Here is a 56261-nt window from a genome sequence, read left to right on the forward strand (position 1 = left end):
CCACGCCGAAGCCTTCGAGAAGTCCGGTTCGGATGCGCTCGGCTTCCTGCCCGACATGGGCATGTTCCTCCACGCCTTCCCGCCGGTGTGGACCGAGAAGTTCCTGCGCATGGGCGTGCCGCAGAACATCGCCGACTACATCGTCAAGTCCTACGAGGACCGCGTGCTGTCGGAATACGTGATCCTCGGCGTGCAGGAGATGGGCGGCACCGGCCCTGCCATCGCCATGGCCGAAACCATGCGCCACAACGCCGCCTATGAGCCCAAGCGCATGCTCGACTACATGCCGCGCATCCACAACATCCACGGCAAGTTCTACCAGATGAACGAAGACTACGTGGAACCCTCGATCCCCTACGACAAGATCGTCGAAGTGCTGAAGCAGGGCGGCTACGACGGCTACATCTGCTCGGAATACGAAGGCAACCGCTGGATCGAGGACGCGCAGGAGCCGGATTCGGTCGAACAGGTCCGCCGCCAGCAGGTCATGCTCGCCCGCCTTCTCGGCGAAGCGCAGGACCCTGCGATCAAGACCTCGCCCACGGCTTGCGCCGATGCGGAAGCCATGGCCGAAGCTGCAGAATAAGGAGACTCTTCCCATGATGGACAACAAGATGATCGTCGAGGGCAGCCTCCGCAGCGAGGACGGCGGCTTTTCCTTCCTCGGGCGCCTGCCCTATTACCGCGGCCTCGGCCTCTCGATGATCGAGGACATCCAGGTCACCGTCGACGGCGCAGTGCAGCCGCGTGAAACCGTGCGCTTCTCCGCGCACGGCAACACCTACTCGCTCGACGAGATGGAAACCGTCTACGACGATCGCTGGAACTTCGGCGAAAAGGCCCGGATCATCGTGCTCAACGGCGGACTTGCCGCAGGCGATCACCAGATCACCTTCGCCGTGCGCTACCGCGTCTCCTACCTGCCCTTCGTGCCCACCACGAAGGATACCAAGGACCTCGCGCTCGCCGCGTGACAAAAACCCGGCGTCCCCGCGCCTGAATGGATTTTGGAGCGGGGACCTCGGCGTTGCTACGGAACGCCTGCAAAAAAGGGGGACGGTGCGATCGCTCGCGCCGTCCCCTTGAAGTTCAGGAACTCTGACTGGCAGAGCCCTTCGGGTCGCAAGGGCTGATTAGCTCGCTTCGTCGCAGAAGAATGTGCGACAATTCACACGTCTACGAGATTTCTCTCACGTCCCCGAAAGGCCGGTTCAGCCGGACGATGACAAGATTGAGGCAGGCGGCAAAGCTCACCCACGCAAGATAGGGCACGATCAGCCAGCTCGCCAGCACCGAGAACGGCCGCAGCATGACGCACAGCGCCAGTACCGAAAGCCACAGCGGCACCACCTCGATCAGCGCCCAGTCGGGCCGCTTGCGCGCAAAGAAAAGCGGCGACCACAGGAAGTGGCACACGAAGTTCACGGCGAACAGCGCGATGACCGTCATCCGCCCGGCCTCGTCACTGGCACCATCCCAGCTCAGCACCGCGGCCCAGGCGGCAAGCCCCAGAATCACCGTCCACGCCGGGCCGAACAGCCAATCGGGCGGCTGCCAGGAAGGCTTCTTCAGATTGCGATACCACGGCCCGATCTCGGTCAGGACCCCGCCCGCCCCGCCAAGGATCAGGGCCCACAGGACGGCAGCGATGACATGAGGTTGCATGGAGCGAAGGTCTGGCCGCAATCGACGCCGCACGCAACCTGCATCTGCGGGCGGCCCTGAGCCGCCTTCGAAGATCTCTGATCCTCCCCGTCCTCGCGAAGGCCAAAGAAGGTGCCAATCCGAAGGACTGACGGAGGGGTGGCAACCAGTCCTTTCCGCGCCCTCCTTTGCACCAGCGATGAAAAGGGAGGATCGGCGGCTATGGCGAACTCCTACTTGAAAAGCCGCCGTTCCGGAAACGACGCCATTGCGGACCTTCAGCGGTGATGGCAATTCCTTCAGATGCCGCAAATCTTATCTGCATTGATCCTGCTTGTCGCTTCAACTCCGATGGCAAGTGCGACTGCAGCTTGCCCCGGGTTTGAAAGTGGTCGCCCGAGCCAAAGCGAAGCCGACCGCTTCTATGTCCAGCGTGCACTTGATCTGGTGAGAGCTGCGGATCGGAACGAGACCGACCACCTTCGAGCGGTAATCGCCGACGATGCTCGTTTTGAAATCCGACGAGGTGATCATATTACCGTAAGAAGCTTTGGTCCGCCCGGTGCTGTCAAAATGGTAAAAGACGTGAAGCCGATCCGATTTGAAGCGCAATCCCTATGGACCGGGCCGATAGCCTTCGTTCCCTCCGGCTGCTCTTGGGAAGTCGAATTGCTATTCCGAACCAATCAGCCCCTCGAGGGCATTAGGATGAAATTCAGCTTTCGCGACGGACGGCTCACTTCAGCGGTTGGTGACGCCGTAACGCTGATCGAAGGCGAAGTCCACTAACCACCCCATTGCCGCCGTTCGAGCAACAAGGCAGGCGTACCGACAGCTGCCGCTTGTCCCGGCTTGAGTCGAAGGGCGGCTTTCCGACCATTGGGCCCAAAAGCGCTTAGTCACGACACGACGCCATTGCTGCCGTTCGGCCAAGCTTTTTCGTCATTGCTTGGTCGCGCTCGAAGCGGCTATCGAGCGCTATGAGCAGGCCATCCATTGAGAATTTGTGGTCGAGTCTTTGGACAGCCCGCTTTGGCTTCGAGGACGTTCGACTGCGTTTCGAACTTGGTGGCGAGGAGTTTGATAACACAACCGAGTCAGTTCCACGTTTTCTTCAGGCGCACCGACGGGCATCAACCGTCGCTGACGCGATGTTTCGTGAAAGCTGCATAGGCATCGTGGCGTGGAACGGCCGCCTGCCAAATCAAGCTGGTCTTGCGGATGAAGTAGCCGACGGGTTCATGGCTCTTCATTACACCGGATTTCATGCGCCTCTGATAAGCGAATGGCAGGCAGTACTTTACACCGATCCTGGAGAAGAGGCAGATGTCTGGGACATCCGCAGCTACGATATGGGTCTAGACAAGATGGCCCGCGACACCCTTCTTTGGCATGCCGTCGCGTCAGAAATGCCTATCTACCCGAGAGCTCCTGTCGTTACTTTCCTGATCGACCCAAACGCATCCGTGATGATGCACATCTACGATGATCGAGGAATGGACGTGAGTGCATTTGATGCCGCCAAGCTTAAAGGGCTTTACGCAGGTTTTGCTGACTGGCTCCTCGACTACGATCTTGAGCGCATGGCAAAGCTGTTCTAACTACTTCCGTTCGTAGCGCCTCGCGACTGAAAGCCGACCATCCGGAATACACCCCATTCAAGCCATTCAGCCCGAACTACGCCGCGTCCGAAACCGGACCTCCCCCCAACGCCGCTCGCGCCCCAGCAGGAACACCGCGTAGCCCCGGAACATCGGGTGGGTCTCAAGTCCCGGTGGGGCTTGCCATTCGCCGCCTTCGACCAGCGCCACCCGGAAGGGAATTGGGAAATTTGCCAGTTTCGCGAAGTAGGCTTCGTAGCCGGGGATCGTGGAGCGGGCCTGGTAGGTCTGGATCACCACTTCGTCGACCGTGCCGGCAAGTTGGGCAAGCGCGCGGGGATCGCCATTGGCGCTCCAGTCCATCAGGCCGGTGATCGAGAGACGGACGTCCCTGGGCAGGCGGGCGTGCAGGTCTTTGAGGAACGCGGCGTAGCCTGACAGGCCCTTGGTGGCGGCATCGAAATCGACCTGCAGGCCCGCCACCTCGTTACCCGCCGCACGCCACTGCGCAAGGTCGGCGAGGATCGCGGCTCGGGTGGCGTCGGTCCAGTCGAGCCGCTCGGCTCGCACGACCAGCCACAGCGTCCGCCCGGGCAAGCGCGGGATGCCCATGCGCAGCCGATGCAGCCGCGCTGCGCCATCGCGCCGCACTTCGCCATCGAGCAGGTACACGGTGCGCGCCTTTATCTCAGGCGCAGGGTGGACGCCGGGCCAGACGAACACTGCCTCAGCCGTCTCGGCGCGCACGCGCGGCGCGTCTGGCTGGCGCTCGCATCCGGCGAGGAGCAGCGCAGCGGCAAAGGCAATCGCGCGCCAGTTCACCAGTAGAAGCGCAGCGTTCTGGCCCACTGGCTTTGCGGGTAGCGCTTCTTCAGCTCGTCGTACCAGCCCTTGCGGACCGCCAGCGGCACCTGCGCCGCCTCAAGTTCCGCCGTGGTCCGCGCAGGCCCCGCGCAGCCATTGTAGCCCGAAGGCGCATAGCAGCGCACCGCGCGGTAGAGCGCATAGGCGCGCAGGTCTGCCGGGGCCGCCTTGTCGGCGATGATCGCGGCATAGATCGCATCGCGATAGCTGGCCTTGCCGGGGAAAAGGTCTGGCGCGCTTCCGAGAACGTTGGCGCCATCGCCCGGCGCGTGCAGGGCGAAGCCATCAAAGCCGTTCAGGCGCCAGAAATCGCCGAGGCACAGGCGCGCGCGTTGGTCAGCCGGATTGCGGGCGAGCGTGGCGGCGGTCTGCGCAATCGCCGGACAGGCAAAGCCGTCCGACCACTGGCCCTTGGTAAACAGGCCCACCGGCACGCTCTGCTGGCTGGCAAAGCCCCACAGCCCGCCATCGGTGTTGGCATCGGCAGGCACCAGCGCCACATCGCGCGTGAAATCGGCGAACGCGCCGCGCGTCAGGTCCTTGTGCAGCAGGGCGAAGCGGGCAACGTCACGCTCATGGCTCGAACGCGAGGCGTCGGCCGCGCTGGCGCGCAGGATCGCCGGGCTAGCAACGGTCTGCAACAGCACCTCGCGGATCGATTGCTCCTGCACCGGCGATCCCGGCGCGAAGACCTGATCCACGCGCCCGTCGCGCTGCCAGCGCAGGGCAAGGCCGAGTTCGGCCAAGGGGCGCTGGTGGAACGGGCTCGCCGCGCCGATCAGCTCGCGCCAGAACCCCGCCTCATTGGGATCGCGCAAGGCAGAGAGCGCCTGCCCGCGCACCATCTGGCGGCTGAAGGCCAGCGGCGTCATCCCCTTCGCCCGCGCCGCATCCGGCAGGATCGAGAGGATCGGCTTCGCATTCTCGCCAGCATAAGTGATCCGGGTGGCTTCGAGCAGGCCGTAGAGATCGGGATAGGCCAAGAGCTGCGCTTTATGCGCCGCAAGCTCTGCGGCAGACAGCCCCACCGCTGGCCCGTCGTAGACCGGCCGCATCTTCTTCATGTCGGCCAGCGCCAGCAGCAGCGGCGCCTTGCCCTGCTTTGCCACGACGGCTGCCGCATCCTCGCGATCAAGCAGCTTGCGGTCGATTTCCTCAACGAGATAGGCCGCCTCGACACTTGATGCGGGCGTCGCCCTGAGCAGCGCCTCGTAGGTGCCGACCAGCGCCTCGGTATCGCCGCCCAGCCACGCCACGCGCCGCTTCAGGCCATGCGCAGAGTCGGCATAGCGGCCCTTGGGATAGGCGGCGAGATAGGCATCGATCGCACGTGCCGCCGATGTCAGCGCCGCGCGATCGACCTTTTCCGGTCCGGCAAAATCGCCCCACTCGTCCAGCGACGTCGCCGCCGCGCGGCGAAGCCCCGTGCGGATCGGCATGTAGCGCGCAGTCTCGGCAATCCACGGATTGCCGACCTTGGCCAGCGTGGCAAACCCCGCTTCTGCTGCCGCATAGTCCGCCTTGTGGAAGGCATCGGCGGCTTTCAGGTAGGAGAGGAAAGCGCGGCCCTGCTGGCTGGAAATTGCCGCGTCATTCCACTCGCCGTCATGGCACCCTGCCGTCGCCCGCAGCGCTGTCAGCGTGGCCCGCTCTCCCGCCGGCACGCCCTTGTCCGCCGCCAGCGCCGCAAGGAAATCGGCACTACCCGCCTCAGCCTCAGAGCACCTCTTCTCGTCATAATCCGGCTCGGGGGCCTCCGGCTCAGGCCACAGCGAAGCGCGCAAGCCTTCCCACGACACGAACACCTTGCCGAACTGCGGATCGTTGGGATCAATCTTCGCCTCGGCAGGCAGTGCCACCCCCGGCTGCACGCTCTGCATCAGCATGACCATGTTGATGCGCGTATCGTTGCCGGGGCTGATCAGCGCGCGGCCTGCGCAGTCATAGTCCAGCGCACCCAGCTGCCAGCCGGGATAGCACGAGGTATCGGCACAGGCCCACAGTGCGGTGCCCACGCCAAGGCTGCCCAGCGCCACGGCGCCTGCGGTAGTGAGGACGGGATGCTTGGCGAACAGACGCTTTATCATGCGCGGCAAGGTGGCCCAGCCGGTCCTCCTCGCGCAATGGCCTTCATCACATTATCACACCAGTTCTGCCACCCGCGTATCGGCCGGAGCGAGCGGCGCCCGCCCCCGGATCACGTCGGCGATCTTCTCGGCGATCATGATCGTCGGCGCATTGGTGTTGCCACCGATCAGCGTCGGCATGACCGAGGCATCGATCACCCGCAGGCCTTCGAGGCCGATGACCTTGCAGTCCTTGTCCACCACCGCCATCGGGTCATCGCGCGTGCCCATCTTCGCAGTGCCGACCGGGTGGTAGATTGTCTCGCCCCTGGCGCGCACCCAGGCGTCGATGTCGGCATCGGATTGCACATGCGCCCCGGGCCAGATCTCCTCGCCGCGATAGGGTGCCAATGCCTCCTGCCCCGCCACCTTACGGGCGATGCGGATGCCCTCGCGCACCACGCGGCGGTCTTCCTCGGCGGCGAGGAAGTTCGCAAGGATCGCAGGGTCGGCGTAAGGATCAGCGCTGCTGAGCGAGACCTGCCCCCGACTGTCCGGGCGCAACTGGCAGACGTGGATGGTGAAGCCATCGCGCTTGGCCTGGACCTTGGCATGTTCCTGCATGATCGCGATGACGAAGTGGATCTGCAGGTCGGGCCGATCAAGATCGGGGCGCGACTTGAGGAAGGCGCCGGCCTCCAGCCCGTTCTGCCGCCCGGTGCCCTTGCCGGTCAGCAGGTATTGCAGACCGACCTTGAGCTGCCGCAACCCCTTGATCTCGTTGTAGAGCGAGATCGGCTGGGTGCAGGCCCAGTTGAGCGTGACGTCCAGGTGATCCTGAAGGTTCGCGCCCACGCCCTTCAGCGCATGGACCGGCGCAACGCCCTTGGCCTTCAGCGCCTCGTGATCGCCAATGCCGGAGAGCTGGAGGATCTGCGGGGACTGGAACGCGCCTGCGCAAAGCAGCACTTCGCGCGTCGCGCTGGCGCGGATGACCGGTTTGCCCTGACCAAGCGAATAGTCCACGCCCACAGCGCGCCCGTTCTCCACCACGATGCGGTGAACCCGCGCGCCGGTCACCACGTTCAGGTTGCCGCGCTTGCCCGCAATCGGCGCGAGGTAGCCACGCGCCGCACTCCAGCGCTGGCCATCGTGGATGGTCAGCTGGTAGCGGCCGAAGCCCTCCTGATCCGCCCCGTTGAAATCGGGCGTGACCTTGTGCCCGGCCTGCCGCCCGGCCTCGATGATCCCGCGATAGAGCGGATGGTGCGAATTCTCGCCCCAGCTGACCTTCAGCGGCCCGCCCGCACCGTGGAAGGCATCGGCACCGTCGCAATTGTCCTCGGCCTTGCGGAAATAGGGCAGCACATCGGCCCAGGACCAGCCTTCCAGCCCCATCTGCCGCCACTGGTCATAATCGCGCGCGTGGCCCCGGATATAGACCATGCCGTTGATCGCCGACGAGCCGCCGAGGCCGCGCCCACGCGGATGCCACATCCGGCGATTGTCCATGTGCGGTTCCGGTTCCGACCAGAAACCCCAGTTGTGCTTGCTCTTCTGCTTGATCAGCGTGCCCACGCCCGCCGGCATCCGCACCAGGACTGACGTGTTGGGCCCGCCGGCCTCGAGCAGCAGCACACGCGTCTGCGGGTCTTCGGACAGGCGCGCGGCAAGCACCGAGCCCGCGCTGCCCGCACCGATCACGATAAAGTCGAAAGCGCCTGTCGCCATCATCCACCTGTCCCGATTCCGCGTTGCTCGCGGTTACTGACACAGGGGTAATTAAGCGCGCGATTAAATGCAAGGCGTCAGAACGCCGTAGCGCCCCCATCGACGACCATGGCATGTCCGGTGACGAAACTTGCCGCAGGAGAGCACAGCCACACCACCGCCTCGGCGATTTCGCTGGCCTGTCCCATCCGGCCCACCGGCGTCATCCCGTCGATCAGCGCCTTCATTTCCGCGTTCTGCACCAGCGGCGCGGTCATCGGCGTTTCGATCACGCCAGGGCAGACCGCATTGACGCGGATGCCGGCCTTGGCCCAGCGCAGCGCACCGTGTCGGGCAAGGCCAACCACGCCGTGCTTGGCGGCGGTATAGGCAGGCTGTCCGCCATTGCCGACCAGCCCGTTGATCGAGGCGGTGTTGACGATTGCGCCGCCGCCGTTCTGCAGCATGTAAGCCGCCTCCTCACGCATGCAGCGCATCACGCCGGAAAGGTTGATCGCGATGTCGCGCTCCCAGATCGCGTCGTCGTACTGGTCGTCGGTGATGCGGTTGATCCCGGCATTGTTGAATGCACAGTCGAGCCCGCCGAACGTTGCGACCGTGGCCGCGACCATCGCCTTGACCTCGTCCGCGTTGCTCACGTCGCAGCGCACGAACGCGGCCTTGCCGCCTGCAGCCTCGATCAAAGCTACCGTTTCAGCACCGCCTGCCTCGTTCACGTCGCTGACCATGACGCTCGCGCCGGAACGCGCGAATGCCTCTGCCGCCGCACGGCCAATGCCGCCGCCTGCGCCCGTGACCAGTGCCACCTTGCCTTCAAGGCCGTAATTGATTGCCATGTCTGGATTTCCCTTTCGAAGGTTCAGGCTGCCGGCGGCTCGGCCAGCGCGATTACCGTCACGCTGCCGTCCTCAGCCACCTGTTCGGTCAGCATCGAGGTCACGCGGCTGACAGTCTCGACGATCCACCAGCGGCCGTCGCGCTTCTCGTAAACGTCGTCGTATTCCACCGCGAGGCGGACGACCTGGCGTGGCCCGGTCAGGATCGTGCGGAAATTGAGCGACCACTTGCCCGTCGCCCGCGTGCCGCTTTCAAGATCGATCTGCCAGTTGGTGGCGTGGTGGATGTCATAGACGCCGCCGTTGCAGGCCATCTGCTGATAGATCGCGACAAAGGCATCGCGGTCATCGAACTCCGGAAAGTTTTCATAGGCGATGCGGATCTTGCCGGGGGCGAAGCAATCGCGCACATCTTCGACCTGCTTGAGGTCGCAGGCGCGAAGGTAGCGCGCCTTCAGCGCGCGGATCGCTTCCTTGTCCTCAAGCGCGGTCAGCCGCGCGGCGAGGTCTTCAAGGCTGATCGTCATCACGGCTCTCCCACACGAACCTTGCATGATTCGCTTTGTCACTAGCTATAGGGATACGCATTCCGTTGTGAAGATGCGTTTTCATTATATGAACGCGTAATAACAGAAAAGCCCCGCCCCTGCACTTGCAGAAGCGGGGCCACCCGAAGACGGTTGCCGGAGTACCGGCGCCCATCCTCCCCAAAGATCAGAACTTCACGCCCACCGTCACGCCATAGGTGCGCGGATCGGCGTAGTAGCCGCCGCCATAGCCCAGCTGGCCGAAGTCGATTGCGCGGACGAGGTTGTGCTCGTCGGTCAGGTTCTTGACCCAGAAGCGCACCGCCGCCTCGCTCCCGGCAAGGGGGATGCGATCAATCGCCACCTGCGCGTCGACGATATTGCGATTGTCGCCCTTCAGCACTTCGTTGAACGGCGAGGACAGCACGTTCGAGAAGCTGTACTTGCCGTCTTCGTAGGCATAGCTGACCCGGCCGGTCAGGCGCATGCCGTTGTCGCCCAGCGGGAACTGCGCATTCATCGCGACATTTGCGGTGAACGGCGAGGTGTAGCCCGGCGTGGCATAGGCCGCGATGTTGACCAGTGGCTGGTTGGCGGCGACCGGAAGCCCGGCGAGGAACTCCTTGTACTTGATGTCGACGTAACCGGCGTTCGCCTCGAAGGTGAAGTTGTCGGTCAGCACCGCCGTCAATTCGGCTTCGACGCCGGTGTAGGTGACCTTGCCGGCGTTCGTGACCTTGGTGGCGAAAGTGCCCGGAGCAAGGTTGGTGATCGGCACGGCGATCGCCAGATCCTTGTACTCGTTGTAGTATCCGGCAAGGTTGAAGCGAACCTTGCGGTCGAACAGTTCCGACTTCAGGCCCACTTCGTAGGACGTGACGTTCTCCGGCTTGAACGAAGGCAGCACGCCGGCCACCGCCGGGTCCTGCGCATTGAACCCGCCCGAACGATAGCCGGTGGCGATGCGGGCATAGAGGTTGACCTGGTCGGACAGGTCATAGCCCAGCATCAGGTTCCAGGTGAACTTGCTGTAGCTGGCGCGGCCCTGCTCGGGCGTGGCAAGCGGGGCCACACCGTTCTGGCGGCGCACCATCGACTTGGTATCCCAGGTATAGCGGCCGCCTGCCGTCAGGCGCAGGCCGCTGTCCTTGCCGCCGGGGTAGAACGTCGCCTGCCCATAGACCGCAGTGCTTTCCGCCGTCGCGGTGTAATCGAGCACCGACAGCGTCTGCACCAGACGGTAGCGCGCCGGATTGGCCGCGACGAACGAGGGGCCGAGCGGGCCGAAGTTGCCGAGGAAGATCGAATTGGTATCGAGCACGAAGCCGCTGTTCTGCGGGTTGTACTCCGAACCCTTTTCCCAGAAATAGAAGCCGCCGAGCACCCAGTCGAGGCTGTCGCTCTCGTTGCCAATCTCGACTTCCTGGCTGAACTGCTTGTGGCGGCGCTTGTTGTTGGTGTCGAACAGGTTCTGCTGCACGGTCGGTACCGGCGATGCGGCAATGAACGGACGGAAATTCGCCGGGATCGACGGGATGAACTGCAGCAGACTTGCCGGCATGCCGTTGAACAGCGACGCCTGCGTGAAGCGCGGCGCAGTGAACGCGCCGATGCCATCAAGGTCGGTCACGCTGTCGTTGTTCCAGAAGCGGTAGCCGGTGGTGGACTTCAGGTGGAACGCGCCGAAGTCGTTCTGGACCTGCACGTTGTGGCCCCAGGCCTTGTCGGTCGAACGGCTGTTGATGTCGTTGCACACCGTGCGGCGCCAGTCGCGCGTCGGCGCGGCAAGAGCGGCGCAGCGCGGATCGAGGAAGTTGACCGTGTTCAGGAACGGCGCGACGGGCGCCTGCTGCGTCACCACCACCGGCACGCCGCCGACCACTTCGGGCGGACGCACCGCGCCGCTGGCGACATTGGTCAGCTGGAAGTTGATCGGCGATGCGTCGATCTTGCTCCAGTCGAAGATGTACTGGATCGAGCCCGTGCCGCCGATGTCGGCCTTGGCGGCGATGCGGAAGGAATCGCCCTTGCGCGCACCGGGATCACGCGCATCGCTTGGCTCGTTGAGGTTGTCGACCACGCCGTTGCGCTGGCGGTGGCTGTAGGTGAAGCTGGTCGAGATGCCCGCGATCTCGCCCGGATCGAGCGTGATCTTGGCGTTGAACGCGTTGTAGTTGCCATAGCCGGCTTCGGCCGAAAGCTTGAATTCCTTCGACGGCGCACGCGAGATGAAGGCAATGCCGCCACCGGTGGTGTTGCGGCCGAACAGCGTGCCCTGCGGCCCGCGCAGCACTTCGACGCGGGCAACGTCGATCACGTCAAGCGCGCTGCCGCCCGAGCGGGCGATGAACACGCCGTCGACGTAAAGGCCGTTCGCGGTGTCGAGGCCAAAGGTCTCGGTCGCCGGCGTGGGAATGCCGCGGATCGAGATGACGGCGGCATTGGCGTTGGTCGTGCCCTGCACGATCGTCACGTTGGGGGCGAGGCCGGACAGGTCCTTGGCGTCGCGGATGCCCAGCTTCTCGACCTTGTCGGCGCTGATCGCGCTGATTGCCAGCGGCACGTCCTGCAGGTTCTGCTCGACCTTCTGCGCGGTCACGACGATCTGCTCCAGCTGGCCCTGGTCATCGCTGGCCTGCACGGGTTCATCCGCAGCATGGGCGGCAGATCCCAGCGTCATCGATGCCAGGCTGGCGCCAAGCATCAGCCGCACGGCGAGCGTTGCGCAAGTGGTGGCCTTCATTGTTACTCCCCTCCAAACCGTTGTTGGCGCGGAAGATAGCCAATGCGTAGAAATTGACAAGTCGAAATACGCAAACATGCCATGACTCGCAGAAATGCGCCACTTGTCCGGGATATGGACCCGGCGATTCCCGCAAAAATGCAGCATGCCGATGCGCTCCAGAGCACTCGCATCGGCGCACGCCGCGAATCACAAGACTGGCTTTATGCGGAGATGAGAGCAAAAAATATCGCACGTTGCGCGGTCATAATTCCGGTGATATACATGTTTGCATAATTCTGGCGGCATTATGATCCGCAAATAGGCAATACGGGAGATTCTGGAATGAAGGGCCTCAAGGGCAAAGTCGGCATCGTTGCCGGCGGTGGGCGCGGCATTGGCGCTGCAACCGCACGGCGCCTCGCCGAAGAAGGCGCCCACGTCGTCATCGGTGACCTCATGGGCGACTGGGCCCGCGAAGTGGCGGAAAACATCCGCTCAACCGGCGGCACCGCCACCGGCATCGAACTTGACGGCACCAAGGCCGATTCACAAGCCGCGATCGTGGCCTGCGCGGTAGAGACCTATGGCGGCCTCGACTTCTACCATTCCAACCTTGCGGGCGGCACCGGGGGCGACAACGACATCCTCGATTGCCCCGAGGACGTGCTCGACCTCAGCTTCGCGATCAACACCAAGAGCCACTTCCTCGCCACGCAGGCGGCGCTGCCGAAGATGTTCGAACGCGGCGGCGGCGCAATGATCTACACCTCCTCCGGCGCGGCATCGGGCGGCGCACCGTGGCAGGTTGCCTATCCGATGACCAAGAACGCCATCCATGCGCTGGCCCGCCACGTTGCCGCCAAATTCGGCAAGAAGGGCGTGCGCGCCAACGTGATCTGCCCCGGCCTCGTCCTCACCGAAGCGGTCAGGCAGCACCTTACCGACGAGTATGTCGAGCGTGGCCTCGCCGCCGTGCCGCACGTCCGCCTCGGCCAGCCCGAAGACATCGCCGCCGCCGTGACGTTCCTGGCCTCCGATGATGGCGCCTGGGTCAATGGGCAGGTCTGGCACGTCAACGGCGGCGCGCAGATGCGGGATTGAGCCGCGTGGCCGCGACCATTCCGGCAGGCGCCGCCGCCACCCTGTCCACCAGTGGCAAGCCGCTGACCAACCGCTGGCTGGCGCTGACGCTGCTGGTCATGGTCGCGGTGCTCAACTATGCCGACCGCTTTCTGATCCCCGGCCTCGCCCAGCCGATCAAGGCGCACTTCGGCATCAGCGATACGGTGATGGGCGCGCTGATGGGCCCAGCCTTCGCGTTGCTCTACAGCCTGTTCACCCTGCCGATCGCGCGCGCCGCCGATCGCCGCTCGCGCGTGATGATCATTGCCTTGGGCTGCGGCTTCTGGAGCTTCTTCACCCTGCTGTCAGGGCTCGCCACCAGCGCCGAAATGCTGGCGCTGGCCCGCGTCGGCGTCGGCATTGGCGAGGCCGCTTACCAGGCCCCTGCCGCCGCCCTGATCGCCGCCTATTTCCCCGCCAACGAACGGGGCCGCGCCTTCGCCCTGCTCGGGACCGCGATCTATGTCGGCCAGATGGCTGGCCTCGCCGGCGGCCCCGCCATCGCCGCCGCCTCGACCTGGCAGACCGCCTTCCACGCACTGGGCATGATCGGCATCGTCATCGCCTTGGCGACATGGCTGATCGTGCGCGAACCCGCGCGTGAGGTCATTGACGTCGCCACGCCCGTGCTCCCGCTCAAGCAGACGATGCGCCTGCTGGTCGGGACGCCGTCGGTCATGCTGCTGGCCACGGTGATGGCGCTGGGCTCGCTTTCGGGCGTGACCTTCGGCATGTGGGGCCCCGCCCTGTTCGAGCGCGCCTATGGTCTCTCGACGCAAGCCGCGGGCGCCACCTTCGCTCTGTCGTTCGGGCTGCCCGGCCTGTTGGGCGTGCTCGGCTTCGGCTTTCTCTCCGACAAGCTCGGCAAGGGCGATGCCACCGTTCAGCTCCGCCTCACCGCGCTGGCGCTCGGCGGCGCAACCACCACCATCCTGCTCGTCACCTGGAGCGACAGCCTGACCGTGGCCCGGCTGCTCGCGGTGCCTTCGGGCCTGCTCGGCGGCGGTTGGTCGGTCGGCGTGCTTGCCGGCCTGCAATACATCCTGCCCAACAGCCACCGCGCCACCGGCACCGCACTGGTCCTGCTGATCTCCAGCATGTTCGCCAACGTACTCGGCCCGGTTCTGGCCGGACAACTTTCGGACTGGATCGCGGGAGCCGGTCCTCATGGCCTGCGCATTGGCCTGTCGGTCGCCATCCCCACCGGTTACATCGGCGTCTGGGCAGCCCTGCGCGCAATGCGCTCGTTCGAACGCGACAAGGCCGCGCTGGCGGGTTAGCGGTGGCTCAGCGCTTCAAGGCGAGCAGGCGGCGTTGGAACAGGGTCGAGAAGTCTCGTCGCGCATCTGCGACCAGCGCGATCGTCACCACTCCGTCCCCCAACTCGTAGATGATGCGATATGGCGGATGTGAAACCTGCCGCCACGGACTTCCGCGCAGTTCCAGTAATTCCACCGGGACCGGACCGCGCTCAGGATAGTGGGCAAGGCTGTCGATGAGTTGCATCATCGAATCCAGCAGCGCCTCGGCGCCGTCTGGCCCATCGGGTCCGCGCTGCGCAAGGCGGCGCCGATAGATTTCGAACAGATCGTTTTCCGCCTCGTCTTCAATTTCGACGCGATAGGTCCCCGTCATTCGACAAAGCGGGTTTCTTCAGCGGCACGGGCGCGGATACGGTCGGCCAGTCCCTCGACGGTCTTGACCTTCCCCGCCGCGATATTCTCCTTCGCCAGCGCCAGCAGCTTGAGCAGCGCCATTGTCTCCTGCATCTGGTAATAGCTTGCCGCATCCTGCAGCACGGCCTTGGCCTCGCCATTCTGGGTTATGACCAGCGGCTCGGCGCCTTCATTCAGTTCGCGCAGCACTTCGGCGGCGTTGGCTTTCAGGTAGCTGATCGGCTTGATGCGGCTTTCAAGGCCCATGACGCGGCTCCATCCATATTCGGTCCGAATGTAGTCCGAATATGGATGACCAGCAAGCCGCCCTCAATAGCCCATCAGGCTCAGCACTTCCTTGCGGCTGCGGTTGTCCTCGAGGAACGTGCCCATCATCCGGCTCGTCACCATGCCCACGCCCGGCGTGCGCACGCCGCGCCCGGTCATGCAGCCGTGCTGCGCCTCGATTACGACAGCCACGCCGTGCGGACGCAGGTTGTCCCAGATGCACTGCGCCACTTGTGCGGTCAGCCGCTCCTGGATCTGCAGCCGCCGCGCATAGGCATGGAGCACGCGGGCGAGCTTCGAGATGCCCACCACCTTGTCGCGCGGCAGATAGGCAATGGCGGCCTTGCCGATGATCGGAGCCATGTGGTGCTCGCAGTGGCTCTGGAACGGGATGTCCTTGAGCAGCACCAGCTCGTTGTACCCGCCCACTTCCTCGAACTGGCGCGAAAGGTGCGCGGCCGGGTCCTCGGCATAGCCCTGGCAATACTCCCGCCACGCCCGCGCCACGCGCCGGGGCGTATCGAGCAGGCCTTCTCGGGCGGGGTCGTCCCCCGCCCAGCGGATCAGCGTGGCAATCGCCTGCTCGACCTCGGCAGGCACCTCCGGCTTGGTCGTCTCCATTGGGTCAGGCCGCGAACGCGAACTCTTCGGCCACCGGCTTGGCCATGGCATTGGCGAAGTCGTGATAGCCCCACGGCCAGGTCGCGGGAATGCCGGTCTTGTCGAGATACCAGCTAGTGCAGCCCGATCCGAAGATCGTCTTTTTCGCTGCCGCGATGCGCCGCGCCTCATACGCCTGATAGGCCGGTTCCAGCGGTTCCACCGTACGCGCTTCGCCCCGCCGCACCGGTTCGAGCAGTTGCTCGATGTATTCCCACTGCCGCTCGGCGATGTCGATCAGCGGGAAGTTGCCGACCGGCGCGCCGGGGCCGTTGAGCATGAAGAAGTTCGGGAAATCGGGCATCGCGATCGCATAGTGCGCAGTCGGCCGGGTCGCCCAGAATTCGTCGAGCGAGCGCCCGCCGCGCCCGGTCACCACCGCCGGGCGGATGAAGCTGTCGGCGCGGAAGCCGGTTGCCAGCACCAGCACGTCAAGTTCGTGCAAGGTGCCGTCCTTCATCAGCACGCCCTCCGGCACGATCCGCTCGATCGCACCCACTTCGACGGAAACGCCGGGGCGCTGCACGCACTCGTAGTACTCCCACGAATAGATCAGGCGCTTGCACGCGGCGTGATAATCGGGCCGCAGCTTTTCGCGCAATTCCGGATCGCGCACGCTCTGCTCCAGGTTCTGGCGGCACAGCTCCTCGATCTCGTGCATCTGCGGGCTGGTGAAGTCGGTCACGCCCTCGGTGAAGCGATAGACCGCCTCCCAGTATTGCGGGTCATTGCGGATCGCCTCGATCAGCGAAGGATCGGCGGCGAAGGCGGCGCGCTGTTCGGCGGTATATTCGAACTGGACCACCGGCATGATCCACTGCGGCGAACGCTGGAAGTGCACCAGCTTCGCCGCACGGCTGCTCAGCGCGTTGACGATCTGGATCCCGGTCGACCCGCAACCGATCACGCCGACGCGCGCGCCGTCGAGCACGGCGCTGTCATCCCAGCGCGCCGAATGGAACGCCTTGCCCTTGAACGTATCGAGCCCCGGCAGGTCCGGCATCTTCGGATGGTGCAGCACGCCCGTGGCAACGATCACCACGTCTGCCTCGTAGGTCGAGCCATCGACGATGCCGAGGGTCCATGTCCTCGTCGCATCGTCGAAAGTGCACGAGGTGACTTCGCTGTTGAAGCGGATGTAGGGCACCACCCCGAAGCGTTCGGCCACGCCCTTGAAGTACGCGTGGATTTCCGGCCCGGTGGCGTAGTAGGCGCTCCAGTCGGGGTTCAGGGCAAAGCTGTAGCTGTAGGCGTGCGACGGTGTGTCGCAGGTCAGGCCCGGGTAACGGTTATCGCGCCAGGTCCCCCCCAGTTCCGCGCCTTTCTCGAACACTGCGAAGTCGGCATCGCCGCGCTGCAGCAGCTTGATCGCCGCCATCACGCCCGACATTCCCGCACCAATCACCGCATAGCGCAACCGCGCCTTCCCACCCGTCTCCGTCATTCTCTTCCCATTCTCGTGAGTGCCTGTTCAGTACCGGCCAGATCGCTCACCCCCGCGCCGGCGTCATCACCCGAACGTATTATGCGTATCGAAACCAACCGCTGATTACGCATCCGTCCGCGCAAACAGCGAAAGCCGCGCATGGACCGGATCGTCCGCCCCGGCCCGCCCGGTGCCGACGCCGCCACTGCCGAAATCGTCGCCCTGCGCGGCGGGCAGGTCCTCGGCATGATCGAGGATGAACGAGCGCCGGGCAAAGCGCCACACCCCGTCGCGCTGCTCGTAGTGATCCGCATAGCGCCCCCAGGCTACGAACTGCCGCTCGCCATCCAGCGTCAGGTGCCACGCCCGCGCCGTGATCTCGCCCTGGGCGCGCGTGCCGTCCACCACGAACAGCGCCGAGAGCGCCGTGTGCATCGTCGCCCGCCAGTTCGCCATCATGCCCGGCAGCCACGCGATGTAGCCATCCACCGGCCCGCAGTAATAGGGCGTGTGATCGTCCACCGCGTCGTCATGGTAGAGGGTGCGCAGCAGATCCCAGTCGCGCCGGTCGATGCAGTGGCCATAGGCGGTGACAAGATGGCGCAGCGCCTCGCGCGCCATCAGTTCGTCAAGGCTGATCGGGTGCGGTGCCAGCTCAGACACCGAAGCCCCCGCCGACAGAAATGGTCTGCCCGGTGACGTAATTCCCGCGCGACGATGCGAAGTAGACCGCAGCCTGCCCGATGTCCTGCGGCGTGCCCCAGCGCTTCAGCGGCAGCATCGCCTTGACCGCAGCTTCCCATTCCGGCGTGAATGTGCCCGCCTCCTGCCCGATCTTGAACTGCCCGGCATCGATCACGCCCACGAGAATCGAATTGGCGCGGATCTCGTTGTGGCCCTCCTCCTTGGCGATGCCCTTGATCAGCGCCTCGTTGCAGGCCTTGGGCGCTACCGACAGGCCATCGAGCTTCGGCCACCAATCGTGCCCGGCAGAGCCGAGATGGACGAAGCTTCCCCCGCCGCTTGCGCGCATGTGCGGCAGCGCGGCGTGGACGGCATTGTTGAAGCCGAACGCCTCGATCTCCATCGACGTGCGGAACATTTCCTCTGTCCAGTCGGCAATCGCCACTTGCGGCACCACCGGCCCTGCCCCCCACACCACGGTATGCACCCGGCCATGCTGTTCGACCGCGCCCGCCAGCGCCGCCTGCACCTGCCCGCGGTCGCGCACGTCGGCGCGGTGAATCGTGGCCTTGCGCCCCAGCGCAGCGATCTCGTCGGCCACCGCGCGGGCCACATCCTCCTTCGAGCGATAGACCACCGCCACGTCGCTGCCCTCGCGCGCGAACTCCAGCGCCACGCCCCGGCCGATGCCGCCACTGCCGCCGAATACGATCGTTGCACCGGCCGGAAAAATCTCGCCCATACTATCTCCCGTTTTTCGCTTCGCGCTGAACTTGTCAGCTTATGTTACGCATTTGGTGCACCTTATCGGATGTGAGGTCAATCATGCGCAACATGGCCGGATTATCGCCAGCGCTTGCCCTGGTCACGCGACTTTTGTAAGTAACACTAACAATATCGGGCAGAGGAGCCGCAAAGGTGCAAGACTTCAACGATCAGATCGCGTTCATCACCGGCGGCGCTTCTGGCGCAGGGCTGGGGCAGGCGCAGGTCTTCGGCCGTGCCGGCGCAAAGGTCGTGATCGCGGATATCCGGGCCGAGGCCATCGATCAGGCGCTCGCCGCATTGCGCGCAGAGGGCATCACCGCCCACGGCCTCGTGCTCGACATCATGGACCGCGCTGCCTACGCCCGTGCCGCTGACGAAGTCGAAGCCGTGTTCGGCGCCGCACCCACGCTGCTGTTCAACACCGCCGGGGTCAACAGCTTCGGCCCGGTAGAGAACACCAGCTACGACGATTTCGACTGGATCATCGGCGTCAATCTTGGGGGCGTAATCAACGGCATGGTCACCTTCGTGCCCCGCATGATCAAAAGCGGCAAGCCCGGTCACATCGTCACCACCTCGTCCCTCGGCGGCCTGATGGGCAGCGCGCTGGCGGCACCCTATTCGGCGGCCAAGGCTGCGGTGGTGAACCTGATGGAAAGCTACCGCCTCGGCCTTGAAAAGCACGGCATCGGCGTTTCAGTTCTATGCCCGGCCAACATCAAGTCCAACATCGCCGAAGCCAGCCGCCTGCGCCCCGCGCAGTTCGGCCAGAGCGGCTACGTCGAAAACGAGGACTCCATCGCCTCGCTCCACTCGATCCACCAGCACGGCATGGACCCGGTCGAACTCGCCGAGCACGTCAAGCGCGCGATTGAAGCCAACCAGCTCTACGTGATCCCCTACCCCGAAGCCAGGGACGGCCTGCGCGCCCACTTCGATCGGATCGTCGAATCGGTCCTCCCCCTCGAAGCCGACCCGGAAGGCGCCCGCCTGCGCACCGAAGCCCTGCAGAACTGGGCAGCCGATCGCGCGCGGGTGTTCATGGAGAAGCAGGAGTGATCTGACAGCACCAACGTCGATGCCCCCGCTTTCGTGAAAAGGAAGACGGGGGTGTTCGCGCCGTGAAGCTTTCAGTTCAGCGGCTGCCAGTCGAATGCCAGTTCGCCTTCGCGGTGCGCAAAACGATTGAGATGATCGGCGACAACCTGCTGCATTCGCGAAAGATCGCCTTCGCCGTCGATGGTGCACGTGACTTCAAGGGCTGAGTCGTGGGCCTTGAGATCGACTGGTCCGAACGGAAGGGCAACCCTACCCTCATGGGGATCAAAGGACACCTCGAACTTGTGGCCCCAATGCTTGCAGAGCTGCTGCAAGTAGCGGCTGGCGTTTGCGGTCGGGACTGTGGCGCGGCTGGAGGTCATGGATCACTCGCTTCTAAAGACTGTTTTCAATGCATCTAAGATATATCGTAATCACATCATGTCAACTGCCGACGCGAATTCATGCTTCATCCAAGGTTGACTAGATCGCCAAGTCCGTGGCAAGCGCGCTGCCTGCACCACGAGGCCAATGAGGCCTGCTGGCCCGAGCGGGTATAGCTTAGTGGTAAAGCTCCAGCCTTCCAAGCTGGCTATGCGGGTTCGATTCCCGCTACCCGCTCCAACTTCCCGTTCACCAGCACACCCAGATCGCTGTAATCCGCAATAAAGCGGACATTTTTGGCGTCACCGAGTCGCTTGAAACCGCGAATATCTGCTGCACGAAGCAGCTTTTCGATGGGGCGGTTCAGTGCCGCGCCGCATGCTACCCTCTGGTTCTAGATCACCGGCCAAGCTGAACATGTCAGCAAAGCTTATCAAGGTGCACGAATGCTCCGATAGCATGGATCAATGCCCTTTCCGGACTGGACATAACGCGTCGTCACTTCAATCCCTTGATGGCCGCGCATTGACGTCCCCACTTGGTCCGACGTCGCATGAGAACAGGCCGGAGAGGTGCAGACTATGACGACGCTTCGCGTTCCCGCGATCGGTGCCAGCCTGATCTGCGCCCTGCTTGCAGCCCCGCTGCAGGCGACCGGCCCTGCCAGCTACCCCTCGCAAGCCGCATTTCCGGCGCAGGACAGCGCTGCGGTTGCGCGTCATCATTCGGCCGCGCGAAAGCTGGCAGAACCCGACTTGCTGCCGGAGTTCTACTGGCGCTGCATGACCAGCCCGCTCGACCGCAAGACAGTTTCCGCCATCCAGCACGACGGACTGGTGCCAGAGGCCCGGGTCTTCGATCAGCTCTATTCCATCGGCCAGAATGCGGTCTCGGCCTGGGCCTTGGACACGAGCGACGGCATAATTCTGATCGATGCCCTCAACAGCGAGGCGGAAGCCCGCGAGATCATGTTGCCCAACATGGCCCGGCTTGGCCTCGACCCGAAGCGTATCCGCAATCTGATCGTGACGCACGGCCATGGGGACCACTGGGGCGGCGCAAAGGTTGTGCTGTCGCAGGCGGATTGGGACATGATCGAAAGATCGCATCGCGGCGGCGGTCCTTTTGCCGACCTGCTTCCGCCGCGGCGCGATATCGTAGCCAGGGACGGAGACAAGATCACGCTCGGCCAGACCACGGTGAAGCTCTATGTCACTCCCGGACATACGCCCGGCACGCTGTCGATGATCTTCCCGGTGACCGACAAGGGCAAGAAGCACGTTGTCGGCCTCATGGGCGGCACCGGCGGCGGCAGCAGCAGCGAAACCATCAAAACTCAGATTGCCTCGCTGATCCGGTGGTCTGGCCTTGGCAAGACGGCCGGGGTGGATGCGCTGATAAGCAATCATCCGGCGCACATCAGTGCCATCGAAAAGATTCAGCTGCTCCGCAACGGTCTCGCAACCGATCCCAATCCGTTCGTCTACGGCATCGATCGTCCCGAAAGATTCGCTCGCGTGATGGAGAAGTGCTCGCGCGTGCAGCTCGCTCGCATGGGTGAAAGCGGAGACTGAGCTGATGGCACAAGGCGCAATGGGCGATCCCGGACGACGGGTGCGCATCGTCGACATCAAGGTCACGCCGATCGCCTTTCGCGATCCCCCGCTGCGCAACGCGGCCGGCGTGCATGAACCCTACGCCTTGCGATCGATCATCGAGATCACGGCATCGAACGGCCAGACCGGCCTGGGAGAAGGGTACGGCGATGCGGCATCGCTGATGGCGCTCGAAGCGGTAGCGCCCCGTCTAATCGGCCTCGAGATCACGGACCTCAACGGTCTGCGAAACAGCATCGGCGAAACGCTTGCAGGACTGCCACCCCCTCCTCCCGGCCAGGAGTTGGCGCCGGGTTCGGACCCTGCCCGGCAGGGCGCAAGCTGCCTTTCCGCCATCGAAGTCCCGCTGCTCGATCTTCAGGCAAAGACTGCCGGGTTGCCGCTCCATGCCTTGCTGGGCGGTGCCGTGAGACGCGAGGTGCCGTTCAGCGCCTACCTATTCTTCAAGTTCGACCGGCATATCGACACTCCGGACCGGCCCGACAGCTGGGGGGAAGCCGCCACGCCCGACCAGATCGTGGCGCAGGCACGCCGGATGATAACCAGGCATGGCTTCAGGGGCATCAAACTGAAGGGCGGCACCCTTCCTCCGACGATCGAGGTCGCCAGCATCGAGGCATTGGCAGAAGCCTTCCCGGGATATCCCTTGCGCATTGACCCGAACGGGGCGTGGTCCATGGAAACGGCCATCTCGGTTGCGGCAAGGCTGGGACATCTTATCGAGTGCTACGAGGATCCCGTCGACGGGCTCGATGCCATGGCCGAGTTGCATCGGCAGACCGGCCTGCCTTTGGCGACGAACATGGTCGTCACCTGCTTCGATCACGTGCGGCAAAGCGTAGCGAAACATGCCGTGCAGATCGTGCTCTCTGACCACCACTACTGGGTGGCCTGGGGGCAAGCCAGCATCTCGCCACGATCTGCGCAACCTTCGGGCTTGGCCTTTCCATGCATTCGAACTTGCACCTGGGCATCAGCCTGATGGCAATGGCGCATCTCGCGGCAACAACGCCGAAACTTACCTATGCCTGCGATACGCATTACCCGTGGGTGGAGGACGATGACGAAGTTCTGGTGGGAGGCAAGATCGCCTTTCAAAAGGGCTGCATCATCAGCGAGATCGCCGGGCAAACCAACCTGCTCGCCTTCAATGCCGAGATCGAGGCTGCCCGAGCGGGCGAGCATGGCGTGGGCTTCTCTGTCGTTGCCGGCGAGGTGCGCAAACTTGCCGAACGCAGCTCTGCCGCCGCGCGCGACATTTCACGACTTATAGATCAGTCCAATGCGCAAGTCGGCGAAGGCACCAACCGCTCCCGCATGGCGCGCAACGCATTTTCGGAAATCGTGTCCAGCGTTCAGCAGACCAATGCCGCAATAGAGGCGATTACGCGGCTTGCTGCCAACCAGGCACAGCTGACCGAAAATGTCGTTGGGCAGATTTCAAGACTTTCCGCCACAACCAGCATCGCTGCCTGAAGACGATGACTGCGGTGCTGCAGCCGGGCGTACACGATACCTTGTTTGGCCTGATCCGCATTGCCGGGCTTTGCGCAGCACTGCCCGTGGCGGCAATCCGGGAAGTCGTACCCTGCCCGTCCAGACTGGAACCGTTCCCCGCATCGCGGCCTGACATAGCTGGCGCTCTCGAGCTGCGCGGCGAAGTCATTCCCGTGATTGACCTTGCCCAAGCACTGAACCCGTCAGTTGACGGTGGTGGACAGCAGTTTGACGAGCGCTCGATTGTCGTGATCCTGCGCCAGGAGCAGCACATCTTTGCGGTTCTGGCTGATGGCATCATCGGCGTCATGCCGCTCACCACCCGCGAGATAAGTCCGCTCAGCCAGGCTGCCACGGATGAAGGTGTGCGGCTGTTTTTCAGTACATTCCGCGTTGCCGCCCACAATGGCGTTGTACTTGATCCCGCAGCGATCATCGGATTGCCCGGAATGGTCACGGCCACCGATCGGGCCGCCAGCAAGGACGATTCCCGTCAGATCGACGAGCCCATCCTCGTGTTTACGGTTGCAGGCCTGCGGCTTGCCCTGCCAGCCAGCTGCGTCGATGCCAGTCTTCCTTCTGCCGATCTTTTGCCGACGCCAAAGGAAACAGAGCTCTGGATCGCGCAGCGCGAATACAAGGGCGCGGAAATCCCGGTGGTCGACACCCTGCATTTGCTCGGTCATGGATCGCTGCCAAAAGGCCGGCGAAGCGGTGCCGGCATTGTCGTGCGCACGCAATTGCCGAACCCTGTCCCGCCAGGCTGGACAGAGCCCTTCGGTCTTGTGGCGCTCCTGATCGACACCGTGGACGACATCGGCCGGTTCGCTGCCCGATGTTTCTCGCCACTTCTGCAGGACGCCGTAGCCGGCGCGGTCCTGTCTCTGGGGATACTCGAAACGGCTGACGGCAGCGCACTCCTGATCAACGCGCAGAAGCTTGCCGCGCACGAAGGCCTCCGCAATCTTGGCGTGATCCGCAATGTGCAGGAGACCGCAACAACTGCAGTACGTATCGGGCAAGCCGACGAGTTGACAACGCGCCCGACCGAAAAGCCGTTTCTTGTCTTCTCAGTTGGTGATCAGCGCTTCTCGACCCCGCTTGGCTCGGTCGAGGAGATCCTGCTCGCCCAAGCCGCCACCCTGCCCATGCCATCGGGCGATTGCGGCATGCTGGGCCTATTCGCATCACGTGGGCACTGCGTCCCGCTACTCGACCTGTCTTACGTGCTGGGCGAAGCCGCCACCCGCGATGGGCGATATATCATCGTCACGCGAACCGACCATCCTGATGGCCTGCGCCGCGCCGGATTTCGCGTCGACGAACTGCATTCGGTCGATCGCAAGGCGCTGCAGGAAGTTGGGGCGAAGGACCGGACTGCACATTTGCCTGGCCTGCCCGGCCCGACCATCCGGTTGAGCGATGGTCACGCCTGCACGGTGCTCGACCTTGCCGGCGCAGCGGAGCGGCTGTTGAACGTCCAGCAGGAAGCGGCTCGCAACTGAGCGAACGAAAAGGCCGCCTATCGGCAACCTCACTTGCCCGGGTAGTTCTGCGTCCCCGGCAACCCGCGCCATCTCCACCCTGAAGGACGACATTCGGCGGACCACGACGCGGAGACAGACCCAGCCGCAAGGCCACCTTTGTAACGCTTCATTCGTTTGACACGACGCAAGACGCTGCGCGTGCAAAGCGCCAGGCTTTCAGCTGCGATACGCGCAGCGAACGCTGCCCGCGCTTCACCGCGAAGGGATCAGTCCGGCGCGATGACGCCGTCGCCCTCGCGCCACACGGGACGGATCTGCGGGTCGTCGTAGATCTCCATGATCTCGAACACGTTGCCGAAGAAATCGCGGCAATAGGTTGCGGCATAGCCGTGGCGGCGGCCGTCATCGTCCACCGTGATGCCCGCCATCGAAGGCGGCGCATGAACGCGGATGCCGGCGTCGAGCAGGCGCTGGTAGCAGGCCTGGATATCGTCAACCTGCACGGCGAAGTGGGTATAGCCGTGGTGGTTCACGCCGCGGTCCGGGTCCTGCCGCTCGGGCGCGGGCGCGGAATATTCGAACACCTCGATATGGGCATTGCCCAACCGGCACATGAACTGCCGCGCCGCACTGCCCTTCAGCCCGATCACCTCGTCGATGAACGGATTGTCCCGCCATTCCAGCGGCGGCCCCACCTCGACCGCACCCAGCAGGTCGAGGTAGAACGCGCGCGCCTTGTCGAGATCGGGGACCGAGACCCCGATATGCTGGAGCCCCTTGGCCCCGATGCTCATGGTCTGGTCCTCAGAACTGGACGCGCTTGGTAAAGCCGCCGTCGATCACCAGGTTGGTGCCGGTGGTATAGGACGATGCCGGGCTGGCGAGGAACACCACGGCCTTGGCCACGTCGTCCGGCCCGCCAAAGCGGCCCAGCGCAAATCCGGCTTCGACCGACTTGTACAGATCGGGCGCAGCGCCTTCGATCACGTCCCAGTTGCCGCCGGGGAACTTGATCGGCCCGGGCGAAACCGCGTTGACGCGAATGCCCTTCGGCCCCAGCGCCTGGCTGAGCTGCCCGGCATAGACGATCAGCGCGCCCTTCAGCGCATTGTAGCCCTGCGGCACGATGAAGGTTTCAAGCCCCGCCGTCGACGACAGGATCACGATCGAACCGTCATCCGACTTTTCAAGGTAAGGCTCCAGCACTTCCACGCCGATCACCGAGCCCATGATGTCGTGGTCCAGGCCTTTCTGCCAGTCACCGGTCTGGCCCGAACCCGAGGTCGAGATCATCGGAATGAAGATGTCGCAACCGCCAAGGCTTTCTGCCGCCTGTGTCAGCCAGGCGCGATAGGCGTCCGGGCCCGAATCCATGTCGAAGGCCGAGCCGAAGACCTTGCCCCCATGCTTTTCAAGGCTCGCCGCGGTTTCGGCAACCTGTTCGGCATTGCGCGAGCAGAACGCGATGTCCGCACCTTCGGCAGCAAGGATTTCCACCGTCGCCCGCCCGATGCCGCGGCTGCCGCCGGTCAGGATCACCTTCTTGCCCTTGAGTCCGAGATCCATGTTGTCGCTCCTCTATCCCGCAGAATCCGTTGCAGCGTTCTTGAAGGGGGTGGCCATGGCAAGCCACTCCCCTTTTGAACAGGAAATGCGCTGGCCCATCGAGTGGTAGCCAACAGGAAACGTGATTGGGAGCAAGGATATGACCAAGGGTACGGGCCGTCTCGAAGGCAAGACCGCCGTGGTGCTGGGCGCCAGCAGCGAAGGCAACATGGGGCAGGTCATCGCCCGGCGCCTGATCGAAGAAGGCGCGCATGTGCTGGTTTCGGGCCGCAAGGAAGCCGTGCTGGCAAGCTTCGCCGCGCAGACCGGCTGCGCATGGGCGCCGTGCGACATCACCGACGAAGCCAGCGTCAACGCCCTGGCCGATACTGCGTCCGAAAAGCTCGGCGGCATCGACATCGCGATCAACGCCACCGGCTGGGGCCTGCTCAAGCCCTTCCTCGAGGTCACCCGCGCCGAACTTGATGCGATGAGCGCGCTGCAGCTCGTCGGCCCGCACCAGTTCTTCCAGGCGATGATCCGCAAGATGGCGAAGTCGCTTGGCGGGCGCGGCGGTTCGCTGATGACGATCAGCTCGGCCACGGCCACGATCATGCTCAACGATCACGCCATCTACATGGGCACCAAGGCCGGGACCGATCACATCGTGCGCTGCATCGCGCATGAGTTCGGCCACGAAGGCATCCGCGCCAACTCGATCTCGCCGGGCCTCACCGATACGCCGATGAACGCCGAGGCCAAGCAGGTCCCCGGCCTCTTCGAATCGTTCCGCAATTCCTATCCGCTTGGCCGCTGGGGCACTTCCGAAGATGTTGCCGCCGCCGTGGTCTTCCTTGCCAGCGACGAGTGCTTCATGACCGGGGAAAACCTGCAGGTGAATGGTGGCCTGACCTTGCGCCGCAACCCCACGCGCGATGAAATCAACGCCGCCGTGGCCAAGGCCATGGCCGAGGGTTGATCGACCACGACCCGTTCTTGAGATGTTTCGCTTGGCCGTTGCACGTTTGAAGGAAATCGGTTAACCAGTCGCCCAAACAGCTTCAAACAGGCGGGCGATGTCTGATCCGAATTCAATAGTCAGCCAGATCGGCGATCTTGCCTCAGCCGGCGAGAAGATGATCGAGCGCCTGCGCCGCAAGGCTTTCCTGCCAGACAGCCGCAAGGGACTCAACGTCCGTGTCGGCATTGCCGAGGCGGCGCAGCTGCTTGGCTGCTCGACGAATCGCATCCGCATGGCCGAGGATGACGGCCGCCTCCCCCCGCCCCCCTCGGGCGAGAACGGGCGCCGCCTCGGCTATTCGATGGAAGAGCTGATGCACATGCGCGAAGTGCTGGGCGCCTCCCCTGCCCGCGCCCCGCTCGACGTGCCGGCGATCATCGCGGTGCAGAACTTCAAGGGCGGCGTCGGCAAGTCCACCGTCACCACTCACCTCGCCCATTATTTCGCGGTGCAGGGCTATCGCGTGCTGGTGGTGGACTGCGACAGCCAGGCGACGACGACGACGCTGTTCGGCTTCAACCCGCACTTCAACATCACCCGCGACGAAACGCTTTATCCTTATCTTTCAATCGACCCGACCCAGACTGACCTGCTCTATGCGGTCAAGCGCACGCCCTGGCCCAATGTCGACCTGATCCCCTCGAACCTCGAACTGTTCGACGTGGAGTATGAACTTGCCGCCTCCGGTTCCGACGGCCAGTCGGTCCTCGCCGCGCGCTTCCGCAAGCTGAAGGCGGGCCTCATGGACATGGCCCGCGATTATGACGTGGTGATCCTCGATCCGCCCCCGGCCCTTGGCACGATATCGCTTGCCGTCATGCAGGCGGCCAACGCGCTGCTGGTGCCGCTCGCTGCCACCACGCCCGATTTCTGCTCGACCGTGCAGTTTCTCTCGATGATGGACCAGGTCATCGCCCAGCTGATCGAGGCCGGGATCGCGGTGGACTACAGCTTCGTCCGCCTGATCTGCTCCAAGTTCGATGGCGGCGATCCTTCCCACGAAATGGTCCGCACCATCATGGAGCAGACTTTCGGCCCAGCCCTGCTGCCCGTGCCCATCCTCGAAAGCGCCGAGATCAGCCACGCAGCCCTGCGCATGATGACGGTCTACGAACTCGAGAAGCCGATCGGCACGCCGCGCACCCACAAGCGCTGCCGCGCCAACCTCGATGAAGCGATGGGCCAGATCGAACAACTCGTCCGCGCCGGCTGGGGCCGCGTCGCCCCGGCAAGAGAGGAGGACGTGATCCATGCGTAGGCTTAAATCCGGCATCCTTCGACAAGCTCAGGATGAGCGGGGTTTTTCAATGAGATCACCCATCAACTCCGCTCGTCCTGAGCCTGTCGAAGGACGCCGCGCAGGAAACAGAGCTTTCCTACAGGCAATCGTTCACTTTATGTTCCGCGCCTTTCGCAACGAGGTGACTTATGGCGCGTAAGCAGTCGGACTATCTCGCAAGCCTGCTGGCTGACGAGGAAGTGCTTGAAACTAAATCGGAAGTTTCTGAAACGGCGACCTCGGAAACGGTTGCCGAATCGCCGGCTCCTTCCCCTGGCCCCTCCCCTGCCCCGGCGCGCCACGAGCGCTTGCGCGGCACCACCCTGCTCGGCCGCGAAAGCGCGCTGGCCCGGGTGGCGAGCGGCGAAGTCCGCCAGGTCACGCAGCTGCTGCTCGATCCGGCGCGGGTGCGGGTGTGGAAGGGCAATGCCCGCTCATACGAACACCTCTCGGTCGAATCCTGCCGCGAGCTGATCGATTCGATCATTGCCGAGGGTGGCCAGAAGGTCCCCGCCGTGGTGCGCCGCATCGATGGTGATCCGGACCACGACTACGAAGTCATCGCCGGCACGCGGCGGCACTGGTCGATCTCATGGCTGCGCGCCCACTCCTACCCCGACATGCAGTTCGTGGCGCAAGTCGCCCAGCTCGATGACGAGGCCGCGTTCCGCCTGGCCGACCTTGAGAACCGCGCGCGAAAGGACGTGTCGGACCTCGAGCGCGCCCGCAACTATGCGCAGGCGCTCTACGACCATTACGGCGCCCACCTGACGCGCATGGCGGACCGGCTCAACCTGTCAAAAGGTTGGCTGTCGAAGATGCTCAAGGTAGCCTCGCTGCCCGAGTCCGTGGTTGCCGCCTTCGCCAGTCCTGCAGACGTGCAGATGAAGCCCGCCTACCCCCTCGCCCAGCTGCTCGACAACCGGGAGCTGGCTCCGGCGATCCTGCGCGAGGCCAAGGTGCTGGCTCGCCTGCAGGAAGAACGGCGCAAGTCTGGCGATCCGGCGATTGCCGCCAACGATGTTGTCGCCCGTCTGATGGCGGCGGCGAGCGTCAGGGCCGATGCCCCTCCGCGCGAGATCGTGCTCGAAGGCCGTGGCGGCAGGCCGGCCATCACCCTGCGCTCGATCAACCGGCAGGGCGTGACCCTGCGCTTCCACGCCGGTTCGGGCATGCACCTCGACGCCCTCCTCGAACTGGCGCGCGAAGCGTTGGAACAGCTTGAGGACGAGGGCCGGAGCATCCTGCTCTGATGGAAAACGGGGGGAGAAGCGCAGCGGCAGAAAAATGTTTCCCCGGGGAAACATTTTTCCCGTGCGCCCCGTCCCCCTCGATCCGGACAGGTGTTTCCCCGGGGAAACATTTCGTCCGGTGGGGCCTTCGACAGGCTCAGGCTGAGCGGATTTCAGGATTTGTTATCTACATAACGCTCCCATCCACACCGCCTTCCCCCTTCTCCGTTCATCCTGAGCCTGTCGAAGGATGCTTGGCGCAACCTCTCAGCACGCGTGTTTCCCCGGGGAAACGAGCCACAGCGATCCTCACTCAAAGATGTTTCCCCGGGGAAACGAGCCGAAGGCGAGTTCGGCGAAGTCAAACATCCGCGAAAGCCCCTCCCCCGTGACCCGCGCCCGCCCTGCACCGTCGCAACCGCAGAACCGCAAGGGTCCGTCGGGCGACCAGTTCGATCTGTTCCTGCCCTACGTGGCGGACATGCCGATGCGCGATCAGCGCGAGATGATGGAGCGTCCCTTCTTCAGCCTCGCCAAGTCGAAACGCGTCAAGCCGATCGACTACACCTCGCCCGACGGCAAGCTGTGGGTCCACGTTTCGGCCAGTCCGGAATACGGCATGGCGACGATCTGGGATGCCGATATCCTGATCTACTGCGCCAGCGTGCTTGCCGACATGGCACGACGCGGCGTCAACGACGTGCCGCGCAAACTGAACCTGATGCCCTACGACCTGCTCCGCGCCATCGGCAGGCCGACCACGGGCCGCGCCTACGAGCTGCTCGGCCAGGCGCTGGACCGCCTTGTCGCCACGACGATCAAGACCAACATCCGCGCGGAAAACAGACGCGAAGCCACCTTTTCATGGCTCGATGGCTGGACCCAGCTGGTCGATGAAAAGACCGAACGATCGCGCGGCATGACCATCGAATTGTCCAACTGGTTCTGGGAAGGCGTGATGATGAAGGGCGGCGTGCTCTCCATCGACCGCGCCTATTTCGACATTACCGGCGGACGCGAACGCTGGCTCTACAAGGTGGCGCGCAAGCATGCCGGGGGGGCAGGGGAAGAGGGCTTTGCCATCTCCATGCCGACCCTGTTCGAGAAGTCCGGTGCGGAGGGCGAATACCGCCGCTTCAAGTTCGAGATCCTCAAGCTTGCCGAAAAGGACGCGCTGCCGGGCTATGGCCTCAGCGTGGAGACCGCCAAGGGCGGCGAGCCAATGCTGCGCATGCGCCGGATCGACGGCAAGGATGGCGCGGGCGTCGTGGGGCAGGGGACTGGCGGCGTGGTACGACAGCCCGAGGCAGAGCGCGCTTCGGCACCGCCCACCAGCAGCAAGTCCGCTGACCCCGCACCTGTCGGCGGTACCTCGCCCTCGGGTGTTTCCCCGGGGAAACATTCTTCTCCGACCGAAACCTTTGACGCCTCGGCGCTGATCCGCAGGGCGGTGAAGGGCCTGAGCGACAACGCCACGCGCGGGTTCATGGCCGACGAGACCATCGCCTATTTGCGCGAAACTTGCCCGGGCTGGGACCTCCACGCGCTCCATGCCGAGTTCGAAGGCTGGGTGAATGCCGACGCGGCGCGGCTGCCCGCAAACTGGCAGAAAGCCTTCATCGGCTTCGTCAAGCGCCACCACGAGAAGCACGGCCACACCCTGCGCCGTTGAACTTCGCGCTCTTCCGTTCCGAAAATGTCGGGTCTGCAGACAGTGTCCGTTCCTGAAGTGTCGGGCGTGGTATGGCGACGTTTCCCGAGGATTTTGCAGCGGCATGCTTATCCACCGAATTTGAACCTACTTGTTGGAGTTCTGTTGGAAAGTGATTCAATCGCCGCACCCCATCGCACCCCTGATCCGGTCCATCGATCCATCGGGAACGGTCTGGTCCGGGGTTTCGACCTATCAGGAACGCCTCGTCGATCCTTCAGGAACACCGGGTCGATCCATCGGGAACGATTGGCCGACACTCCGGGAACAGGCGGAATGGCGCGAATCGCGGAGAATTGGCGAGTCGGGACAGGGCGCGGGGCGCTTAACCTGTCTAACCCTATCTAAAGGCCTCTAACCCCTGGGAAGCTTCGCTTTCTTTGGAGATGAAGGGATGAGGTCTTGTGGGGCAGGCCTCAACAGAGGTCGGCAGCAAAGGGGGCGGCGGCGATGGGCGTGCACGAATAGGGCTCGAACATGCCGTTGGAGCGGGCGAGACCGCCGCTTTCGAGCTGGCGCAGCAGCTTGCCCGCGCCGGCCTTGGTCACGCCCAGGGCGCGGCCGAGCTGGGCGGGGGTGAGGTCTTCCAGGCCGACGAGGAGGAGCCACGCAGTGCCGAGCCGCGAGTGGGAGCGCTGCTGCGGGAATTCGGCGGCAAAGCGTCGCGTGGCCCGCCAGATCCGGTCAAGATCGCGGGCCGCTTCGAGCATGGCCCGCAGCAGGCATTCACGCGCGGCATCGCGGCGTTTCGCCGGGGAAAGATCGGCGCGGAACAGGCGGCGCCGGGCAAGCGCGGGCAAGGGCAGGGGCGGGGCGGTGAGGGCAAAGACTTGGGGCCGGGCGAGCGGGAGGAGGTTGATCGCCCAGCACGGACTGAGCGCCGTGGCGCCGAGCGCGTCATCGCCGGCGGGGCCCAGCGAGTAGCGGTGCTGGTCAATCAGCGCCAGAAGCCGCTCCAGCGGGTCTGTGGGCAGGCGATCGCCCGACAGGGTGGCGATGACCGCTTCGAGCTGAACCATGCTCTGTGCCGCGATCGTGGCGGCTTGGCGGGCTTCGGCGGCGAGGGGGGCAACGGCAATGCGGCGGACGGTCCGCACGGCCTCTGCCAGCGGTGATGCGGGGGAGGGGAGGATGGCCGTGAGGAGGGCGAGGAAAGCGTCACGCTCTGCCGCGCATTCGGCCCCGACCAGCCTTGCGCCAAGCGTGATGCCGCGGTCCTCGCGATAGGCGGCCCAGGCCTGCGAGAGTTGGCGCAATGCCAGCGTTTGCTGCATTTCCGGGGTGAAAAGCCCGGCAGGATCGAGGTGCGTGCGGACCAGCGCATCAAGCTGGCCGCGGCGGAAGGCGAGGGTGAGGGGGGCGGGATCGTAGGCCACGGGAGCCGGCACGGATAGCGGCATTGCCTCGCACCGTCAACGATTGGGATACCTAACTGGCACTTTGGTATCCTATCATGATGAGCGAAACGGGCGGCGGATCAGGGCGTCTCGCGCCATCCGTTCCGGCGCGCGGCCAATTCCTCTTCTGCGGTAAGCGCGGGGCCTGCGGCCATGGCCTGCGCTGCGGCGAGGACATCGCCTGCACTGCCGGCCTGGCGGTATTCCCCCGCCGGTGCGCCGCCGCTGCTGGCCGCGCTGTGGTTTCGCAATTGCCACCCTTGCGCATCGCGGCAGGCGATGGCGGCGCTGGCAGCGCGTTCGAACGCCCGGCAATAGGCGCCGCCTGCATCGCGGAAGCTGAGCAGGACGCGCACCGGGGCATCGGCCTGTTGCCCGGCGACGAGCTGGCTATCGAGCGCGCTGGCGAGCTGGGCATCGGCATAGCCGGCATCGCTGGCAGGACGCAGGGTGAGGGCAAGGACCAGCGAGGCGGCAAGCGCCGGGCCGGCAAGCCATGTCCAGCGCGGCGGCCCCTTGCGGCGGTCGCGCGCATCGGCAAGGCTTGCCACATTGTCCTGCGGGGCCTTGAGCAGCGCGGCGAGATGATCGGGCACCGGTTCGGCGGCAATGGGCGCGAAATGGGCGCCGAGCCGCTGGGCGAGGGCGCGATGCGCGGCAACCTGCTTCTCCAGCGCCGGATCGGCGGCAATGGCCGCAGCGATGCGCTCGAGTTCGGCCCCTTCAAGCTGGCCGTCGGCAAAGGCGGCGATTTGTTCGGGGGTGGGCTGTTGGTCGGTGGGGGTCATGCCGCTTCTCCCAGCAGGGCCATCAGGGCATCGCGTCCGCGCACCAGGCGCGAATTGAGCGTGCCGACCGGGCAGCCGACGATTTCGGCTGCTTCCTTGTAGGACCAGCCTTCGACCATCACCAGCAGCACGGCCTCGCGCTGTTCATCGGGCAGGCGGGCAAGCGCGCGGTCCATGTCGGCCAGGGCGACGCGGGCTTCCTGTCCGCCCGATGCGCCGACGCCGAGGCCCGCTTCCTCGTCTGTGAAGGTCTCGTGGCGCCGGGTGCGGGCGCGGATTTCATCGATCCAGATATTGCGCATCATCCTGTACATCCAGCTGTCGAGCCGCGTGCCCTCCTGCCACTTGCTGCGCGAGCGCAGGGCGCGTTCGATGGTGGTCTGGCAAAGATCATCGGCCTCGCCCGCATCGCGCGAAAGCCCGGCGGCAAAGCGCCGCAAGCGCGGGAGCAATGCAAGGATGCCATCGGCGAAGGGATCGGCCAGTGTCGTTACCTTTCTGATGGATAGAACGGACGGCCTCGTTCGTTTAATCCGTGAGACAGCGAAGATATGGCAATATTTTTATGAACATGAAACGCTTAGCCATCCCCCTGATCGCGCTTGGTGCCATGGCTACCCCGCTGTGCGCGCAATTGGCGCTGCCCGATCTGGGGCAGGGGGCGGCGGGGCGGACGCTGGGAGGCCTTGGCGGCACACTGGGCGATACGCTGGGCGACTTGGGGGGCAATGTCTCCCGGACCGTTCGGGGCCTTGCCGAGGCGCGGTTGGTCCGGCTCGACAGGCTGGCGCGTGCCAACCGCAACCTGATCGAGAAGGATGCTGCGGGCGCGCTTGCCCGGCGCGGCGAGCTGCTGGTGATGGACTCCACTGCCGACGACATCGCCACGGCGCAGCGGGCGGGCTTTGTCGTGCTTTCGCGCGAGCGGCTGGGCGATCTGGGGGTTGAAGTGGTGCGGCTGGGCGTGCCTTCGGGCATGGGGCTGGCCAAGGCGCAGGACGTGCTGTCACAGGCGCTGCCGGGAGCGACCGTTGCTGCCGATACGCTGAACTTTCAGGGCGGCACGGCGTCGGGTTCTGCAGGCAGGGCAGGGGGCGCGGCAGGGGGCAGGGCAGGGGCCATGCCGCCGATAGCAACGCCGGTTGGCGTTATCGACGGCGCGCCCATGCCGGGGCTGAAACCTGCCGAAACGCGCGGCTTTGCCCGTGGTGCGCCCAAGGCCAGCGATCATGGCAGCGCGGTTACCTCGCTGCTGCAGTTTGCCGGGGTGCAGCGCGTGCTGGTGGCCGATGTCTATGGCAGCGACCCGGCAGGCGGCAATGCCCTGGCGGTGGCCAAGGGGCTGGACTGGCTGGTGGGCAAGGGCGTGAAGGTGGTATCGGTCAGCCTCGTCGGCCCGCCCAATCCGCTGCTGGCGCGGGCGGTGAAGGCGGCGCAGGGCAAGGGCGCGGTGATCGTGGCGGCGGTGGGCAACGATGGCCCGGCGGCGCCGCCTTCCTATCCCGCCTCCTACCCCGGCGTGATCGCGGTGACGGCGGTGGACGGGCGCAACCGGGCGCTGATCGAGGCGGGGCGGGCGCTTCATCTCGACTATGCCGCGCCGGGGGCCGATATCGCGGCGACCAATGCTGCGGGGCGGCGGGTGAAAGTGCGCGGCACATCGTTTGCAACGCCGCTGGTGGCATCGCGCGTGGCGCTGAAATGGGGCGCCAATCTGGGGCCGAAGCTTGATGCCGAGGCGATCGATCTGGGCGCACGGGGCCCGGATGGCACGTATGGCCGCGGGCTGCTGTGCACGATCTGCCGGCCCGCGCGGTAGGGTGACGAGGGATGGGCGCTGAATGCCCACCCCCAACCCCTCCCGCCTGCGGGAGGGGAGCGAGACTTGGCGAGCCGAAGGCGAGATTAGTCGCAGCGGGGTGGGCCGTTGGCGCTGGCGTTCGCAACCCGGGTGATTTCCGAAAAAATTCTGGGGCGCGTGAATTAAACCGGACAGCCCATCCGTTTTCCTTTGTGAGAGGCCGTTGCGAAGGCGGCCCTGCCCACTTTGAGGAAAGGAAATTCACGATGCGCAAGATCCTTATCGCTTCGACCGCCATGCTGATCGCGCTGGCTCCTGCCGCACAGGCCCAGATCCTGGGCGGGGGCGGTATCGGCGGCGGCCTTGGTGGATCGCTGGGCGGCACGCTTGGCGGTTCGATCGGGGGCAGCACCATCGGCCGGACCATGGACAGCGTCGACAGCACGACGCGCAGCACCGTTCGCAGCACTACACGCAGCACCACGCGCGGCTCGGCCGACGCCACGGGCCGCGCTTCGGCCAGCAAGTCGGTCGATCGCAAGAGTGGCAAGGTGGGCGCACAGGGCAGTGCCGACGGTTCGCTGACCGGCAGCCTTGGCCAGACGCTTTCCACCCCGACCGGCATGACCCGCGCAGGCGGCTCTGGCGCGGCTTCGGGCGGGGCTTCGGGTGGCGCCAATGCCCAGCTGATCGGCACCGATGCGGTGCGGTCGACCGCTGGCGAAGTGGCCGGAACGGCACGCAGCACGGCGCGCGGGGCGGTTGACGGCACCCGCAGCACTGCCGGTGCGCTGGCGACCAGCGGGCGCAGCGTGGCAGGTTCCGTCGCTGGCTCTGGCGCGGGGATGGCGAGCGGTTCGGCCAATGGCGCGCTTTCGGGCGGTGCGGGATCGCTGGCCCTGGCCGGCAGCGCAGCGTCTTCGGCGCAAGGCGCCTTCTCGCTCAGCAAGGGCATGAACGTGCTTGGCCCCGATGGCGAGAAGATCGGCAAGATCCGCGAGGTGATCGCCGACAGCCGCGGGCGGGTGCAATCCCTGCTGGTCAAGGTCGATGGCGAAAAGGCCATGCTGCCCGCCGCCAACTTCAGCGGCAGCGGCAACGGCAAGGCTGTCGTCTCGGCAATGGGCGAAGGCCAGATCAAGCGCGTGGCCCAGCAGCAGGAAGCCGCTGCGGAGGATTGATGTAAAGGCCGGCAAAACACGCTGAAGGCGCGGTCCCGGGGAAGGACCGCGCCTTTTTGCGTGGGTCGGTGAGGAGACGGGCAGGATCGGTGCAAGCTCCGTTTGCCCTGGCAGGGTGGCCATGGCATCGTTGCAATCTGATGGTGGCGAGGGGATGGCGCTTGTTGGCAATGATTTCAGAGGCTTGGTGCAAGTCAGGCAAGTGCGCCTGGCGGGTTTTCCTGCCGTTGCTGGCGGTGCTTGCTGCGGGCGGGACGTCTCCCGCGCAGGCCAGCACTTTTACCGAGGAAGAAGTTGTCTGTCCGGTCGGCGGCGAAAAGTTCACGCGGATGGCGCTGATGTCTATCTCGACCTGGGGTGCGCTGCCGGATGGAATGCCTTTGGGTTCGGGCCGGTTTCCGGTGGAATTGCCGCAGTGCCCATCGAACGGGCTGGTGATGTACCGCGACTTCACGCCCGAGGAAGTGGCGCGGCTTGCGCCCTTCATCGCGAGCGAGGGTTACAAGGCGCTACGCAGCGCAGGCGAGACGCCGCGCTATCTGGCCTATCGCACCGCGCAGTTTCTGGGCGACAAGGATCTGCACTGGTGGTTGCTGGAAGCAAGCTGGGAGGCGAAGAACGACGATCCGGCAGGCGAACGGGCGCGGCGCTATAACGCGGAATTCGTCGAGGCGGCGCGGCTGGTGAAGCCGGATGCGGGGAACCTCGAAGCCATTGCTGCGCGATTCCGGCTTGCGAACGGTTTGCGCGAACTCGGCAGCTTTGATGAGGCCGAGGCGGTTAGGGCAAGCATCGTCATTTCGCCCAAGGCTGGCGGAAAGGGCACGGAGGCTCGGGAAAACCGGACTGCGTGGGCCGGGATGATTGCCGATCTGGCAGGACCGATCGCGCGAAAGGAGACGAGCCGCATCCCCATCGACATGCTGGGTGTGCGCGAGGCGGCGGGGTTCTGCCTGCGCAAGGAAATCGCCGCGAAGTTCGAGGAACCGTCGCCGCCGCCTCTGACGGCGTTCGAGCAGGAGTATTGCGCGGGGCCGAAGCTCAGCGAGACGATCAAGGAGCAGCGCAAGTGGCTGCGTGAGGAGGATTAGCGGGGAGGGCGCGGTTGCGGATTTGCCCCTCCGTCAGCGCTTCGCGCTGCCACCTCCCCATTTGCACTTCGTGAAAATGGGGAGGATCGCTTGTGTTCTGGCCCATTTGCACTTTGTGAAAATGGGGAGGATTGGTGGGTACGCGCCTGGGCTTTGATCCTCCCTGTTTTGCGTGAGCGCAAACGGGGAGGAGGCAGCCGTGTTGGCGGCTGACGGAGGGGTTCTTACCGTGCATCCTCCAAAATCAGTTCCGCCGCGCGTTCCGCTACCGCCATCGCCGGGCCGTTCGTGTTGCCGGAAATCGGGGTAGGCATGATCGAGCAGTCGACCACGCGCAGGGAGCCAATGCCGTGGACGCGGGCGCGGGCGTCGGTGACGGAGGTGGCTTCATTGGTGCCCATGGCGCAGGTGCCGGTGCCGTGGAGGCCGACTTCGACCATCTTGGCAAGCTCGGCCAGGATCGCGGCCTCGTCCTGCACGTCGGGGCCGGGCATGCGTTCGGTGCCGATGAAGGCTTTCAGCGGTTCGGACCCGGCGATGGCGCGGAACAGGCGGAAGAGTTCGAGGCTCTTGGCCCGGTCCGAGGGATCGGACCAGATCGCGGCGTCGGCCACCGGCGCGTCGCGGAAGTTAGGCGAAGTGAGGCGGATCGAGCCGCGGCTCTTGGGCCGCAGGTGATAGCCGGAGAAGGTGAGGCCGGGATTGGGCGTGAGCGGGCTGCCGGGGCGGGCGGCCATCTCGTTCACCGTGCGCATGGCGAAGGGCGCGGCGCCGACCTGCAGATCGGGCCAGTCCTCGGGCGTGCCTTCGCTGGCGACCAGGCCGGTAATCGGCATGCCGACGCGGGCAAGGTGGCCGGTGCCGGTGAGGAAATACTGGAGGGCATTGCGATAGAGCCGCCAACCGAAGAACTCGCGGTTGGTGCCGGGGTGGTTCGTCAGGTCGAACGAGACGCCGAACTTGGTGTGATCGGACAGGTTCTGGCCGACGCGGGCGAGGTCCTTGATCACCGGAATGCCCAGCGCCTGCAGCGTGGCGCCGGGGCCGACGCCCGACAGCTGGAGCAGCTGCGGCGAGCCATAGACGCCGGCGGAAAGGATGACTTCCTTCGCGGCGGTGTGGCTGCGCTCTTCCCCATGGGCTTCGGTGACGACGCCCGTGGCGCGGCCGCCTTCGATGGTGATGCGCTTTACCGCAGTGTGCTGGGCAATGGTAAGGTTGTGGCGGCCGAGGATCGGCATGACGAAGGCCTTGTACGAGCTTTCGCGCACGCCCTTGCGATCGACGGTGTACTGGCTGCGGCCGACGCCCTGCTTGCCGGGCGTGGTGATATCGTCGAGCCAGGGCATGCCCTGCGTGCCGAAGCCGGCGACCAGCGCATCGAGCACCGGCGACTGGTAGGTCGACGCAGTGACCTGCAGTTCACCACCCTGGCCTCGGCCGGGATGCGCGCCGGGATCGCGATAGTCCTCGAACTTCCTGTAGCAGCGGGCGATCTCGTCCCAGCCCCAGCCCGACAGGCCGTGGTCGGTCCAGCTGTCGAAGTCCTTGGGCATGCCGGTGAGATACCAGGTGCCGTTGATGGCCGAGGAGCCACCCATGCCGCGCCCGTAAGTGTGGATGCCGCCGCGCATGCCGGGGCGCGGTTCGGTCTGGTAGACGCGGAAGTAATCGGGGTTGCCCATCATCTTGATGAAGCCGCCGGCCATCTTGATGAAGGGGTGCTGGTTGTCGCCACCGTCCTCGATCAGCAGGACGCGGGTTTGCGGATTGGCGCTGAGGCGGTTGGCCAGGACGCAGCCTGCCGAGCCCGCGCCCACGATGATGTAATCGAATTCCGCCATGACCCTCTGGCACCTGTCCCTGAATTAGAATAGAACTGAAGTTCTCTTTTTATCTGCACAGGCCTTGACCCGCTGTCAAGCGATGATTAGAAGAAGCATTCTAATTATCGGGAGAGCAAACGTGCTGCCAGTCGAACGGGTGATCGGAGAAGAAGGACTTGCCGCTACGGCAGGCGGGTTGAAGCTGGCGATGCGCCTGCCATGGTATCGCTCGCTGCCGTTTTCGGTGGTGGAAGTGGGGCCGCTGTCGGTGGGTGGCGAGGCTGTCGACTTGTCCGACGCGCTGATCGAATACAACGGCCAGCAATGGCCGCTTTCGGAGAATGGCGAGAAGGTAGACACCTTCTGGTTCATCCGCGATTCGGCGTTTCTGGTGCTGCCTTCGCTCAGCGCCGAGGTGGGTGAAACCCGCGAGGTTTCGCTGAACCTGTTCATCAGCCCGCCCTACATTCCGGGGATGAAGCGGACCAATCCGCAGACCTCCACGCTCACTGTCGAAGCTGCCTGAGAGAGGACCGGCAATCATGGCTACTACCGCAACTGGTCCGCAGACCGGCGTTACGCTCTATTCCTTCACCAACGAGTACCTGACCCGCCAGTTCGAGCTCGATACGCTGCTGGCCGAAGTGGCCAAGCGCAACCTGGGTCCGAACATCGAGATCATCGGCTTCCAGAACTTCCGTGAATTCCCCGACGTTTCGGACAAGTTCGCCGAAGAGTTCAAACAGATGATCGCCGAGACGGGCCTGAACCCGGTTTCCTGCGCGATCAATTCCGACCGCTTCCTCAAGCCGGGCGCGCAGCCGATCGAGGACGCCGCGCTGGTGGAATACCACAAGCGCCAGCTGCGTTCGGCCAAGAAGATGGGCTTCAGTCTGGTGCGCTACCAGTTCGCGCTGCCGGTGCACCTGCTGCCGGAAATCGCACCCTATGCCGAGGAGCTGGACATCCGCATGGGCGTGGAAGTCCACGCGCCGATGTGGGCGGGGCACCCCGCCGTGCAGGCCTATGGCGAGATGTACGACAAGCTGAACACGCCGTACCTGGGCTGGATTCCCGACTTCGGCGGTACGGCAAGCCGCATCCCGGAATCGATGCTCGATGCTGCGCGCGCCAAGGGGGCCAAGGAAGACCTGCTCGACAAGCTCAAGGAAGTCTGGCTCGAAGACGGCATGAGCCACGAGAAGGCCGGGCGCCTGCGCGAGTGGGCTCTGCCCAAGGGCCATGGCCCGCTGGAAGTTCAGGCGGCGTGCCTGGCGTTCTTCATCCTTTCGAACCACGATCCCAAGAGCTGGGCGGCGCTGGTCGATCGCACCATCCACATCCACGGCAAGTTCTATGGCGTGAGCGAGGATCTGGTCGAGGAAGCGATCGATTACGACACGATCCTGCCGCTGTTCAAGGATGGCGGGTTCACCGGCACGATGGTCTCCGAATGGGAAGGCCATGCCTATGACATGCGCGATGCCTTCGAACAGGTCCGGCGCCACCAGGCGATGGCCCGCCGCATCTGGGGGAACTGAGCCATGGCTTTCGAACTCTCGGTAAACCTCGAATACGGCTTCACCGAAGCGGGCGACAAGATCGAGGACCGCATTGCCGCGGCTGCAGCGGCAGGCTTCCGCAAGGTGGAGCTGTTCCTGCTGAAGGGGCGCGATCTTGATGCGATCAAGGCGGCGCTCGATGCCAACGGCGTCGAACTGATCAGCACGGTGGCGGACTATGTGACGCAGCTGGTCGATCCCGCCACGCACGAGGGCTTCTGCGAAGTGTTCCGCGAGGCGGCCTCGGCGGCCAAGTTCCTCGGCTGCTCGAACGTGGTGGTCACTTCAGGGCGCGGCGTGCCGTGGCTGAAGCGGCCGGTGCAGCTTTCGATCTTCGCCGATGCGCTGCGCAAGATCCTGCCGATTGCCGAGGAGCTGGACGTGACGATCCTGCTCGAATCCGCCAACACCCGCCACGATCACCCCGGCGTGCTGTGCTCGACCACGCACGACAGCGTGGTGGTGGCCGACATGCTGGACAGCCCTCGCGTCAAGGTGCTCTACGACCTCTACCATTCGGTGGTGGAAGGCGAGGACCCGGACGAGGCGCTGGCCGCGGCGATGCACCAGGTGGTGCACGTGCAGATCGCCGACGCGCCGGGCCGGGGCGAACCGGGATCGGGCAAGATCGATTGGCCGCAAGCGCTCGCCCGCTTCGAGCGTCTGGGCTACAAGGGCACGATCGGCCTCGAACTGCAGCCGACCAAGCCTTCGGTCGAGGCGTTCGGCTATATCCGCGGGCTGTGCGCCTGAGTTACCCTTCCGTCAGCCGCTGATGCGACTGCCGTCTCCCCATTTGCACTGCGTGAAAATGGGGAGGGTGCGGCAGTCCTCGGCGGCGGACTAAGCAATTCTACGGGGTCCCCGATAATACCGCCTCTTCAAGGTTTTCGCCTAAGTTCTGCATCTTAACCAAGATTCAAGGACTTAGGGCGAAACACGGTGGGGATGCAGGCCTTTGCGAACATCCTCAGGCTGGATACCAGCGATCCGGAGCTGACGCGGGCGCAGTTTCGTTCGTTTTCGCGCCAGATGCCGCTGCTCTATGCGATTCTGGTGTGCAATGCCTTTGCCATCGCCCTGTCGTTCTTCGACCCGGCGCGCCCGATCAAGACCGTCGTGACGCCACTCGTGACATGCGGCATTGCCGTGTGGCGCGGCATCTGGTGGTGGCAGCAGGGCGATCCGGCCAAGCTGTCTGACGAATACATCGCGGCCTGCCTGCGGCGCACCTGCTGGCTGGCGATCCTGATGACCATGGCGTTCGAGGCGTGGTGCATCTGGGTCTATCCCGATGGCGATGCCTATGCGCGCAGCAACCTGACGTTTTTCCTTGGTCTGACCGAGGTCAGCACTGTCTTCTGCCTGATGACCCTGCGTCCCGCCGCGATGCGCGTGGCGCTGGTCAGCACGCTGTCGTTCCTGTTCTACTTCTCGTGGGTGGATGGCGGAAAGCTGCTCGGTCAATCGGTGGTGCTGACTCTGGTGTGCATCGGCATGATCGTGGTGACGCACCGCTACAACATCTCGTTCTCCGAACTGGTCCGCTCCCAGCGCACGCTCCGCACGCGGCAGATGGAGGCCGAAAAGCTCTCCGAGGAAAACCGGCGCATCGCGTTCAGCGATCCGCTGAGCGGCCTGCCCAACCGCCGCGAACTCCTGACGCGGCTTGATCGACTCGAGGCGCGGGCTGATCCCCTGCCCGATAGTCTTGCGGTGATCTTCATCGATCTCGATGGCTTCAAGGAAGTCAACGACGAGCACGGCCACCAGGCCGGCGACGCCCTGATCCGCAGCATCTGCCTGCGGCTGGGCCAGCATTGCCCTGCGCATGCACGACTTGCCCGGGTCGGCGGCGACGAGTTTGCGGTGCTGCTGGAAATGCCCAAGGCGCAGGCCGAGGCGGAACGTCTGGCCGCAACGATCCTCGAGGAAATCTCGCTGCCGGTGCTGGTCGAACGCCACGTGCTGCAGGTGGGCGCCAGCATCGGCGTTGCCGCCAATACCGATGCGGCCGGAACGCCACGCGAATTGCTGCGCCGCGCCGATACTGCGATGTATCACGCCAAGACCGGCGGCAAGAACCAGGTCGCCGTCTATGATGCCGCGTTCGATGAGGGTCGAAAACATCGCCTGGCCGTCGAAACGCAGATCGGTCGCGGCCTTGCCCGCGATGAGTTCGAAGTCTACTACCAGCCCGAGGTAGATGCCCAGACGGGACGGATCGTGGCGGTGGAAGCCCTGCTGCGCTGGCCGCGTCGCCCCGAGGGCCCGCTGCCGCCGGATGATTTCATCGACATTGCCGAGGCCACCGGGCAGATCCATCCGCTCGGCATGTTCGTGCTCGAACGCGCCTGCCGCGATATTGCACCGCTGGGCGACTTGCGGCTCAGCGTCAATGTCAGCCCGGCACAGTTTCGGGATTCGCATTTCGAACGGCAGGTCGCCCATGTGCTGGAGCAGACCCGCTTTCCCCCCGAGCGGCTGCAGTTCGAGATCACCGAGGGCTACCTCCTCGCCAATCCGGAGCGCGTGGTGCGCGCAGTCGAGACGTTCAAGGAGCGCGGCATGTCGATCGCGCTCGACGATTTCGGCACGGGCTTCACCAGCATCCACTACCTGCGCAGCTATGGCTTCAGCCACATCAAGATCGACAAGTCGCTGCTCGACGGCCTGGCACCGGGGAGCAAGGGCGCGATGCTGGTGACCGGGGCGATCATGCTGGCCTGTGGGCTCGACATGCGCGTGATCGCCGAGGGGGTCGAGACCGAGGAACAGGCGCAGCTGCTGCGGCAGGCCGGATGCCACAAGCTGCAGGGCTACCTGTTCGGCAAGCCCATGCCGCTTGCCGATTTCGTCGCTGCCTGGGAGCGGTCGGAGCGCACCGTGCTGCAAGCCTCGGCGCGCTTCGCCGGTTAGCGGTCAGGCCGCGAACGCTGCCTTCAACCGCGCGCCCGCCCGTTCGATATAGGGCATGGCATCGGGCACCGCCTCGAACATCGAGAAGAAGCCGTGGATCATGCCGGGCGCGAGTTCGGTCTCGACCGGCACGCCGGCCTGCTTCAGCGCCTCGGCATAGTCCAGCCCTTCGTCGCGCAAGGGATCGTACTGCGCCACCAGCACCGTGGCGGGCGGCAGGCCTGAAAGGTCCGCGTGCTGCAGCACCGCTGCTTCCGGGTGCGCGTTGGCATGATCGCCCACGTAATGCGCCCAGAACCACTGCATCATGCGGGTGGTGAGGAAGTAGCCTTCGGCATTCTCGGTATAGGAGCCGTTCTCGAAGTTGGTGTCGGTGACCGGGTAGATCAGCAGCTGGTGGGCGAGCTTCGGCCCGCCGGCATCGCGTGCCCGGATCGCCACGGCAGCGGCGAGGTTGCCGCCCGCGCTGTCACCGGCCACGGCCAGGCGGTGCTTGTCGATCCCAAGGTCTGCCGCGTGGTCCACCGCCCACAGCAGGGCGTCATGGCAATCGTCGAGCGGGCCGGGGAAGGGCGTTTCCGGGGCAAGGCGGTAGTCCACCGACAGCACCGCCGCGCCGCTGGCCACGGCAAGGGCACGGGCCGAGGCATCGTGCGTCTCGATCGAGCCGATCACCCAGCCTCCGCCATGGTAGAACAGCACCAGCGGCGCGTTCTCTCCCGCGCCCTCGGGCTTGTAGAGCCGCGCGGCGATGGAGCGGCCGGGCAGGTCCAATGTCAGGTCGCGCACTTCGGCCACGGCCGGGGGCGGGCCCATCTGCATCGGCCGGTTCGCTTCGCGCAGGGCCTCGGGCGTGATCGTCTCGTAATCGACCGGCGGCATCTGCGCGAAGAAGCCGAGCAGCGCCTCGACCTGCGGATTGAGCGTCATCGGTATCTCTCCCTTACCCGTATTGGGCGACGACTTCGGCCACGGCCGCAGCCACGTCGCCGCGACGATAGCCGAGCAGCGCGGTTTCGCCAGCGTCGGGTTCATAACTGATCGTGTTGCCGCGCCCTTGCGGGATGGCCACGTCTGGCAGGAGCGGCAATTCCTCGTCGCGCTCTTCCAGCTTCACGTCACTGCCAACTGCGTCGAAGAACAGCTGGAAGTATTCGCGGAAGGTCAGGTTCTCGTCACCCACCAGATAGGCCTTGCCCGGCTCGCCCCGCAACAACGCACCCTCGATGGCTTCGGACAGTGACCGGAACGACATGAAGTTGGTGCCGCCGGTGGGAGCGAAGAACGGGATCGGGATCTGGCCCTTGGCCCATGCCACGTAAGGCTCGAAGATCGCGCTGGGCAGGCCGGGAACGGCGCCGACCATGAAGGGGGCATTGACGCTGATCACGTCGAAGCCCTCGGCACCCTCGTTGCGGGCAAGCTGGCACGCGGCAAGGCGCGACTGGATATAGACGTTGCCCGCAATCAGCTCCGGTGCGGCCTGCGGGTAGAAGCTGCCGAGCTGGATGGCTCGGCTGACCCCGGCTTCGCGCGCGGCGGCGAAGACGGCCGGCAGCGCTTCGTGGTTGGCTTTCTTCAGCCATGCGCCAAAATCCTCGCCCTGCGGCACGTGGCGCGGGTCGTTGCCTGCGGCAAAGACCATCCAGTCGAAGCCGGAAAGCGTTGCAGCGGTGAAATCACCCGCCACGTAATCTCCCTTGAGAAAGCCGAGCCCTGTCAGCGGCGTGCCCTGCGGCGCCGACGAGCGGCCGGTGATCGTCACGTCATGGCCCTGGCGCGCCAGATGCAGCGCGGCGTGGCCGCCAAGGGCCCCGGTGCCACCGATGACCAGTACTTTCATCATTCTCTCCCTTCGGAATTCGCGTTCACCACTGGTAGCGGTGCAAGATCGGGGCTGCGGCGCAGCAGGTTGCCGCCATCAACCGCAATGCACTGCCCGGTCACCCAGGCGCTTTCATCGCCGGCAAGGAAGCGTACCGCGCCGGCCATGTCGTCGGCCTCGCCCAGCCGGCCGAGCGGGTATTCGGGCAGGAAGGCCTCGGCCGCTCCGCCCTCGAACATGCCCTGTGTCGCGCCCGAACGGGTGAGGCCCGGGCGGATGGCATTGACGCGCAGGCCCGAGGGGCCGAGCTCGTCCGCCGCCGAGCGCACCAGGCCTTCGAGCGCCGCCTTGGCCATGTGGTAGGCGGCCAGATGGCGGAAAGTGAGGGCCGCCGCGCCCGATGACAGGCAGACGATCGACCCGCCTGGCTGCATCAGCGGCGCAGCAGTGCGGAGCACGTGGAAGGCGGAGACGACGTTGCTCTCGAAGGCATCGCGAAGGTCCGCGGCGGTGGTCTCGATCAGCGGGCGGAACCCGCCGCCACCGACCGTGGCAAAGGCGACGTCGAGCCTGCCGGCCAAGGCGTGGGCGCCGCGTACCGCTGCGGCCACGGCCTGCTCGTCAGTGCCATCGCCGATGAAGGTGTGGACTTGCGCGTCCGGCACGTGCGCGCGGATGCGCGCGGCGGTTTCGGCAAGCCCGTCGGCCCGCCGCGCCATCAGGGCGAGGCGCGCCCCGTCACGCGCCAGCTGCAGCGCGCAGGCCTCGGCAATGGCTCCGGTGGCACCGGTGATAAAGACGGTACGGCCGGAAAGACCGCTCACGCCGCGCCGCCCGGATTTGAGACGGCGCGCAGTTCTTCCCAATCGACGATCAGGGAGCGGCGGTGGAATCTCCATGTGCCTTGTTCGCGCCGCCACTGGTCCTGGTAGCGGATCGCCCAGACCAGCAGCTTGTCGCCGTCCGGCGCGGCAATGCGGTGCTCGGCGGTGGAACGGGTCTCGCCCTGCGCGGTGTCACCGTCCACGGTCACGTCCATGTCGTGCACCATGTGGCGCGTCATGGTGAAGGCGTGGGCGAGGTGGTCGATCGATCCGAGGTTGGCTTCCAGCCCGGTGATGCTGAAGCCAGGGCCGCTGATCTCGACATCGTCGGCCAGCACTTCGCGCCACAGCGCCTTGTCGCGCCGGTCTGCGCCGAGGGCATAGCGCTCGGCGGTGCGGCGCAGGGCGGCAAGGTCGCTCATGCCACGGTTCCCGGAACAACGAGGCCATTGCCCGAAATCAGCGGCACGTTGGTCCATTCGCCCTGCGGCGTGCGATACCAGCCTGCTGCTGCCAGTGCGCCGCCATCGATGTTGATCGCGCTGCCCGTTACCCATGCCGCCAGCGGGCTGGCGAGGTAGAGCGCCGCGCCTGCACAGTCGCTGGGGCGGCCGAAACGGCCCAGCGGAATCCAGCGCTCCTCGTGTGCGCGGTTTTCCGGCGGGATCATGATATCGAGCGCCACTTGCGCGGTGTCGGTCGTCTCGGGCGCGATGGTGTTGACGCGGATGCCCTCGGGGCCAAGCTCGAGCGCGAGGCTCTTGGTAAAGCCGGTGACGGCCCACTTCGCGGCGGCATAGACCGAGCAATAGGGGATGCCGCGATGCGCTTCGATCGAGGTGACGTTGATGATCGAGGAGCCGGGCGCGCCCTTGCGCAGCAGCGGAATCATCGCGCGGGTCATGCGCAGCATCTGGCCAAGGTTCACGTCGAGGATTTCCTCGGCCTCCTCGTCCTCCAGCATGGCGAAGGGGCGGGCGTGGACGAAGTGGCCGACATTGTTGACCAGCACGTCCAGCCGGCCGGTCTCGGCGGCGATCCGCTCGGCCAGCATTGCGCCGACGCCGCGCTGGCGCACGTCGCAGCGGATCACGCGGGCCGAGGGCATGGCGGCTTCGGCTGCATCGGCATTGGCGGGGTCGATCTCGGCGATCACCACTTGCGCGCCGGCTCCGGCGAAGGCCTCGGCAATGGCGCGCCCGATGCCGACGCCACCGCCGGTGACCAGCACGGTCTTGCCGGCGAAATCGAGCGCCTGCGCAGCGAGCTTTGCGTTATCCACCGCAGTCATACGGCAACTACCCTCTCCATGCCGATGATTCGGCAATAGTTGTTTTTATTTCTACGCATACTGTTTTCGGCAAGAGCACATGTCAACAGAATGCGCAGGAAGAGGGTACTGTTGTTGCTAGATTCCCGGTTGCTCCGCCGGAATGTGCACCACCAGCCCGTCCAACTCCTCGCCAAGCTGGACCTGGCAGGACAGGCGGCTGTTCGGGCGGATCTCGACGCCATCGATGGCCTCGAGCATCTCGCGTTCTTCCGGCCGGGCGGGGCCGGTGCGGTCAAGCCAGTCCGGGTCGATGTAGCAATGGCAGGTGGCGCACTGCATCATGCCGCCGCACAGCGCGTCGATCCCGTCGACAAGGTTGCCGACCGCAAGCTGCATCAGGGTCATGCCCTCGAAGTTAACGCAAGTCCGCGCCGAGCCGTCCGGCTGGACGAAAGTCACCTTGGCCATTCAGTGTGCCTCATGCATGGGCCGGGCAACCGGCCGCCTTGGCGAGCGCCGCCACGTCCGCGCTTCCACCCGCGCCATCCAGCTTGCGCCGCTTGTAGCGCACGCGGCAGGGCTGGGCGGGCCAGTAGGTCGATGCGCCGGCGATGGGGCGCACTTCGTCGATCAGCTCCATGTCGAAGTTCTGCAGCAGGATCGCCACCAGCACCTTCATTTCCATGCGCGCGAAGTTTACCCCCGCACAGCGATGCACCCCGCCGCCGAAGCCGATCAGCGAGTTGCTCTCGATCTGCGCGTCCGGGTTCTGCGGGTTGAAGCGTTCGGGATCATAGGCATCGGCATTGCGGAAGGTCTCTTCCATGCGATGGCTGACCGAGGGCGCGAGCAGCACGAATTCGCCCTTGCGGATGCGATAGCCGTCGCGCTCGATATCGGCGCTGGCCTTGCGGCTGAGCATGTAGGCGACCGGGTGGAGCCGCTCGGTCTCACGCAGGGCGAGGTCCATCTTCTCCATGGCCACGGCCTGCTCCCAGCCCAGCGCACGCCCGTCGCTGCCGCCGATCAGGCCGGCGACCTCATCGCGCAGCACCTGCTGGTAACCGGGGTTCTGGAGCAGGTCGGCCAGCGCCCAGCTGACTTGCCCGGCGGTGGTTTCGTGGCCCGCCCAGACCAGCAGCAGGATCAGGTGCCGGATGATCTCGTCGGGCACGGCGCGGCCATCGGGATACTTCGTCTCGATCATCGTCTGGAAGAAGTCGGGGGGATCGAGTGGACTGGCGCGGCGCTTGTCGATCCACGATTGCAGGATGGCGTGGAGCTTCTTCTTGGCGCGCTGGCTTTTCACCATCTTGGGCGTCGGCAGCCACAGCGGCAGCACGAACTCCATGCCGCCCGAGAAGTCGCGGAACAGCTCGAAGAATTCGTGGCCAAGCTTCTCGTGGAATTCGCGCCCCATGAAGCTGTGCGCGGCGATGTCCATTACCACGGGGCCCAGCGTCGGGATCAGGTCGAACTCGCCTTCCTCACCCAGCCGTTCGACGAGGTTCAGCGATTCCTCGACCATCACCGGCACGTACTGCTTCATCGATGCCGCCTTGAACCGGGGCATGATGATCGCGCGCTGGCGCAGGTATTCGTCCATCTCGGCAAACGAGTAGAACTCGGGCGAGAACATCTTGAGGAAGAACGGCATCGACTCCCGGATAGAGAGCAGCTTGTCGGTTTCCTCGAAGAAGAAGCGGTTGTGTTCCGGCCCCAGCATCACGTTCATGCGCTGGCCCATGAAGTTCATCGCGAAGAGCCGGCCCTTTGAGCGATAGCCACGCTTCAGGACGGAAACCGGATCGCGAAAGAACTGGGCGAGGTGCCCGAGCAGCGGCACACCGCCATCGAGCAAGGGAAGGCCGTCTGCACCCGCTGCTGCACTTGCCATCGATCATCTCCCCGTCTGGCCGGTTGCTCCGGCTCCAACGGGCGAAGGGTATGGGGCGGGGGGGCTGGTGCAAGGGGTTCGCGGATCTCGGTATCGCAGGATGATCCGGCGGGGATCATTGAGCGAACGTGCCTGAGCGCTTTGCCGAACAAGCCTTCAACCACAAGCCCCGTCATGCTGAACTTGTTTCAGCATCCATCTCTCACCGAACACTGTCCGTGGATGTCGAGAAATGGACCCTGAAACGAGTTCAGGGTGACGAAGCAATTAGGCGAAGGTGCTTCGGCGCTACCCTTCAATAGACCGCCGCCGGGTTCTTCGGGCGCGGGCTGCCGAGCATTTCGCGGTGCGAGGGACGGTCGTGCCCCCGGTCGGTCACGCCCAGTTCCTTGGCGATTTCCGCCACGATAAGCGTCTGGCCCGAAAGCTCGTCGCGGTTCGGCGCCCGGTCGATGGCAGCAAGGACGTGGGCGGAGAATTCGGGGTTCTCGGCCATCGACAGGAAGCCTTCGTACTGCTCCGGGTTGGTCTTGGCCGCGATCAGCGCGCGCTCGGTCAGTTGCGGGCCGAGCCAGAGCGAGACGGCGATCACGCCGGTGCCGCGGAAATCGTGCTCCATGTCGTGTGCCAGCTTGTCGAGCCCGGCCTTCTGCGCGCCGTAGGCGGGGCCGTGCATGTAGCAGGTCGCGCCGAACGACGAGGTCATCGCGATCAGGCCCGACTTCTGCGGAACCATGATCTTCGCCGCGTGCCAACTGGCGACGTAGGCACTGCGCAGACCGACATCGATGATCTTCTGCGCATCCAGTTCCTTTTCCCAGAACGGCGCCTTCTCGATCAGCTGGTGGTGCATGTAGGCGGCATTGTTGACCAGCACGTCGAGGCGGCCCTGCTCGTCCATGATCTGTTCGAACACGCGGGCGACGCTGGCATCGTCGGCATGGTCGCAGACCACGGGAATGCCCTTGCCGCCGTTCTCGGTGATCTTCTGCGCGGTTTCGGATACCGTGCCGGGCAGCACGGTGCCGTCCCAGCCCTTCGCGTCACCCGGCGTAACGGTGCGCCCGGTGACGTAGACGGTGTAGCCCATCTCGCCAAAGCCGCGCGCGATGCCGGCGCCTGCACCCCGGCTGGCGCCAGTTACGAGAGCCACTTTCGGTTGTTCGGACATGGTGGATTCCTCTTGCGCGATCTTCAGCCCAAGTGGGCGAAATCGAACTGGCTGGTGGGGATAATATCGTTGCGGGTGAAGTCGATGAAGGCGTGGCAGCTGGCCATCATCGCATCGAGATTGGCCTTGAACTTTTCCGGGTTGCCCACGGCATCGAAGAATACTTCGGGCTGTTCGAGCGCTTCCAGGGGAAAGCATTCCTCGACGAATGCGCTGTAGGCCGGCGCGCCTTCGGTGAGGGGGCGGACGATCAGGTTCTGGACGTATTCGAAATTCGATTGCGTCTCGATCGCCACCCGCGTGTGGTGCGAATGCCAGTGGGCGACGGCCTCTTCGCGGGTGATGTCCGGGCGAAAGGTGATGAAGCTGGCCTGGCTCCAGCCCCAGGTGCGGTGTTTCCCCGGGGAAACATTTGCAGAACACGGATGCGCGGTGTTGGGGATGATCTCGGATTCGCAGACCAGCCATGCGGCGAACCAGGCCGAATGCGCGGCCAGCGCGGCATCTACCTCAGTCCGGAAGCGGGCGTTTGCCGAGGGCATCCAGAACTGCACGACGGCAGCCTGCTGCGGCGACTGCCACTGCTGGACCAGCGCCTCGCCGGGGGCGACCGTGGCATCGCGCAGGTTGAGCCGAACCCGGCTCGCTCCCGCAGCGACGAGCGCCTGGGGCAGGGTGCCGAGCAATGCGGCACCGAAATCCTCCCGCGATTGCTGCGGCGGGGCCCAGAGGGCAGCGATGACCTTTTCCATGGGCTGCGCCTCCTCAGTCGAAGTTGGCCTGTCCACCGTCGAGCGGGATGGTCGCCCCGGTCAGGTAGGCAAGGTCCTGCCCCGCAAGCGCCACCAGCGCGCGGCCGATATCGCCTTCCAGGCTGCCGACCCGGCCCAGCGGGATCGTGCGGAAGAAGGCCTGCGCCTCTTCGGGATTGTTCTCGATCCACCACTTGAGCCCGGGCGATTCCGCGTGCGGCGCGATGGTCAGCACGCGGATGCCTTCGCCGCCCCATTCGGCGGCAGCGGCGCGGGTGAGCGAACGGATCGCCTGCTTGACCGCGGCGTAGCAGCCGTAACCGGTCATGTCCCAGCGGATGCCCGCCGACGAGCAGAAGTTGAAGATCGTGCCGCCGCCGCGCGCGGCGAGGTGCGGGCGGGCCAGCTTCATCAGGCGGTGCGTGGCCAGCGGCCCGCTTTCGAATCCCGCGAGGAAGGCTTCGTCCGTCACGTCCTCGAGCTTGCCGAGCGGCACTTCCTGGGCATTGTTGACGAGAATGTCGAGCCCGCCGAAGGTGGCGACGGTGCGCTCGACCGTCGCGGCAAGGTCGGCGGCGGACTTCACGTCGCAAGCGACGGCAAGCGCCTGGCCGCCCCGTTCCTCGACCATCCGCGCCGTTGCCTCGACCTTGGCGAGCGTCCGCCCGGTGACGACGACAGATGCGCCAGCGCCTGCCATTGCCAGCGCCACGCCCTGTCCGATGCCCTGCCCGGCTCCGGTTATCAGGACGACTTTGCGATCAAGGTCGGTCATGCTTCTCTCCAGTGGCGTGAAGCGTCTTGCGGCCTCTCGCTGATCGGGTTGTTGCCACGGCCTCATGCAAACTGCAAACCAAAATCTGAACGCAGGTTACAGAGAAAACGTGTTGTATTGCTGCCTTTGCGTAAGAAGCGTCATTTATGGCAACGCAAAGTGTGGTCCGCTTGGGCTTGCCCAATGCTCTTGGGCGTGCCATGCTGAGGGCGTGGGAGAAGATCGCGATCGGTCCGCAAATCGTTCGCGATTCGGTTTTCGGGATCACGAATGCGCTGTCGTCACCGAGGCAGAACGGCGCGGTGATCAAAAGGAGTGATGCAGATGGCAACCTCGAAAGAGTATGGCCTGGGTGAGTTCGATTTTCCGCGCGGCTGGTTCATGATCGGAACTGCAGCCGATGCCACGCGCACTCCCGCGCCGATCCGCTACTTCGGCAAGGATCTGGTGATCTACCGGGGCGAGAGCGGCAAGCCTTACGTGGTCGATGCCTATTGCCCGCACATGGGCGCGCACCTAGCGAAGAACAGCACGTCCTACATCGTGCGCGATGGCGAGCATGTCGAGGGCGAGTCGATCCGCTGCCCGTTCCACGGCTGGCGCTTCGGCACCGATGGCGCGTGCAACCACATTCCCTATTCCGACTTCATCCCCAAGGCAGCGAAGCTCGGCACTTATCCGGTGCTCGAACGCGCCGGGATCATCTGGATGTGGCATGATCCGGAAGGGTTGGAGCCCGACGTCGAGCTGGCCAATTTCGGCGGCCATTATGGCGAGCCGGGCTGGGTCGAATGGAAGATCGACTACATGGGCGATCTTAACAGCCACGGCATCGAGATCGTCGACAACATGGCCGACTTCGGCCACTTCGTGCCGATCCACGGGGCGACCGACTGGCAGTACTTTGCCAACGAGTTCATGGGGCCGCACCTGCACCAGTACTATAGCGCCGGGCACCGCACGCTGACCGCCAACCCCGAAGACGCGCTGGTCCTGGATACCTGGTACGAGGGGCCCGGCTTCCTGCAATCGGAAATGGCCGGCACGTTCGACAGCTTCATCATGATCGCCAACACGCCGATCGAGGACGGGGTGACGCGGTCGTGGCACGCGCTGATGGTCAAGGTTCACGACGGCAGCCGCGAGACGACCGCCGAGGACCGCCAGACCGCGCTGATGTATCAGGAAGCGAGCCGCCTTGCCTTTGCGCAGGACGTGGAAATCTGGGCGAACAAGCGCGCCTGCATCAATCCGCTGGCGATCCCCAAGGATGGGCCATACGCCAAGGTGCGCCTGTGGTACCGCCAGTTCTACAACCCGCGTGACAAGGCGCCCGAGATCCAAAGCCGGGTCAACGGTCTGCACGTCACGCTCGACAAGCGGCCGGGGCAGAAGGTGGCCTGAGGACATAAGGCTCCCACGCAGGGGCCAAGGGAGAGATCATGGGAAAGCTTGCAGGCAAGGTGGCGATCGTCACCGGTGGCGCGCGGGGCATGGGCGCGGCGACGAGCCGGCTGTTCGTGGCCGAGGGCGCGAAAGTGGCGATTGCCGATGTGCTGGACGAGGCCGGTGAAGCACTGGCCGCAGAGCTTGGCGATGCGGCGCGGTTCTTCCATCTCGACGTGACCGACGAGGCCAATTGGGCCGCGGTTGTCAGCGAAGTGGAAGCAACGCTGGGACCGGTCGACGCGCTGGTCAACAATGCCGGCATCCTGATGTTCAAGAGCCTGCTCGAGACGACCAAGGCCGAATACGAAAAGGTATTGGGCGTCAATCTCGTCGGCGAGTTCCTGGGCATCAAGGCGGTGGCGCCGGGCATGATCGCGCGCGGGCGCGGTTCGATCGTCAATGTCTCTTCCGTGGACGGGATGAAGGGCGCGAACAGTCTGGTCGCCTATGCCTCGTCCAAGTGGGGCGTGCGCGGGCTGACCAAGGTGGCGGCGATGGAGCTGGGCCACAAGGGCGTTCGGGTGAACTCGGTCCACCCCGGCGGGGTGGACACGGTGATGTCCAACCATTCCGGCGCGCCGCGCGAGGAAGTGGACAAGGGCTATGGCAACGTGCCGTTGCAGCGCATCGGCGGGCCGGAAGAGGTGGCCGCAGCCAGCGCCTTCCTTGCCAGCGACGAGGCGTCCTACATCCATGGCGCAGAGATCGTGGTCGACGGCGGAATGACCACCGGCAGCTACTACATGGGCTTCCCCGGATCGCCGGGAATGTAAATCCGGGGGTCTCCTGCTTGAAGGGCTGCCCTTGCAGGCAGCCCCCGAGCGGTTCAGATCTTGCCTTCCTTCAACATCAGCACCGCATTATGCGCGGCGCGGGCCGACATCGCCATGTAGGTGAGCGACGGGTTCTGGCAGCCCGACGAGGTCATTACCGCGCCATCGGTGCAGAACAGGTTCGGCGCCTCGTGCGCCTGGTTCAGCCCGTTGAACACCGAGGTCATCGGATCGCGGCCCATGCGGGCGCTGCCCATCTCGTGGATGCCCAGACCCGGCGGTCCCGGTTCGGTCCGCTGGTAGACGACAGTGCCGCCGGCGGCTTCGATCATGGTCCGGGCATCGGCCTGGATCTGCCTGGCCATCTTCTTCTCGTTTTCGCGCAGCTGAACGTCGATGTGGAGCAGCGGAATGCCCCACTTGTCCTTGCGCGTCTGGTGCAGCGTCATCCGGTTATCGGGATGGGGCAGCATTTCGCCAAAGCCCGAGATATAGGCGACCCACGGCCCGAACTTGCGGTTCCGCTCCTTGATCTCCTGGCCGATTCCTGCGGAAGCATCGGGCTTTCCGCCCTGCCGGGTCACTGCGCCCTGATAGCCGTAGCCGCGCACGAAGCCGTCGGCGTCCTCTGTCACGTTGCGATAGCGCGGGATGTAGATGCCGGTGGGACGGCGGCCGTGATAATAGCTGTCGGCCGGATAATGCGGCATCACGCCGGCTGTCGCCAGCGCATACATGTGGTCCATGATGTTGCGGCCGACCTGATCGGACTTGTTGCACAGGCCGCGCGGATTTGCCTCGTTCGCCGAGTTCAGCAGGATCTGCGCCGATCCGATGGTCGATGCGTTGAGGAAGAAGACCTTTGCCTCATAGGTCCGCCCCTCCATGGTCTTGGCATCGATCACCCGCACGGCCGTGATCCTGCCACTGGCCGGGTCCTGCACCAGGCTGTGCACGATCGCATCGGTGACGATGGTCAGGTTGCCGGTGCGCTCTGCCGCAGGGAAGGATGAGGACAGGCTGGTGTGGTTCGCCCCGAAGCTGCAGCCGCGTTCGCAGATCGAACGGTTCTGGCAGCTGGTGCGCCCCAGTTCCTCGTGGTGTGGCTGGGCGACCGAGAGGTTGGCATTGCGCCCGATGATCACCTTGCGGCCCGAGAACTTCTCCTCGACCGACGCCTTGAACAGCTTCTCGGCATCGTTCATTTCCCATGGAGGCAGGAATTCGCCATCTGGCAGTTGCGGCAGGCCTTCCTTTGACCCTGCCACGCCGATGAACTTCTCGACATGGCTGTACCACGGCGCGAGGTCGTCATAGCGGATCGGCCAGTCGACGCCGTGACCGTCCTTGGCGTTGGCCTCGAAATCCATGGGCGAAAGACGATAGGCCTGGCGGCCCCACATGATCGAACGCCCGCCGAGGTGATAGCCGCGGATCCAGCTGAACGGGCGGTCTTCTGGCGTGGTGTAGGGATGCTCGCTGTCCTTGACCCAGAACTGCTTGGTCGCGGCATTCACGGCATAGCACTGGCGCTGCACAGGATAGTCGCG

53 protein-coding genes, 1 tRNA gene and 2 pseudogenes (2 of these 56 only partly in view) are annotated in these 56261 nt (G+C 64.9%); 25 read left to right on the top strand and 31 right to left on the bottom strand.

Annotated features, from left to right (window positions below):
• Positions 1-586: the 3' portion of a sugar phosphate isomerase/epimerase gene (locus IM701_RS17630; RefSeq protein WP_193828871.1), read on the top strand. Its footprint begins 407 nt before the window's first position; the window shows 586 of its 993 coding nt (coding positions 408-993); the start codon falls outside the window, past its left edge; the stop codon is at positions 584-586.
• Positions 587-599: 13 nt separating this feature from the next.
• Positions 600-974: a DUF6379 domain-containing protein gene (locus IM701_RS17635; RefSeq protein ID WP_193828600.1), complete on the top strand. Its 375-nt coding sequence runs from the start codon at positions 600-602 to the stop codon at positions 972-974.
• 202 nt (positions 975-1176) lie between these two features.
• Here IM701_RS17635 and IM701_RS17640 read toward each other — a convergent pair whose 3' ends face one another.
• Positions 1177-1665, bottom strand: coding sequence for a TspO/MBR family protein (locus IM701_RS17640; RefSeq protein ID WP_193828601.1), 489 nt, complete (start codon positions 1663-1665; stop codon positions 1177-1179).
• Between the two features lie 282 nt (positions 1666-1947).
• Here IM701_RS17640 and IM701_RS17645 point away from each other — a divergent pair, with 282 nt between their 5' ends.
• Positions 1948-2433, top strand: coding sequence for a hypothetical protein (locus IM701_RS17645; protein WP_193828602.1), 486 nt, complete (start codon positions 1948-1950; stop codon positions 2431-2433).
• A gap of 191 nt (positions 2434-2624) precedes the next feature.
• A complete protein-coding gene (locus IM701_RS17650; RefSeq protein ID WP_193828603.1) occupies positions 2625-3245 on the top strand; it encodes a DUF3885 domain-containing protein in 621 nt (206 codons plus the stop codon).
• A 66-nt stretch (positions 3246-3311) separates the two neighbouring features.
• On the opposite strand, the gene IM701_RS17655 is transcribed toward IM701_RS17650, so the two are convergent.
• The 6 genes from IM701_RS17655 to IM701_RS17680 all read right to left on the bottom strand — a co-directional run bounded on the left by IM701_RS17655 (position 3312) and on the right by IM701_RS17680 (position 12012).
• Positions 3312-4094: a DUF3142 domain-containing protein gene (locus IM701_RS17655; RefSeq protein ID WP_193828604.1), complete on the bottom strand. Its 783-nt coding sequence runs from the start codon at positions 4092-4094 to the stop codon at positions 3312-3314.
• Positions 4064-6196, bottom strand: coding sequence for a hypothetical protein (locus IM701_RS17660; protein ID WP_193828605.1), 2133 nt, complete (start codon positions 6194-6196; stop codon positions 4064-4066). Before IM701_RS17660 ends, IM701_RS17655 begins: the two co-directional genes overlap by 31 nt.
• Before the next feature lie 54 nt (positions 6197-6250).
• Positions 6251-7906, bottom strand: coding sequence for a choline dehydrogenase (locus IM701_RS17665; protein WP_039335831.1), 1656 nt, complete (start codon positions 7904-7906; stop codon positions 6251-6253).
• Positions 7907-7983: 77 nt separating this feature from the next.
• Positions 7984-8742 carry a glucose 1-dehydrogenase gene (locus tag IM701_RS17670; protein WP_193828606.1) on the bottom strand — a complete coding sequence of 253 codons (759 nt, stop codon included), beginning with the start codon at positions 8740-8742 and terminating at the stop codon, positions 7984-7986.
• Between the two features lie 23 nt (positions 8743-8765).
• A complete protein-coding gene (locus IM701_RS17675; RefSeq protein ID WP_193828607.1) occupies positions 8766-9269 on the bottom strand; it encodes a nuclear transport factor 2 family protein in 504 nt (167 codons plus the stop codon).
• 187 nt (positions 9270-9456) lie between these two features.
• On the bottom strand, positions 9457-12012 hold the full coding sequence (locus IM701_RS17680; protein WP_193828608.1) for a TonB-dependent receptor: 2556 nt from the start codon (positions 12010-12012) through the stop codon (positions 9457-9459).
• Between the two features lie 324 nt (positions 12013-12336).
• Between IM701_RS17680 and IM701_RS17685 the strand changes: the two genes are divergently transcribed.
• Together IM701_RS17685 and IM701_RS17690 are read left to right on the top strand one after the other, a co-directional pair.
• Positions 12337-13095 (top strand): SDR family NAD(P)-dependent oxidoreductase, encoded by a 759-nt coding sequence (locus IM701_RS17685; protein ID WP_193828609.1) that lies wholly within the window; start codon positions 12337-12339, stop codon positions 13093-13095.
• Between the two features lie 5 nt (positions 13096-13100).
• On the top strand, positions 13101-14396 hold the full coding sequence (locus IM701_RS17690; protein WP_062344386.1) for an MFS transporter: 1296 nt from the start codon (positions 13101-13103) through the stop codon (positions 14394-14396).
• 7 nt (positions 14397-14403) lie between these two features.
• On the opposite strand, the gene IM701_RS17695 is transcribed toward IM701_RS17690, so the two are convergent.
• From IM701_RS17695 to IM701_RS17720, 6 genes are all read right to left on the bottom strand, one after another.
• Entirely contained in the window at positions 14404-14751 is a 348-nt protein-coding gene (locus IM701_RS17695; RefSeq protein ID WP_193828610.1) for a type II toxin-antitoxin system RelE/ParE family toxin, read from the bottom strand.
• Complete coding sequence (locus IM701_RS17700) at positions 14748-15038, bottom strand: type II toxin-antitoxin system Phd/YefM family antitoxin (RefSeq protein ID WP_039335732.1); 291 nt, start codon at positions 15036-15038, stop codon at positions 14748-14750. Before IM701_RS17700 ends, IM701_RS17695 begins: the two co-directional genes overlap by 4 nt.
• A 63-nt stretch (positions 15039-15101) precedes the next feature.
• Positions 15102-15680 (bottom strand): GTP cyclohydrolase I FolE, encoded by a 579-nt coding sequence (folE, locus tag IM701_RS17705; protein WP_062344390.1) that lies wholly within the window; start codon positions 15678-15680, stop codon positions 15102-15104.
• Positions 15681-15684: 4 nt separating this feature from the next.
• Positions 15685-17163 (bottom strand): NAD(P)/FAD-dependent oxidoreductase, encoded by a 1479-nt coding sequence (locus tag IM701_RS17710; RefSeq protein ID WP_193828611.1) that lies wholly within the window; start codon positions 17161-17163, stop codon positions 15685-15687.
• A 105-nt stretch (positions 17164-17268) separates the two neighbouring features.
• Positions 17269-17808 carry a nuclear transport factor 2 family protein gene (locus IM701_RS17715; protein ID WP_052242527.1) on the bottom strand — a complete coding sequence of 180 codons (540 nt, stop codon included), beginning with the start codon at positions 17806-17808 and terminating at the stop codon, positions 17269-17271.
• Positions 17801-18571 carry an SDR family NAD(P)-dependent oxidoreductase gene (locus IM701_RS17720; RefSeq protein WP_193828612.1) on the bottom strand — a complete coding sequence of 257 codons (771 nt, stop codon included), beginning with the start codon at positions 18569-18571 and terminating at the stop codon, positions 17801-17803. Before IM701_RS17720 ends, IM701_RS17715 begins: the two co-directional genes overlap by 8 nt.
• Before the next feature lie 176 nt (positions 18572-18747).
• On the opposite strand from IM701_RS17720, the gene IM701_RS17725 reads away from it, so the two are divergent.
• A complete protein-coding gene (locus IM701_RS17725; protein ID WP_039335737.1) occupies positions 18748-19656 on the top strand; it encodes an SDR family NAD(P)-dependent oxidoreductase in 909 nt (302 codons plus the stop codon).
• A 71-nt stretch (positions 19657-19727) separates the two neighbouring features.
• On the opposite strand, the gene IM701_RS17730 is transcribed toward IM701_RS17725, so the two are convergent.
• Entirely contained in the window at positions 19728-20018 is a 291-nt protein-coding gene (locus tag IM701_RS17730; RefSeq protein ID WP_039335738.1) for a DUF2218 domain-containing protein, read from the bottom strand.
• Between the two features lie 167 nt (positions 20019-20185).
• Between IM701_RS17730 and IM701_RS17735 the strand changes: the two genes are divergently transcribed.
• From IM701_RS17735 to IM701_RS17755, 5 genes and pseudogenes are all read left to right on the top strand, one after another.
• Positions 20186-20259: transfer RNA gene (locus tag IM701_RS17735), tRNA-Gly, on the top strand.
• Positions 20260-20600: 341 nt separating this feature from the next.
• Positions 20601-21593 carry an MBL fold metallo-hydrolase gene (locus IM701_RS17740; RefSeq protein ID WP_193828613.1) on the top strand — a complete coding sequence of 331 codons (993 nt, stop codon included), beginning with the start codon at positions 20601-20603 and terminating at the stop codon, positions 21591-21593.
• 40 nt (positions 21594-21633) lie between these two features.
• Positions 21634-22745, top strand: a pseudogene (locus IM701_RS17745) (enolase C-terminal domain-like protein); the annotation flags it as partial.
• A 57-nt stretch (positions 22746-22802) separates the two neighbouring features.
• A pseudogene (locus IM701_RS17750) lies at positions 22803-23111 on the top strand (methyl-accepting chemotaxis protein); the annotation flags it as partial.
• A gap of 5 nt (positions 23112-23116) precedes the next feature.
• Entirely contained in the window at positions 23117-24637 is a 1521-nt protein-coding gene (locus IM701_RS17755; protein WP_062342566.1) for a chemotaxis protein CheW, read from the top strand.
• Between the two features lie 248 nt (positions 24638-24885).
• On the opposite strand, the gene IM701_RS17760 is transcribed toward IM701_RS17755, so the two are convergent.
• Together IM701_RS17760 and IM701_RS17765 are read right to left on the bottom strand one after the other, a co-directional pair.
• Positions 24886-25413, bottom strand: coding sequence for a VOC family protein (locus IM701_RS17760; protein ID WP_193828616.1), 528 nt, complete (start codon positions 25411-25413; stop codon positions 24886-24888).
• A gap of 10 nt (positions 25414-25423) precedes the next feature.
• Positions 25424-26185, bottom strand: coding sequence for an SDR family NAD(P)-dependent oxidoreductase (locus IM701_RS17765; RefSeq protein WP_193828617.1), 762 nt, complete (start codon positions 26183-26185; stop codon positions 25424-25426).
• Positions 26186-26324: 139 nt separating this feature from the next.
• Between IM701_RS17765 and IM701_RS17770 the strand changes: the two genes are divergently transcribed.
• The 4 genes from IM701_RS17770 (at position 26325) to IM701_RS17785 (ending at position 31368) form a co-directional block, all read left to right on the top strand.
• Positions 26325-27143 carry an SDR family oxidoreductase gene (locus IM701_RS17770; RefSeq protein ID WP_193828618.1) on the top strand — a complete coding sequence of 273 codons (819 nt, stop codon included), beginning with the start codon at positions 26325-26327 and terminating at the stop codon, positions 27141-27143.
• Positions 27144-27240: 97 nt separating this feature from the next.
• The gene (locus IM701_RS17775) at positions 27241-28443 is read left to right on the top strand and encodes an AAA family ATPase (RefSeq protein WP_193828619.1); all 1203 of its coding nucleotides are present in this window, start codon (positions 27241-27243) and stop codon (positions 28441-28443) included.
• Positions 28444-28613: 170 nt separating this feature from the next.
• Entirely contained in the window at positions 28614-29717 is a 1104-nt protein-coding gene (locus IM701_RS17780) for a ParB/RepB/Spo0J family partition protein (RefSeq protein WP_193828620.1), read from the top strand.
• Positions 29718-30177: 460 nt separating this feature from the next.
• A complete protein-coding gene (locus IM701_RS17785) occupies positions 30178-31368 on the top strand; it encodes a replication initiator protein A (protein WP_370584379.1) in 1191 nt (396 codons plus the stop codon).
• Between the two features lie 455 nt (positions 31369-31823).
• Here the strand turns inward: IM701_RS17785 and IM701_RS17790 are convergent, their stop codons facing one another.
• From IM701_RS17790 to IM701_RS17800, 3 genes are all read right to left on the bottom strand, one after another.
• Positions 31824-32795 carry a hypothetical protein gene (locus tag IM701_RS17790; protein ID WP_193828622.1) on the bottom strand — a complete coding sequence of 324 codons (972 nt, stop codon included), beginning with the start codon at positions 32793-32795 and terminating at the stop codon, positions 31824-31826.
• 89 nt (positions 32796-32884) lie between these two features.
• The gene (locus IM701_RS17795; protein WP_193828623.1) at positions 32885-33592 is read right to left on the bottom strand and encodes an anti-sigma factor; all 708 of its coding nucleotides are present in this window, start codon (positions 33590-33592) and stop codon (positions 32885-32887) included.
• A complete protein-coding gene (locus IM701_RS17800; protein WP_039335753.1) occupies positions 33589-34077 on the bottom strand; it encodes an RNA polymerase sigma factor in 489 nt (162 codons plus the stop codon). Before IM701_RS17800 ends, IM701_RS17795 begins: the two co-directional genes overlap by 4 nt.
• Before the next feature lie 86 nt (positions 34078-34163).
• Here IM701_RS17800 and IM701_RS17805 point away from each other — a divergent pair, with 86 nt between their 5' ends.
• The 3 genes from IM701_RS17805 (at position 34164) to IM701_RS17815 (ending at position 37665) form a co-directional block, all read left to right on the top strand.
• Positions 34164-35411 (top strand): S8 family serine peptidase, encoded by a 1248-nt coding sequence (locus IM701_RS17805; RefSeq protein WP_230487904.1) that lies wholly within the window; start codon positions 34164-34166, stop codon positions 35409-35411.
• 248 nt (positions 35412-35659) lie between these two features.
• Positions 35660-36574, top strand: a complete 915-nt coding sequence (locus IM701_RS17810; protein ID WP_193828624.1) for a PRC-barrel domain-containing protein — start codon at positions 35660-35662, stop codon at positions 36572-36574.
• Between the two features lie 164 nt (positions 36575-36738).
• Positions 36739-37665 carry a hypothetical protein gene (locus IM701_RS17815; RefSeq protein WP_193828625.1) on the top strand — a complete coding sequence of 309 codons (927 nt, stop codon included), beginning with the start codon at positions 36739-36741 and terminating at the stop codon, positions 37663-37665.
• Positions 37666-37889: 224 nt separating this feature from the next.
• Here IM701_RS17815 and IM701_RS17820 read toward each other — a convergent pair whose 3' ends face one another.
• Positions 37890-39509, bottom strand: coding sequence for a GMC family oxidoreductase (locus IM701_RS17820; protein WP_193828626.1), 1620 nt, complete (start codon positions 39507-39509; stop codon positions 37890-37892).
• A gap of 121 nt (positions 39510-39630) precedes the next feature.
• On the opposite strand from IM701_RS17820, the gene IM701_RS17825 reads away from it, so the two are divergent.
• The 4 genes from IM701_RS17825 to IM701_RS17840 all read left to right on the top strand — a co-directional run bounded on the left by IM701_RS17825 (position 39631) and on the right by IM701_RS17840 (position 43972).
• A complete protein-coding gene (locus IM701_RS17825) occupies positions 39631-40017 on the top strand; it encodes a DUF6379 domain-containing protein (protein ID WP_039334456.1) in 387 nt (128 codons plus the stop codon).
• A gap of 16 nt (positions 40018-40033) precedes the next feature.
• Positions 40034-41032 carry a sugar phosphate isomerase/epimerase gene (locus tag IM701_RS17830; RefSeq protein WP_039334458.1) on the top strand — a complete coding sequence of 333 codons (999 nt, stop codon included), beginning with the start codon at positions 40034-40036 and terminating at the stop codon, positions 41030-41032.
• A 3-nt stretch (positions 41033-41035) separates the two neighbouring features.
• Positions 41036-41806, top strand: a complete 771-nt coding sequence (locus tag IM701_RS17835; RefSeq protein ID WP_193828627.1) for a TIM barrel protein — start codon at positions 41036-41038, stop codon at positions 41804-41806.
• Between the two features lie 195 nt (positions 41807-42001).
• A complete protein-coding gene (locus IM701_RS17840) occupies positions 42002-43972 on the top strand; it encodes a bifunctional diguanylate cyclase/phosphodiesterase (RefSeq protein WP_039334462.1) in 1971 nt (656 codons plus the stop codon).
• A gap of 3 nt (positions 43973-43975) precedes the next feature.
• Here the strand turns inward: IM701_RS17840 and estDL136 are convergent, their stop codons facing one another.
• The 10 genes from estDL136 to IM701_RS17890 form a co-directional block, all read right to left on the bottom strand.
• Positions 43976-44902: a chloramphenicol hydrolase gene (gene estDL136 / locus IM701_RS17845; RefSeq protein WP_039334463.1), complete on the bottom strand. Its 927-nt coding sequence runs from the start codon at positions 44900-44902 to the stop codon at positions 43976-43978.
• Positions 44903-44915: 13 nt separating this feature from the next.
• Entirely contained in the window at positions 44916-45815 is a 900-nt protein-coding gene (locus IM701_RS17850; protein WP_193828628.1) for an NAD(P)-dependent oxidoreductase, read from the bottom strand.
• On the bottom strand, positions 45815-46621 hold the full coding sequence (locus IM701_RS17855) for an SDR family NAD(P)-dependent oxidoreductase (RefSeq protein ID WP_193828629.1): 807 nt from the start codon (positions 46619-46621) through the stop codon (positions 45815-45817). Before IM701_RS17855 ends, IM701_RS17850 begins: the two co-directional genes overlap by 1 nt.
• A complete protein-coding gene (locus IM701_RS17860; protein ID WP_193828630.1) occupies positions 46618-47043 on the bottom strand; it encodes a nuclear transport factor 2 family protein in 426 nt (141 codons plus the stop codon). The genes IM701_RS17855 and IM701_RS17860 overlap by 4 nt, the downstream gene beginning before the upstream one ends.
• The gene (locus IM701_RS17865) at positions 47040-47912 is read right to left on the bottom strand and encodes an SDR family NAD(P)-dependent oxidoreductase (RefSeq protein WP_193828631.1); all 873 of its coding nucleotides are present in this window, start codon (positions 47910-47912) and stop codon (positions 47040-47042) included. The genes IM701_RS17860 and IM701_RS17865 overlap by 4 nt, the downstream gene beginning before the upstream one ends.
• A 117-nt stretch (positions 47913-48029) precedes the next feature.
• Complete coding sequence (locus IM701_RS17870) at positions 48030-48362, bottom strand: 2Fe-2S iron-sulfur cluster-binding protein (RefSeq protein ID WP_039334472.1); 333 nt, start codon at positions 48360-48362, stop codon at positions 48030-48032.
• 10 nt (positions 48363-48372) lie between these two features.
• Positions 48373-49791, bottom strand: coding sequence for a cytochrome P450 (locus IM701_RS17875; RefSeq protein ID WP_193828632.1), 1419 nt, complete (start codon positions 49789-49791; stop codon positions 48373-48375).
• A 295-nt stretch (positions 49792-50086) separates the two neighbouring features.
• Positions 50087-50962 (bottom strand): SDR family NAD(P)-dependent oxidoreductase, encoded by an 876-nt coding sequence (locus tag IM701_RS17880; protein WP_062343349.1) that lies wholly within the window; start codon positions 50960-50962, stop codon positions 50087-50089.
• Positions 50963-50985: 23 nt separating this feature from the next.
• Complete coding sequence (locus IM701_RS17885; protein ID WP_193828633.1) at positions 50986-51714, bottom strand: EthD domain-containing protein; 729 nt, start codon at positions 51712-51714, stop codon at positions 50986-50988.
• Positions 51715-51727: 13 nt separating this feature from the next.
• The gene (locus IM701_RS17890; protein WP_039334478.1) at positions 51728-52489 is read right to left on the bottom strand and encodes an SDR family NAD(P)-dependent oxidoreductase; all 762 of its coding nucleotides are present in this window, start codon (positions 52487-52489) and stop codon (positions 51728-51730) included.
• Between the two features lie 324 nt (positions 52490-52813).
• Between IM701_RS17890 and IM701_RS17895 the strand changes: the two genes are divergently transcribed.
• Both IM701_RS17895 and IM701_RS17900 read left to right on the top strand, forming a co-directional pair.
• The gene (locus IM701_RS17895; RefSeq protein ID WP_193828634.1) at positions 52814-53893 is read left to right on the top strand and encodes a Rieske 2Fe-2S domain-containing protein; all 1080 of its coding nucleotides are present in this window, start codon (positions 52814-52816) and stop codon (positions 53891-53893) included.
• A gap of 38 nt (positions 53894-53931) precedes the next feature.
• A complete protein-coding gene (locus tag IM701_RS17900) occupies positions 53932-54711 on the top strand; it encodes an SDR family NAD(P)-dependent oxidoreductase (RefSeq protein WP_193828635.1) in 780 nt (259 codons plus the stop codon).
• A 53-nt stretch (positions 54712-54764) separates the two neighbouring features.
• On the opposite strand, the gene IM701_RS17905 is transcribed toward IM701_RS17900, so the two are convergent.
• On the bottom strand, positions 54765-56261 hold the 3' portion of the coding sequence (locus IM701_RS17905) for a GMC oxidoreductase (RefSeq protein ID WP_039334481.1). It continues 189 nt past the right edge of the window; 1497 of the gene's 1686 nt are visible here — the last part of the coding sequence; its start codon lies off the right edge, out of view; its stop codon occupies positions 54765-54767.

This window comes from Novosphingobium sp. ES2-1 (assembly GCF_015169775.1).
Taxonomy (GTDB): Bacteria; Pseudomonadota; Alphaproteobacteria; order Sphingomonadales; family Sphingomonadaceae; genus Novosphingobium; species Novosphingobium subterraneum.

Excerpts from the sequence above, each read along its gene's own strand:
- IM701_RS17635 (WP_193828600.1), top strand. The coding sequence starts at position 600 with ATGATGGACAACAAGATGATCGTCGAGGGCAGCCTCCGCAGCGAGGAC.
- IM701_RS17640 (WP_193828601.1), bottom strand. The coding sequence starts at position 1,665 with ATGCAACCTCATGTCATCGCTGCCGTCCTGTGGGCCCTGATCCTTGGC.
- IM701_RS17645 (WP_193828602.1), top strand. The coding sequence starts at position 1,948 with ATGCCGCAAATCTTATCTGCATTGATCCTGCTTGTCGCTTCAACTCCG.
- IM701_RS17650 (WP_193828603.1), top strand. The coding sequence starts at position 2,625 with ATGAGCAGGCCATCCATTGAGAATTTGTGGTCGAGTCTTTGGACAGCC.
- IM701_RS17660 (WP_193828605.1), bottom strand. The coding sequence starts at position 6,196 with ATGATAAAGCGTCTGTTCGCCAAGCATCCCGTCCTCACTACCGCAGGC.
- IM701_RS17665 (WP_039335831.1), bottom strand. The coding sequence starts at position 7,906 with ATGGCGACAGGCGCTTTCGACTTTATCGTGATCGGTGCGGGCAGCGCG.
- IM701_RS17670 (WP_193828606.1), bottom strand. The coding sequence starts at position 8,742 with ATGGCAATCAATTACGGCCTTGAAGGCAAGGTGGCACTGGTCACGGGC.
- IM701_RS17675 (WP_193828607.1), bottom strand. The coding sequence starts at position 9,269 with ATGACGATCAGCCTTGAAGACCTCGCCGCGCGGCTGACCGCGCTTGAG.
- IM701_RS17680 (WP_193828608.1), bottom strand. The coding sequence starts at position 12,012 with ATGAAGGCCACCACTTGCGCAACGCTCGCCGTGCGGCTGATGCTTGGC.
- IM701_RS17685 (WP_193828609.1), top strand. The coding sequence starts at position 12,337 with ATGAAGGGCCTCAAGGGCAAAGTCGGCATCGTTGCCGGCGGTGGGCGC.
- IM701_RS17695 (WP_193828610.1), bottom strand. The coding sequence starts at position 14,751 with ATGACGGGGACCTATCGCGTCGAAATTGAAGACGAGGCGGAAAACGAT.
- IM701_RS17700 (WP_039335732.1), bottom strand. The coding sequence starts at position 15,038 with ATGGGCCTTGAAAGCCGCATCAAGCCGATCAGCTACCTGAAAGCCAAC.
- folE (WP_062344390.1), bottom strand. The coding sequence starts at position 15,680 with ATGGAGACGACCAAGCCGGAGGTGCCTGCCGAGGTCGAGCAGGCGATT.
- IM701_RS17710 (WP_193828611.1), bottom strand. The coding sequence starts at position 17,163 with ATGACGGAGACGGGTGGGAAGGCGCGGTTGCGCTATGCGGTGATTGGT.
- IM701_RS17720 (WP_193828612.1), bottom strand. The coding sequence starts at position 18,571 with ATGGGCGAGATTTTTCCGGCCGGTGCAACGATCGTATTCGGCGGCAGT.
- IM701_RS17730 (WP_039335738.1), bottom strand. The coding sequence starts at position 20,018 with ATGACCTCCAGCCGCGCCACAGTCCCGACCGCAAACGCCAGCCGCTAC.
- IM701_RS17740 (WP_193828613.1), top strand. The coding sequence starts at position 20,601 with ATGACGACGCTTCGCGTTCCCGCGATCGGTGCCAGCCTGATCTGCGCC.
- IM701_RS17755 (WP_062342566.1), top strand. The coding sequence starts at position 23,117 with ATGACTGCGGTGCTGCAGCCGGGCGTACACGATACCTTGTTTGGCCTG.
- IM701_RS17760 (WP_193828616.1), bottom strand. The coding sequence starts at position 25,413 with ATGAGCATCGGGGCCAAGGGGCTCCAGCATATCGGGGTCTCGGTCCCC.
- IM701_RS17765 (WP_193828617.1), bottom strand. The coding sequence starts at position 26,185 with ATGGATCTCGGACTCAAGGGCAAGAAGGTGATCCTGACCGGCGGCAGC.
- IM701_RS17770 (WP_193828618.1), top strand. The coding sequence starts at position 26,325 with ATGACCAAGGGTACGGGCCGTCTCGAAGGCAAGACCGCCGTGGTGCTG.
- IM701_RS17775 (WP_193828619.1), top strand. The coding sequence starts at position 27,241 with ATGTCTGATCCGAATTCAATAGTCAGCCAGATCGGCGATCTTGCCTCA.
- IM701_RS17780 (WP_193828620.1), top strand. The coding sequence starts at position 28,614 with ATGGCGCGTAAGCAGTCGGACTATCTCGCAAGCCTGCTGGCTGACGAG.
- IM701_RS17785 (WP_370584379.1), top strand. The coding sequence starts at position 30,178 with ATGCCGATGCGCGATCAGCGCGAGATGATGGAGCGTCCCTTCTTCAGC.
- IM701_RS17795 (WP_193828623.1), bottom strand. The coding sequence starts at position 33,592 with ATGACCCCCACCGACCAACAGCCCACCCCCGAACAAATCGCCGCCTTT.
- IM701_RS17805 (WP_230487904.1), top strand. The coding sequence starts at position 34,164 with ATGAAACGCTTAGCCATCCCCCTGATCGCGCTTGGTGCCATGGCTACC.
- IM701_RS17810 (WP_193828624.1), top strand. The coding sequence starts at position 35,660 with ATGCGCAAGATCCTTATCGCTTCGACCGCCATGCTGATCGCGCTGGCT.
- IM701_RS17820 (WP_193828626.1), bottom strand. The coding sequence starts at position 39,509 with ATGGCGGAATTCGATTACATCATCGTGGGCGCGGGCTCGGCAGGCTGC.
- IM701_RS17830 (WP_039334458.1), top strand. The coding sequence starts at position 40,034 with ATGGCTACTACCGCAACTGGTCCGCAGACCGGCGTTACGCTCTATTCC.
- IM701_RS17835 (WP_193828627.1), top strand. The coding sequence starts at position 41,036 with ATGGCTTTCGAACTCTCGGTAAACCTCGAATACGGCTTCACCGAAGCG.
- IM701_RS17840 (WP_039334462.1), top strand. The coding sequence starts at position 42,002 with ATGCAGGCCTTTGCGAACATCCTCAGGCTGGATACCAGCGATCCGGAG.
- estDL136 (WP_039334463.1), bottom strand. The coding sequence starts at position 44,902 with ATGACGCTCAATCCGCAGGTCGAGGCGCTGCTCGGCTTCTTCGCGCAG.
- IM701_RS17850 (WP_193828628.1), bottom strand. The coding sequence starts at position 45,815 with ATGAAAGTACTGGTCATCGGTGGCACCGGGGCCCTTGGCGGCCACGCC.
- IM701_RS17860 (WP_193828630.1), bottom strand. The coding sequence starts at position 47,043 with ATGAGCGACCTTGCCGCCCTGCGCCGCACCGCCGAGCGCTATGCCCTC.
- IM701_RS17865 (WP_193828631.1), bottom strand. The coding sequence starts at position 47,912 with ATGACTGCGGTGGATAACGCAAAGCTCGCTGCGCAGGCGCTCGATTTC.
- IM701_RS17870 (WP_039334472.1), bottom strand. The coding sequence starts at position 48,362 with ATGGCCAAGGTGACTTTCGTCCAGCCGGACGGCTCGGCGCGGACTTGC.
- IM701_RS17875 (WP_193828632.1), bottom strand. The coding sequence starts at position 49,791 with ATGGCAAGTGCAGCAGCGGGTGCAGACGGCCTTCCCTTGCTCGATGGC.
- IM701_RS17880 (WP_062343349.1), bottom strand. The coding sequence starts at position 50,962 with ATGTCCGAACAACCGAAAGTGGCTCTCGTAACTGGCGCCAGCCGGGGT.
- IM701_RS17885 (WP_193828633.1), bottom strand. The coding sequence starts at position 51,714 with ATGGAAAAGGTCATCGCTGCCCTCTGGGCCCCGCCGCAGCAATCGCGG.
- IM701_RS17890 (WP_039334478.1), bottom strand. The coding sequence starts at position 52,489 with ATGACCGACCTTGATCGCAAAGTCGTCCTGATAACCGGAGCCGGGCAG.
- IM701_RS17895 (WP_193828634.1), top strand. The coding sequence starts at position 52,814 with ATGGCAACCTCGAAAGAGTATGGCCTGGGTGAGTTCGATTTTCCGCGC.
- IM701_RS17900 (WP_193828635.1), top strand. The coding sequence starts at position 53,932 with ATGGGAAAGCTTGCAGGCAAGGTGGCGATCGTCACCGGTGGCGCGCGG.